This is a genomic window from Paraburkholderia tropica (assembly GCF_914484835.1).
Lineage (GTDB): Bacteria > Pseudomonadota > Gammaproteobacteria > Burkholderiales > Burkholderiaceae > Paraburkholderia > Paraburkholderia tropica_A.
This window is the reverse complement of sequence record NZ_CAJZAR010000084.1, coordinates 1-53,737: the sequence shown is the minus strand read 5'-3', so window position 1 is coordinate 53,737 and position 53,737 is coordinate 1. Positions and strand designations below refer to the sequence as shown.

The 53,737-nt window shown below is 67.2% G+C and carries 42 protein-coding genes and 2 pseudogenes; 26 read left to right on the top strand and 18 right to left on the bottom strand.

All coding sequences use genetic code 11. The features are described 5' to 3' along the window. From LDO54_RS31935 to LDO54_RS31890, 10 genes and pseudogenes are all read left to right on the top strand, one after another. Window positions 1–577 (top strand): annotated as a pseudogene (locus LDO54_RS31935) (hypothetical protein); the annotation flags it as partial. Continuing rightward, entirely contained in the window at window positions 546–2,015 is a 1,470-nt protein-coding gene (locus LDO54_RS31930; protein ID WP_224015621.1) for an ATP-binding protein, read from the top strand. The pseudogene LDO54_RS31935 and the gene LDO54_RS31930, both read left to right, overlap by 32 nt. Beyond that, a complete protein-coding gene (locus tag LDO54_RS31925; protein ID WP_224015619.1) occupies window positions 2,012–3,535 on the top strand; it encodes a response regulator in 1,524 nt (507 codons plus the stop codon). Before LDO54_RS31930 ends, LDO54_RS31925 begins: the two co-directional genes overlap by 4 nt. Then, complete coding sequence (locus LDO54_RS31920; protein WP_224015617.1) at window positions 3,532–4,068, top strand: GNAT family N-acetyltransferase; 537 nt, start codon at window positions 3,532–3,534, stop codon at window positions 4,066–4,068. The genes LDO54_RS31925 and LDO54_RS31920 overlap by 4 nt, the downstream gene beginning before the upstream one ends. Window positions 4,069–4,214: 146 nt before the next feature. Further along, a complete protein-coding gene (locus LDO54_RS31915; RefSeq protein ID WP_224015615.1) occupies window positions 4,215–4,919 on the top strand; it encodes a hypothetical protein in 705 nt (234 codons plus the stop codon). Window positions 4,920–5,190: 271 nt separating this feature from the next. Continuing rightward, entirely contained in the window at window positions 5,191–6,363 is a 1,173-nt protein-coding gene (locus LDO54_RS31910; RefSeq protein WP_224015625.1) for an HPP family protein, read from the top strand. A 119-nt stretch (window positions 6,364–6,482) separates the two neighbouring features. Continuing rightward, a complete protein-coding gene (locus LDO54_RS31905; protein ID WP_224015613.1) occupies window positions 6,483–6,896 on the top strand; it encodes a MarR family winged helix-turn-helix transcriptional regulator in 414 nt (137 codons plus the stop codon). Window positions 6,897–6,901: 5 nt separating this feature from the next. Further along, complete coding sequence (locus tag LDO54_RS31900; protein WP_224015611.1) at window positions 6,902–8,716, top strand: chloride channel protein; 1,815 nt, start codon at window positions 6,902–6,904, stop codon at window positions 8,714–8,716. 545 nt (window positions 8,717–9,261) lie between these two features. Continuing rightward, window positions 9,262–9,837: an ANTAR domain-containing response regulator gene (locus LDO54_RS31895; RefSeq protein WP_224015609.1), complete on the top strand. Its 576-nt coding sequence runs from the start codon at window positions 9,262–9,264 to the stop codon at window positions 9,835–9,837. 13 nt (window positions 9,838–9,850) lie between these two features. Beyond that, window positions 9,851–10,975 (top strand): CmpA/NrtA family ABC transporter substrate-binding protein, encoded by a 1,125-nt coding sequence (locus LDO54_RS31890; RefSeq protein WP_224015607.1) that lies wholly within the window; start codon window positions 9,851–9,853, stop codon window positions 10,973–10,975. Between the two features lie 55 nt (window positions 10,976–11,030). Here the strand turns inward: LDO54_RS31890 and LDO54_RS31885 are convergent, their stop codons facing one another. The 9 genes from LDO54_RS31885 to LDO54_RS31845 form a co-directional block, all read right to left on the bottom strand. Continuing rightward, complete coding sequence (locus tag LDO54_RS31885; RefSeq protein ID WP_224015605.1) at window positions 11,031–11,324, bottom strand: antibiotic biosynthesis monooxygenase family protein; 294 nt, start codon at window positions 11,322–11,324, stop codon at window positions 11,031–11,033. 95 nt (window positions 11,325–11,419) lie between these two features. Beyond that, the gene (locus LDO54_RS31880; protein WP_224015603.1) at window positions 11,420–12,532 is read right to left on the bottom strand and encodes an NAD(P)/FAD-dependent oxidoreductase; all 1,113 of its coding nucleotides are present in this window, start codon (window positions 12,530–12,532) and stop codon (window positions 11,420–11,422) included. 187 nt (window positions 12,533–12,719) lie between these two features. Beyond that, the gene (locus tag LDO54_RS31875) at window positions 12,720–13,175 is read right to left on the bottom strand and encodes a Fur family transcriptional regulator (RefSeq protein ID WP_224015601.1); all 456 of its coding nucleotides are present in this window, start codon (window positions 13,173–13,175) and stop codon (window positions 12,720–12,722) included. Between the two features lie 34 nt (window positions 13,176–13,209). Then, the gene (locus LDO54_RS31870) at window positions 13,210–14,061 is read right to left on the bottom strand and encodes a siderophore-interacting protein (protein ID WP_224015599.1); all 852 of its coding nucleotides are present in this window, start codon (window positions 14,059–14,061) and stop codon (window positions 13,210–13,212) included. Between the two features lie 851 nt (window positions 14,062–14,912). Continuing rightward, window positions 14,913–15,740 (bottom strand): multidrug ABC transporter ATPase, encoded by an 828-nt coding sequence (locus LDO54_RS31865; RefSeq protein WP_224015597.1) that lies wholly within the window; start codon window positions 15,738–15,740, stop codon window positions 14,913–14,915. A 165-nt stretch (window positions 15,741–15,905) separates the two neighbouring features. Continuing rightward, complete coding sequence (locus tag LDO54_RS31860; RefSeq protein WP_224015595.1) at window positions 15,906–17,009, bottom strand: porin; 1,104 nt, start codon at window positions 17,007–17,009, stop codon at window positions 15,906–15,908. 170 nt (window positions 17,010–17,179) lie between these two features. Then, complete coding sequence (locus LDO54_RS31855; RefSeq protein WP_224015593.1) at window positions 17,180–18,523, bottom strand: aromatic acid/H+ symport family MFS transporter; 1,344 nt, start codon at window positions 18,521–18,523, stop codon at window positions 17,180–17,182. 111 nt (window positions 18,524–18,634) lie between these two features. Further along, window positions 18,635–18,994, bottom strand: coding sequence for a protocatechuate 3,4-dioxygenase (locus LDO54_RS31850; RefSeq protein WP_224015591.1), 360 nt, complete (start codon window positions 18,992–18,994; stop codon window positions 18,635–18,637). After that, a complete protein-coding gene (locus LDO54_RS31845) occupies window positions 18,991–19,860 on the bottom strand; it encodes a gallate dioxygenase (protein WP_224015589.1) in 870 nt (289 codons plus the stop codon). The genes LDO54_RS31850 and LDO54_RS31845 overlap by 4 nt, the downstream gene beginning before the upstream one ends. A gap of 339 nt (window positions 19,861–20,199) precedes the next feature. Between LDO54_RS31845 and LDO54_RS31840 the strand changes: the two genes are divergently transcribed. Together LDO54_RS31840 and LDO54_RS31835 are read left to right on the top strand one after the other, a co-directional pair. Then, window positions 20,200–20,901, top strand: a complete 702-nt coding sequence (locus LDO54_RS31840) for a GntR family transcriptional regulator (RefSeq protein ID WP_224015587.1) — start codon at window positions 20,200–20,202, stop codon at window positions 20,899–20,901. After that, window positions 20,898–22,166, top strand: coding sequence for a LysR family transcriptional regulator (locus tag LDO54_RS31835; protein WP_224015585.1), 1,269 nt, complete (start codon window positions 20,898–20,900; stop codon window positions 22,164–22,166). Before LDO54_RS31840 ends, LDO54_RS31835 begins: the two co-directional genes overlap by 4 nt. Before the next feature lie 40 nt (window positions 22,167–22,206). On the opposite strand, the gene LDO54_RS31830 is transcribed toward LDO54_RS31835, so the two are convergent. Together LDO54_RS31830 and LDO54_RS31825 are read right to left on the bottom strand one after the other, a co-directional pair. Next, on the bottom strand, window positions 22,207–23,088 hold the full coding sequence (locus LDO54_RS31830; protein WP_224015583.1) for an NAD(P)-dependent oxidoreductase: 882 nt from the start codon (window positions 23,086–23,088) through the stop codon (window positions 22,207–22,209). Window positions 23,089–23,090: 2 nt separating this feature from the next. Then, on the bottom strand, window positions 23,091–24,167 hold the full coding sequence (locus tag LDO54_RS31825) for a 4-oxalomesaconate tautomerase (RefSeq protein WP_290371170.1): 1,077 nt from the start codon (window positions 24,165–24,167) through the stop codon (window positions 23,091–23,093). Between the two features lie 680 nt (window positions 24,168–24,847). Between LDO54_RS31825 and LDO54_RS31820 the strand changes: the two genes are divergently transcribed. Then, window positions 24,848–27,091 (top strand): TonB-dependent receptor, encoded by a 2,244-nt coding sequence (locus LDO54_RS31820; protein WP_224015579.1) that lies wholly within the window; start codon window positions 24,848–24,850, stop codon window positions 27,089–27,091. 88 nt (window positions 27,092–27,179) lie between these two features. Here the strand turns inward: LDO54_RS31820 and LDO54_RS31815 are convergent, their stop codons facing one another. Beyond that, a complete protein-coding gene (locus LDO54_RS31815) occupies window positions 27,180–27,848 on the bottom strand; it encodes an O-methyltransferase (protein ID WP_224015577.1) in 669 nt (222 codons plus the stop codon). A 560-nt stretch (window positions 27,849–28,408) separates the two neighbouring features. On the opposite strand from LDO54_RS31815, the gene LDO54_RS31810 reads away from it, so the two are divergent. From LDO54_RS31810 to bcsR, 10 genes are all read left to right on the top strand, one after another. Then, entirely contained in the window at window positions 28,409–29,044 is a 636-nt protein-coding gene (locus LDO54_RS31810; protein ID WP_224015575.1) for a TetR/AcrR family transcriptional regulator, read from the top strand. 850 nt (window positions 29,045–29,894) lie between these two features. After that, window positions 29,895–32,345, top strand: coding sequence for a cellulose biosynthesis cyclic di-GMP-binding regulatory protein BcsB (bcsB, locus tag LDO54_RS31805; RefSeq protein ID WP_436975739.1), 2,451 nt, complete (start codon window positions 29,895–29,897; stop codon window positions 32,343–32,345). Between the two features lie 2 nt (window positions 32,346–32,347). Further along, window positions 32,348–33,706 (top strand): cellulose synthase complex periplasmic endoglucanase BcsZ, encoded by a 1,359-nt coding sequence (gene bcsZ, locus LDO54_RS31800; RefSeq protein WP_224015573.1) that lies wholly within the window; start codon window positions 32,348–32,350, stop codon window positions 33,704–33,706. Next, a complete protein-coding gene (locus LDO54_RS31795) occupies window positions 33,688–37,806 on the top strand; it encodes a cellulose synthase subunit BcsC-related outer membrane protein (protein ID WP_436975738.1) in 4,119 nt (1,372 codons plus the stop codon). The genes bcsZ and LDO54_RS31795 overlap by 19 nt, the downstream gene beginning before the upstream one ends. Before the next feature lie 58 nt (window positions 37,807–37,864). Continuing rightward, window positions 37,865–39,745, top strand: a complete 1,881-nt coding sequence (gene bcsE, locus LDO54_RS31790) for a cellulose biosynthesis protein BcsE (RefSeq protein WP_224015569.1) — start codon at window positions 37,865–37,867, stop codon at window positions 39,743–39,745. Window positions 39,746–39,749: 4 nt separating this feature from the next. After that, complete coding sequence (locus tag LDO54_RS31785) at window positions 39,750–40,049, top strand: hypothetical protein (protein WP_224015566.1); 300 nt, start codon at window positions 39,750–39,752, stop codon at window positions 40,047–40,049. Further along, window positions 40,046–40,879: a cellulose biosynthesis protein BcsQ gene (gene bcsQ, locus LDO54_RS31780; protein ID WP_224015564.1), complete on the top strand. Its 834-nt coding sequence runs from the start codon at window positions 40,046–40,048 to the stop codon at window positions 40,877–40,879. Before LDO54_RS31785 ends, bcsQ begins: the two co-directional genes overlap by 4 nt. Further along, a complete protein-coding gene (gene bcsA, locus LDO54_RS31775) occupies window positions 40,876–43,491 on the top strand; it encodes a UDP-forming cellulose synthase catalytic subunit (RefSeq protein ID WP_224015561.1) in 2,616 nt (871 codons plus the stop codon). The genes bcsQ and bcsA overlap by 4 nt, the downstream gene beginning before the upstream one ends. 78 nt (window positions 43,492–43,569) lie before the next feature. Further along, complete coding sequence (gene bcsG / locus LDO54_RS31770) at window positions 43,570–45,162, top strand: cellulose biosynthesis protein BcsG (RefSeq protein WP_224015556.1); 1,593 nt, start codon at window positions 43,570–43,572, stop codon at window positions 45,160–45,162. Beyond that, window positions 45,163–45,408 carry a BcsR/BcsP family cellulose biosynthesis protein gene (bcsR, locus tag LDO54_RS31765; protein WP_224015555.1) on the top strand — a complete coding sequence of 82 codons (246 nt, stop codon included), beginning with the start codon at window positions 45,163–45,165 and terminating at the stop codon, window positions 45,406–45,408. A gap of 25 nt (window positions 45,409–45,433) precedes the next feature. On the opposite strand, the gene LDO54_RS31760 is transcribed toward bcsR, so the two are convergent. The 3 genes and pseudogenes from LDO54_RS31760 to LDO54_RS31750 all read right to left on the bottom strand — a co-directional run. Continuing rightward, window positions 45,434–46,300: an SAM-dependent methyltransferase gene (locus LDO54_RS31760; protein ID WP_224015553.1), complete on the bottom strand. Its 867-nt coding sequence runs from the start codon at window positions 46,298–46,300 to the stop codon at window positions 45,434–45,436. A gap of 48 nt (window positions 46,301–46,348) precedes the next feature. After that, a complete protein-coding gene (locus LDO54_RS31755; RefSeq protein ID WP_224015551.1) occupies window positions 46,349–46,600 on the bottom strand; it encodes a hypothetical protein in 252 nt (83 codons plus the stop codon). A gap of 157 nt (window positions 46,601–46,757) precedes the next feature. Further along, window positions 46,758–47,678, bottom strand: a pseudogene (locus LDO54_RS31750) (hypothetical protein); the annotation flags it as partial. Window positions 47,679–47,759: 81 nt separating this feature from the next. On the opposite strand from LDO54_RS31750, the gene LDO54_RS31745 reads away from it, so the two are divergent. The 3 genes from LDO54_RS31745 (at window position 47,760) to rpoD (ending at window position 51,353) form a co-directional block, all read left to right on the top strand. Then, window positions 47,760–48,095, top strand: coding sequence for a helix-turn-helix domain-containing protein (locus LDO54_RS31745; RefSeq protein WP_065064907.1), 336 nt, complete (start codon window positions 47,760–47,762; stop codon window positions 48,093–48,095). Window positions 48,096–48,394: 299 nt separating this feature from the next. Then, window positions 48,395–48,823, top strand: a complete 429-nt coding sequence (locus LDO54_RS31740; protein WP_224015549.1) for a GFA family protein — start codon at window positions 48,395–48,397, stop codon at window positions 48,821–48,823. 550 nt (window positions 48,824–49,373) lie between these two features. After that, window positions 49,374–51,353, top strand: a complete 1,980-nt coding sequence (gene rpoD / locus LDO54_RS31735) for an RNA polymerase sigma factor RpoD (protein ID WP_224015547.1) — start codon at window positions 49,374–49,376, stop codon at window positions 51,351–51,353. Window positions 51,354–51,466: 113 nt separating this feature from the next. Here rpoD and LDO54_RS31730 read toward each other — a convergent pair whose 3' ends face one another. From LDO54_RS31730 to LDO54_RS31720, 3 genes are read right to left on the bottom strand one after another with little or no spacing between them, the layout of a single operon-like run. After that, a complete protein-coding gene (locus LDO54_RS31730) occupies window positions 51,467–52,132 on the bottom strand; it encodes a DUF799 domain-containing protein (RefSeq protein ID WP_224015545.1) in 666 nt (221 codons plus the stop codon). 14 nt (window positions 52,133–52,146) lie between these two features. Then, the gene (locus LDO54_RS31725; protein ID WP_224015544.1) at window positions 52,147–52,515 is read right to left on the bottom strand and encodes a DUF4810 domain-containing protein; all 369 of its coding nucleotides are present in this window, start codon (window positions 52,513–52,515) and stop codon (window positions 52,147–52,149) included. Between the two features lie 46 nt (window positions 52,516–52,561). Beyond that, complete coding sequence (locus tag LDO54_RS31720; protein WP_224015542.1) at window positions 52,562–53,239, bottom strand: CsgG/HfaB family protein; 678 nt, start codon at window positions 53,237–53,239, stop codon at window positions 52,562–52,564. Between the last annotated feature and the right edge of the window lie 498 nt (window positions 53,240–53,737).

Below are 53,737 nucleotides of genomic sequence, written 5' to 3'. Positions count from 1 at the left end.
GCGCGGCGCCGCGCTCGCGCTCGCGCGCTTCGACCTCGCGCGCTCGACCGTGAGCTTTTGCGGCACCGGCAATATCGCGGCGGCAGCGTTCGGCACCGACAAGCCCGTGATGAGCGGACCGGGCGCGCCGGGCGGCACAAGCGGCACAAGCGGCACAAGCGGCACAAGCGGCACGAGCGGCACGAGCGGCACGAGCGCCTCAAGCAGCGGCCGCGCCTGGGCGCGCGGCACGGAAACTGCTGTCACGGCCGCCGGCTCGGGATTGGCGAGCGCGGCGCGCGACAGTTATCAGCTCGTCTCGCGCAACGGCATCGTCGGCCATACGATGCGCGGCACCCAGGAATTCGAGTTCGCATGGCGCGCCAGCGGCATGCTGATCCTGCATTCGGACGGCGTGGGCACGCGCTGGGATCTCGCCGCGTGGCCGGGCCTCGCGCATCAGCCCGCCGTGGTGATCGCCGCCGTGCTGTATCGCGACTTCTCGCGCCGCCGCGACGACGCGACCGTCGTCGTCGTCAAGGCGCAGCCGGGAGTACAGTTGAATCATGAATACGCCACTGTTGCGCATCCGGCTTGAAGCCGCCCAGGACGTCGTCGCCGCGCGCCGACGCGCGCGCGAACTGGCGGCGGGCTTCGGCTTTTCGCCGCTCGACCAGACGCGCATCGCGAGCGCCGTCTCGGAGATCGCGCGCAACGCCGTCGACTACGCGGGCGGCGGCGAGGCGCTGTTCGCCTTCGACAGCGCCTGCGCGCCGCAAGCCTTCGAGATCGTCGTGCGCGATCGCGGCCAGGGCGTGCGCGAACTCGAGTCCGTGCTCGACGGCACGTATCGATCGCCGGGCGGCATGGGGCTCGGCATCACGGGCAGCCGCCGCCTGATGGACCGCTTCGAGATCGACTCGACGCCGCAAGGCACGACCGTGACGATGGCGCGCCAGTTGCCGCCCGAACGCCCCGCGCTGCGCGGCGCCGAACTCGAACGCATCGTGCGCGGCGTGAGCGCGGGCGAGCCGCAGGCGCTGGAATCCGATTCGCTCGAAGAGATGCGCCAGCAGAACCGCGAACTCGTCGCCACGCTCGACGAACTGCGCGAGCGCCAGGACGAACTCGCGCGGCTCACGCAGGAACTGGAGGCGACCAATCGCGGCGTGGTCGCGCTCTACGCCGAACTCGACGAGCGCGCCGAGGAACTGCGCCGCGCCGACATGATGAAGACGCGTTTTCTGTCGAACATGAGCCACGAATTGCGCACGCCGCTCAGCTCGATCCGCGCGCTCGCCAACCTGCTGCTGAACCGGCTCGACGGCGATCTGAGCGACGAGCAGGACCGCCAGGTCCAGCTGATTCTTTCGTCGGCGGAAACGCTCGGCGAAACCGTCGACGACCTGCTCGATCTCGCCAAGATCGAGGCGGGCAAAACCGAGGTGTTGCCTGCGTGGTTCGATCCCGCCGATCTGTTCGGCGCGCTGCGCACCATGCTCATGCCGCTGCTCACCACGCCGCACGTCACGCTCGAATTCGCCTCGACCGCGCATCTGCCGCGCCTCTACACCGACGAGCCGAAGCTCACGCAGATCCTGCGCAACTTCGTCTCGAACGCGCTCAAGTACACCGAGCGCGGCCAGATCCGCGTGGGCGCACGCGTGGAGGCGGACGGCGCGCGCATCGCGTTCTTCGTCGCGGATACGGGCATCGGCATCGCGGCCGAACATCATCAGATCGTCTTCGAGGAATTCGGCCAGGTGCAGAACCGCCTGCAACAGCACGTCAAGGGCACGGGCCTCGGCTTGCCGCTGTGCCGCAAGCTCGCCGCGCTGCTGGGCGGCGAAGTGGGCGTGGAAAGCGAACCGGGCGTGGGCTCGACGTTTTATGTGAGCGTGCCGGTGCGGCTCGAAACCGGCGAGGCACAGGACGCGATACAGGACGCGATGCACGACGCGACACTCGACGAGCCACGCGCATCCCACAACACCGCGCCCGCCGAGCGCGCCACATCTGGAGACGGCGCATCATGACGCCCGCCGCCACCCTGATCCTCAACGTCGACGACAACGAAGGCGCGCGTTACGTGAAATCGCGCGTGCTGCGCCACGTGGGTTTCGACGTGATCGAAGCCGCCACCGGCCAGGCCGCGCTCGATGCCGTGCGCGAGCACGCGCCCGCGCTCGTGCTGCTCGACGTGAAGCTGCCCGACATCAGCGGCATCGAAGTCTGCCGCCTGATCAAGAGCGATCCGCAGACGAACTCCACGCTCGTGCTGCAAACCTCGGCCGCGGCCGTGCAGGCGCGCGACAAGATCCGCGCGCTCGACGGCGGCGCGGACAGCTATCTGACCGAGCCGGTCGAGCCCGCCGAACTGGTCGCGAACGTGCGCGCGCTGCTGCGCCTGTACGCCGCCGAAAAAGCGCTGCGCGACGCCGACCGACGCAAGGACCGCTTCCTCGCCACGCTCGCGCACGAACTGCGCAACCCGCTCGCGCCGATCCGCAACGCGATCGAACTGCTCGATCCGCGTCACGGCGCGAGCGACGCCGGACGCGCCGACGCGCGTTTGATCGCGAGCCGCCAGGTCGAGCATCTGGGCCGTCTCGTCGACGATCTGCTCGACGTCTCGCGCATTTCGCACGGCAAGATCGCCTTGCAGATGAGCACGCTCGATCTGCGCCAGATCGTCGAAATTGCCGTGGAAACGAGCCGCCCGTTCCTCGACGCGAAACAGCAGCGCCTCAGCGTCGAGATGACGCCGGGGCCGATCCATATCGTCGGCGACGGCATCCGCGTCGCGCAGATCATCAGCAATCTGCTGTCGAATTCGGCGAAGTACACGGCCGAGGGCGGCGAGATCGGCCTGCGGCTCGACGTGAGCGCGCGCGACGTGGCGATCCGCGTGCGCGATAATGGCATCGGCATCGCGCCCGACGAACTCCCTTATGTCTTCGAACTTTTCATGCAATCACGCGAAGCCCTCAAACGCGCCGACGGCGGACTCGGCATCGGTCTCGCGCTCGTGCGCGAACTGGCGGAACTGCACGGCGGCTCGGTCGCCGCGCATTCGCAAGGCGTCGGCCACGGCTCCGAATTCGAAGTGCGCCTGCCGCTGAGCGTCGCGCCGGACGTGGACACGCCGCCCGCCAGCACCGTTCCTTCGGATATCGAAACATCGGCGCCGAAACGCCGCGTGCTGATCGCCGACGACAACGTCGATTCCGCCACCTCGCTGCTGATGCTGCTCGAACTCGAAGGCCACGACGTGCGCGTGGCGCACGACGGCCCGACCGCACTCGCGATCGCGCAGAGCTTCCTGCCGCACGTGGCGATTCTCGATATCGGCCTGCCGGGCATGGACGGCCACGCGCTCGCCAAGGCGCTGCGCGCGCAGCCCGCGACGGCGCACGCGCAATTGATCGCGCTGACCGGCTACGGCCAGGAGCGCGACCGCCAGGCGACCAGCGAAGCGGGCTTCGACCGCCATCTGGTGAAGCCCGCGCCGTTCGACGAGATCCTGCGCGAAATCGAAGGCAGCAAGGCGCCATGACGGGACGGTCTGCGTTGCCTGCGCTCGCCGTGCGTCCGCTCGACGCCCACGATCTCGAACACGTCTGCCGCCATCGCGAAGCGATGTTCCTGGAGGCCGGGCGCGATCCCGCCACCTTGCAGACGATGACCGCGCACTTTCGCACGTGGCTCGCGCCGCGTCTCGCCGACGGGCGTTACTTCGGCTTCATGCTCTGCGCGACCGACGACGCAGCGGACGGCGCAGCGGACGGCGCAGCAGACGACACAGCGGACGGCGCGCCCGTGGCCGGCATCGGCCTGATGGAAATCGACTGGCCGCCCCACCCCGCGCATCCCGACCAGGACCGGCGCGGCTATGTGCTCAACGTCTACGTCGAGCCCGCGATGCGGCGGCGTGGCCTCGCGCGCGAACTGATGCGCCTCGCCGACGCCGAATTCGCGCGGCGCGGCATCCGCTACACGATCCTCCACGCGACCGAGCAGGGCCGCGATCTCTATCGCGACCTCGGCTGGAGCGCGACGACGGAAATGGCGAAGACGCTCGGCGCGTGAGGCGCGGCGGCTTCGTCATCCGCATCGGCATCGCCGCTTCATCGCTGCGCCTTCATCAATTCATCAAACGCGATCGCGCCCTCAAGACACCGCTCAAAGCTGCCGTTAACCGGATGAGCTTTCAACCATCCATCACGGAGCCACGCTTGAACGGGAAAACGCGCGCCCTCACTGCCTTCCCCCACCTCGGCCGCCTCGCCGCGCTCGCGCCCATCGTGCCGCTCGCGGGCGCGCTGCTGCTGAGCGGCTGCGTCGCCGACACGCGCGTGGCTGCGACGTCCGCCCGGCCCGTGGCCGTCGTCGCACCGCCGCCCGCGCCCGTCGTGGTGGCCGCGCCGGTCTACGTGCCGGAACCGCACGACGCCTACGTCTCCATCGCGGCCGACCGCGACGTGGTGTACGCCAGCGGCGCGACCTATATCTGGTTCGTCGGCTCCGACGGCCATCGTCATCGTCACTATTACGGACGCGGCGATCTGCGCGGCGAGGTCATGCACCGCCGCGCCGAACTGCGCAACGTGATGGCGCATCACGACGGCCATCTGCCGATGCAAACCGCTTTCGTGCCGCCGCCGCCCACGCGTGGCGGGCCGCCCGTGCATCGCGTGCGCGTGGAGATGACGCCGCGCGCACGGCCGATGGCGCGTCAGGCTGCGTATCAGCCGCATCCGCCCGCGCATGGGCCGCAGCATGCCGAACATCGCCCGAACGCAGCGGCCCAGCCGAATCGCAACGCGTCGCATCACGCGCCCGCGCAGAACCGCCAGGCCGGCGATCATGGTCATCGTTCGCAGAACGGCCATCCGGGCAATCCGCCGCCGATGGCTTCGGCGCAGCGTCCCGCCGCCTGATCGTCCACGCGGCGGCACGCACCGCCACACGCAAAAAACGCCGGCGCGCTCAGTGCGCGCCGGCGTTTTTTTATGGACTGATTAATTCGAATGCCTAATTATTTCGCGCGGCTTCAAGCGACGTCCTTTCTTCTAACGAATCGCGACCCGCCTGTCCAGAAGGGAAAATTCGGGCGTCACCATATATATCACGTTGCGATATAATCGCCGACTTCCCAAAGCACGTGTCCGCCTGGACGCGCCGTTCCGCCCCTCGATCGCCATGACGACCGTGTTCCGCTACAGATTGCTCCGCTGGCTGGCGCGCTTCGCGCCCAACCCCGTCACGCTCCGCTGGCGCGAACGCCTGCGCTCGGGCGTCGGCGCACTGATCGGCATCGCGTTCACGGGCGCGCTTTCGCATCATCTGCTCGGCAACGCGTCGAGCATTCCGTATCTGATCGCGCCGATGGGCGCGTCCGCCGTGCTGCTGTTCGGCGTGCCCGCCAGCCCGCTCGCGCAGCCGTGGTCGATCATCGGCGGCAATCTCGTCTCGGCCACCGTGGGCGTGACCGCCGCGCTGCTGATCTCCGATCCCGTGATTGCCGCTGCCGTCGCGGTGGGCGTGGCGATCTGCGCGATGTTCACGCTGCGCTGCGTGCACCCGCCTTCGGGCGCCGTCGCGCTTACGGCCGTGCTCGGCGGCCCCGCCGTGCATGCGCTCGGCTACGAATTCGTGTTCGAGCCGGTCGCGCTGCAATCCTTCATGCTGCTCGCGGCCGCGCTCGTTTATCACGCCGCCACGGGCCATCGCTATCCGCACGCCGCGCCTGCCGCTGCCGCCGCGAAAGCGGCGCAGCCCGCCGTCGCCGGCAACGTAGCGGGCAGCTTCGCGCGCGCCGATCTCGAAGCCGTGCTGCGCGAGCGTAACGAACTGCTCGACATCGACACCGACGATCTCGAAGCGCTGCTGCGCGAAACCGAGATCCGCGCCTATGCGCGCAGCTTCGGCGAACTCACCTGCGCCGACGTCATGTCGAGCAACGTGGTGAGCATCACGCCCGCGACGACCGTCGAAACCGCGCGCGCACTGCTCAAGCAGCACGACGTGAAAGCGCTGCCGGTGGTCGATGCGCATCAGCACGTGAAGGGCATCGTCACGCGCGCCGACCTCGCCGACGACGGCGCCGAACTGCATCCGCTGCGCGTGCTGCTCTACGCGATCCTGCCCACGCTGCGCCCGCACGCGAACAGCCTCGAAGTCGTCATGCTGATGTCGACGCACGTGCGCACCGTGGCGGCCAGCACGCCGGTCGTCGAACTGCTCGGCCTGTTCGCGGGGCGCGGACACCATCACGTTCCCGTGGTCGACGGCGAGCGGCGGCTCGTCGGCATCATCACGCAGGCCGATCTGATTTCCGGCCTGCATCGTCAGACCAGTCCGCTGCAACGGCAAAGCGCCTGACCCCGCGAGAAGAATCGCACCAGCCGATTCACGCGAGGCCTTGTTTCAGGGCCTCGTCCGGCCATAAATATCATGTTGTGATATATTATCCTATCGAAACGTCATCACACGGATACCCGATGAAGCACCGCACCCGCGACCTCGCCAAAACCGATTTCGAGCAGCTTTCCGAATTCCGCTACCAGATGCGCCGCTTCGAGCGCTTCTCGGAGCAGGCCGCCCAGGGCGAGGGCATCACGCCGCTGCAATATCTGCTGCTGCTGCACATCAAGGGCTATCCCGGCCGCGAATGGGCGACCATCGGCGAGCTGGCCGAGCGTCTGCAGGCGCAGCATCACGGCGTGGTCGCGCTGGTTTCACGCTGCGAGGCGATCGAGCTGGTCGAGCGGCGCGTGAGCGAGCGCGACCGCCGCCAGGTGGAAGTGCATCTGCTGCCCGCGGGCGAAGCGCTGCTCTTGCGCCTCGCCGAACTTCATCGCGCCGAACTGCGTACGCTCGACGGCCGATTCACCATCCCGCAAATCGATCTCTGACGACCATGCATTCCGACGACTCCCACAAGCGCGACTTTTCGACGAACGCGCGGCTGCCCGGCATCAGCGCGCTCGCCGCCGTGATCGGCGCGCTGGCCACGCTCGCGGCCTTCGTGCTGCTGAGCCTGATCCACGGGTTCACGAACCTGTTCTTCTTCGGCCAGCTTTCGTTCGCCGACCGCTCGCCCGCGCTCAACACGCTCGGCGCGTGGGTGATCGTCGTGCCGGTGGTGGGCGGGCTGATCGTCGGGATGATGGCGCGCTTCGGCTCGGAAAAGATTCGCGGCCACGGCATTCCCGAAGCCATCGAGGCGATCCTGTTCGGCAAGAGCCGCATGTCGCCGAAAGTGGCCGTGCTCAAGCCGCTGTCGTCGGGCATCGTGATCGGCAGCGGCGGCCCGTTCGGCGCGGAAGGCCCGATCATCATGACGGGCGGCGCGCTCGGCTCGCTCGTCGCGCAGTGCGTGCGCGTCACGTCCGCCGAACGCAAGACGCTGCTCGTAGCGGGCGCGGCGGCGGGCATGACGGCCGTGTTCGGCACGCCGGTCGCCGCCGTGCTGCTCGCGGTCGAACTGCTGCTGTTCGAATGGCGTCCGCGCAGCTTCCTGCCGGTCGCGCTCGCGTGCGCCGTGGCCGGCTTCACGCGCGCCGTGTTTTTCGGCACCGAACCTTTGTTCGCACTCCAGACGAGTCCGCCGCAGGCCGTCGCGCTGTTTTCGTGCGTGATCGCGGGCTTGCTGTCGGGCGCGCTCGCTTCGGGGCTGTCCGCCGCGCTCTACAAGGTCGAGGATCTGTTCGGCCGCCTGCCGCTGCACTGGTCGTGGTGGCCCGCGATCGGCGGCCTCGTCGTCGGGATCGGCGGCTTTATCGAGCCGCGCGCGCTCGGCGTGGGTTACGACGTGATCGGCGACCTGCTGCATCAGCATATCGTCGTGCAGGTGGCTGTGGCGCTGCTGGCCGTCAAGGCCGTGATGTGGGTGGTCGCCCTCGGCTCGGGCACCTCGGGCGGCGTGCTCGCGCCGCTGCTGATGCTCGGCGCGGGACTGGGCACGGTGCTCGGCCACGTGCTGCCCGGCAACGACCCGGCGCTGTGGCCGCTCGTGTGCATGGCCGCGACGCTGGGCGCCACGCTCGGCGCGCCGCTCACGGCCATCGTGTTCGCCTTCGGCCTCACGCACGACGCCAACGCGCTGCTGCCGCTGCTCGCGGCCACGCTGGTCGCGCACGGCTTCGCGACCGTGGTGATGAAGCGCTCGATCATGACGGAGAAGATCGCGCGGCGCGGGTATCACATCTATCGCGAGTACGGCGTCGATCCGCTCGAACGTCACTACGCCGACGAAGTGATGACGCGCGACGTCGACACGATCGACGCGAGCCTCAGCGTGCGCGAGGCGCTCGCGCAGTATTTCGGGCCGACGCAGAAGCGCCGCGCGTGGCCGGTGGTGCGTGACGGCGCGGTGCTCGGCGTCGTGGATCGCGCGACGCTCGAAGCGGTGCGCGCCAGCGAGGCGGGCGAGGCGCTCGATCAGCCACTCGATCAGCCGCTCGGCAAGCTGCTCGCGCAGCGGCGGCCCGATGTGGCGCTGCCCGAGGAAACCTGCCGCCAGATCGCGACGCGCCTGGCCGTGCATGGGCTCGAACGGATGGCCGTGGTGAGCGATCGCGAGTCGATGCGGCTTGTGGGCATCGTCTCGCGCAGCGATTTCGTGAAGCTCTCGCTTTCGCACTTCGAAGAGGAAACGAAGAAGGAACGCTTCCGGCGGATCGCGATCCGCAACGGGAAGCGGCGGTTTCCGCCGGTGCGGAAGGCGAGTTGAAGGTGAAGATGCGATTGACGCGTTAGACGTGTTAGACGTGTTAGACGCGCGATCGCACAGATGAAGTGAACGCGAAGAAGCGGCGCCGAAGTTGGGCGCCGCTTTTTTATTGCGGCTAAAGAAAGCGCACGGACGGACGCGAATGCTGCTCGCAAATGCCATCGGTGCTGCAACTTTCATCGATGCCATTGATGCCAGCGATACCGCGAATACCGCTGCCGCCCCACCACCGCTTTCGCTCGCCGACGCCGCCCCGGCTTGGCTGTTAGTTGCGATTGCACGCCGCACCCGATGCCACACCCTGCGCCACATCAGTGCAGCCACGGCGCAGACGCACTGCTGCGGTGCACAACCCCATGCACCGCGATGGCTCACGGGCCGCGTCGCACGCGTTACGCCCCCACCTTGTGCACCGCAGCGCAACTGGCACGCACCTTGCTGAAACAAAGGCGAATCCCCATGACGCGCGAAGCCGCCTCGAAGCGGCCAGCCAGACAAGAACCCACCAGCGTCGACCCCAACATGCCGACGACCCACGAAACACCATGCTGCGCGTCCTGCTCGTAACCGATACCGACAAGCCGATTGGCGATCTGCGCGACGCGCTCGCGCGGCTCGGCTACGACATGCTCGCCGAACCCGCGACGCCGCACGCGCTGCATCGCGTAGTCGAGCGCGAACGGCCCGACGTCATCATCATCGATACCGAATCGCCCTCGCGCGACACGCTCGAACAGCTCGCCGTGATGAACGCCACCGCGCCGCGCCCCGTGCTGATGTTCAGCAACGACGCGAACCAGCAGTTGATCCGCTCGGCCGTGAACGCGGGCGTGACCGCCTATCTCGTCGAAGGTCTCGCGGGCGAGCGCATCGCGCCGATCCTCGAAGTCGCGCTCGCGCGATTCGCGCAGGAAGCGCAGCTGCGCGAACGTCTCACGCAGGCCGAAAACGAACTGGCCGAACGCAAGCTGATCGACCGCGCGAAACGCATCCTGATGGAACAACAGAAGCTGACCGAGCCCGCCGCGTATGCGTCGCTGCGCAAGCGGGCGATGAACCAGAGCCTGAAGCTCGCCGAGGTCGCGCGCCAGATCGTGGCCGCCGCCGAGTCGCACGATTGAAGCGCCGAACGTCATGAACGAATCCACCCGCCCGGCCGCGCCGCCCGAAAAAACCCATCTGAAGATCGGCTTCGTGCCGCTCGCCGACGCCGCGCCCGTCGTCGCCGCCAAGCTGCTCGAATTCGGCCACGCGCACGGGCTCACGCTCGAACTGTCGCGCCAGCCCTCGTGGGCCGCGCTGCGCGACAAGCTGCTCGCCGGCGAACTCGACGCCGCCCACTCGCTCTACGGCCTCGTCTACGGTGTGCAGCTCGGCATCGGCGGCCCGCAGACCGACATGGCCGCGCTGATGGTGCTCAACCGCAACGGCCAGGCGATCTCGCTGTCGAACCGTCTCGCCGACGCGCTCGCCGAACACGGCACGCTGCCGCGCGCGCTCGCCACGCTCGGCCGCAAGCCGGTGTTCGCGCAGACCTTCCCGACCGGCACGCATGCGATGTGGCTGTATTACTGGCTCGCGTCGCAAGGCGTGCATCCGCTCCAGGACATCGAGAGCGTGGTGATTCCGCCGCCGCAAATGGTGGCGGCGCTCGCGGAGGAACGCCTCGACGGTTTCTGCGCGGGCGAGCCGTGGCCTTCGCTCGCGCAACGGCGCGGGATGGGACGCACGGTGATCGGCAGCGGTGAGATCTGGCCCGACCATCCCGAGAAAGTGCTGGCGTGCCGGCGCGATTTCGTCACGCGTTATCCGAACACGGCGCGCGCGCTCGTCAGCACGATGCTCGAAGCCTGCCGATGGCTCGACGGCGCGGGACATCGCAAGGAAATCGCGCAATGGCTCGCGCGGCCCGAGATGCTGGGCGTGGATGCGGCGCTGATCGCGGAACGGCTCGAAGGCGAAGGTCTGCCGGAGTCGGTGCGCATGAAGTTCTTCGCCGACGGCACAGTGAACATTCCTTTGGAATCCGAAGGAATGTGGTTCTTCACACAATTCGAACGCTGGGGCATGATGGCGCGGCGCGACGATTACCGTCAGCTTGCGGGCGCGATCAATCAGACGGTGTTGTATCGGGAAGCGGCGGCCGCGATTGGCGTAGCGGTGCCGGAAAACTTCGACGCGCCGGTTTTCGTCGATGGACGCCAGTGGAATAGCGCCGATCCGGCGGGCTATGTAGACGGCTTCGACATCAAGGCCTGATGAAACATTGCAAGCGCGGCGAGCTTGACGCCGGCCGCGCGCGCACGCTCAGGCCTTACTTCACGACCACTTCCGTGTGGCCCACGACCGGCGGCTTTTCGAAGAACGGGCCAACCAGACGGCGCCATTCCTGGAAGTCGGCGGACTCGCGAAAGTGGACCATGTGGTCCTCGATGGTGTCCCACTGCACGACCAGCACATACTGGTTCGGTTCTTCCACGCCGCGCTGAAGCTCGACCGCACGGCAGCCACGCGCGCGATGAAAGAGCGGCAGCGCCTGCGCCACGCCTGCTTCGAATTCGGCGTTCTTGCCCGCCTGCACCGTGATGTGCGCCATTTCGTAGACCACGTTTCGCTCCTTACTGTTCTCTTGCTGTTATGAGGGCGCGCGCGCCGCGCATTCGCGCCTGAAGCCCGCTCGCGGCTCACACGCCCGACACGTTATCACGCCCGCGCGCCGAGCCGCACGATCACTTCGTCGGCGATGGCGAGCGAGGCGGTCAGTCCCGGCGACTCGATGCCGTACAGATTGACGAGCCCGCGCACGCCATGCACGTCCGCGCCCTGAATCACGAAATCGCCGCCGTGCGCCCCATCCGCGAGCTTCGGCCGGATGCCCGCATAACCGGGCTGCAGCGCGCCATCGGCGAGCGCGGGCCAGTAGGTGCGGATCGCCGCGTAGAAACTCGCCGAGCGGCGCGGATCGACGGTGTAATCGATGCTGTCGATCCATTCGACGTCCGGGCCGAAACGCGCCTGATGACCGAGGTCGATGGTCAGATGCACGCCGAGTCCGCCCTCTTCGGGAATCGGATAGATGAGCCGCGAAAACGGCGCCGCGCCCGCCAGCGAATAGTAATTGCCCTTTGCATAGCGGCCCGCCGGAATCGATGCGGGCGGCACGCCGTCAATCGCGGACGCGACCTGTTGCGCGTACAGCCCCGCGCAATTGATCACGCGTTTCGCGAGCAATTCCATCGGCTCGTCGCCGCCCACTTTCAGCAGGATCGGTTCGCCCGCCTTCGCCACGCCGCCCGCGAGCGGCGAGCAGAACGCGAGCATGCCGCCCGCAGCCTCGAAGTCGCCTTGCAGCGCGAGCATTAGCGCGTGGCTGTCGACGATGCCCGTCGACGGCGATTCGAGCGCCGCCACGCAGTTGAGTGCCGGTTCCTTCGCGAGCGCTTCGTCGCGTTCGAGCCAGCGCAGATCGTCCACGCCGTTGGCGGCCGCCGCCGCGCGGATCGCGCGCAAGGCGTCGAGTTGTCCCTCGTGCGTGGCGACGATGAACTTGCCGCAGCGCTCGAACGGCACGCCTTTTTCCTCGCAATACGCGTAGAGCTGCTGCTTGCCCCGCACGCAGAGCCGTGCCTTCAGCGAGCCTTGCGGATAATAAATGCCCGCGTGAATCACCTCGCTGTTGCGCGAGCTGGTGCCGGTGCCGATGGCGTTTTCCGCCTCGACGAGGATGGTCTCCCAGCCCTGCTGCGCGCACGCGCGCGCGACCGCGAGGCCGACCACGCCCGCACCGATCACGACGCAATCGACCGTGTCAGTCATCGAACTTCCTTTCTCGTTACGCGAGTTGTCCCCGATGCCGGTATTGTGCCGCGTTCGCGCGCGGCACGTGCTTCGGGACGCCACGTAAGCCGTTTTCACCGACGTGTCACGCGTGCGCGCAACGGCCCGGCTATCGGTGGAATACGGTCGAAGGAAGAGAGGATGAGCGCGCCGCAACGCGATGGCGTCAAACGGCCTGCACGTAGACGTTAAGCTGCAGATCGACGATACGGTAGCCCTCTTGCGCCACAAGTTCGTCGAGCCGCGCGAGCAGCATCGGATCGCTAAGCTCGACGATCTCGCCGCCGTTCACATCGACGATATGAAAATGGCGGCCCGTATTCGCCAGTTCGAAGCGCGCCTTGCCGTTGCCGATCTGCACGCGCTTGATGATGCCGTGCGATTCGAGGTCCGCCAGCACGCGATACACGGTGGCGATGCCGATGGCGTTGCCGCTGCGCTGAAACTCCAGATATAGCTCGGCGGCGGTGACGTGCGCACGATTGTCCGCGCGAAACGCACGCAGGATTTCCATGCGCGGCAGCGTGGGTTTGAGGCCCGCGCTGCGCAACTGCTGTTCGAGCGTGCTCGCGTGCGTACTCGTATGCGTATGCGTGTTCGTATGCGTGCGGGTGTCTTTCATGCGTGGCGGGTTCTCCATCGGCGTGGGTGGTCGCTCAATCATCGAGCGTTTCGTGCACGCCGGTCGCGCCGCGCTTCCAGTAGCTCGATGCGCGAATGCGCGACTTGTGGATCGCGCGATCTTCCGCGAGATGCTGGCGCACCGCGCGCATGACCGCCGATTCGCCCGCCGCCCACACATAGCCCTGGCCTTGCGGCAGACGCGTCGCGCGCACGGCGTCGAGCAGCGCGTTCGCGCCGTGCTCGCTCGCATAGCACCAGTGCTCCTGCACGTCCGCGCGCGTGTCGAATGCCATGCGCGCCTGCGCGTCGCGGCCTTCGATCGTCACCACGACCTGCACGCCCGCGGGCAGTTCTTCGAGACGGCGCGCGATGGCGGGCAGCGCGCTTTCGTCGCCGATCAGCCAGTACCAGTCGAAGCCGTCGGGAATCACGAACGACCCGCGCGGACCGCCCACGGCCAGATACTGGCCCGGCTGCGCCTGGGCGGCCCATTCGGTGGCCGGGCCCGCTTCGTGAATCACGAAGTCGATCGCGAGTTCGCGCGCCTGCGTATCGAAACGGCGCGGCGTGTAATCGCGCATCGTCGGGCGCGGCTCGCCCGGCGCGGGCGGCGTGCCGGGACCGCCTTCGGACAGCACCGGACGATCTGCGCCGGGCTCGGGAAAGAACACCTTCACGTGATCGTCGAAACCGGCCGAGACGAAGTCGTGCAGATCGTCGCCCGTGAGCGTGACGCGCTTCAGATGCGGCGTGAGCATGTCGACGCGCGCCACCTGCAGCAGACGGCGCTTGAGCTCATGGCGCACGCGTTCGGGCGTGCGTTCGGCGGGGATGCTGTTGACGTTGTTGCTGTCGTTGCCGCTCGGATTGTTGTGATCGGTCATCGGAGTTTCTCCGGTTGGGCGGCGCGGCGCGCTCGTGGCGCCGCGCACGCGGGTTTCTGTTCGGTGTGCCGGGTGAACGCTTGCTGCGCGTCGAACTCGCGCGCCCGCGATGGCCCACTGAGGTCCGCTAAAGGCGCATAAACAGCGCCCGCTTCCGCGCGCGGCGCGCTTCGCTCAGTGCTGGCGTCCGGCCGGATTCGGCGGCGGCGTTGCGGCTGCCTCGCGCGCCTTCGTTCGCGTTCTCGCCTTCATCCGCGCTCGCGCTCGCCTGCGCGGTTTCTTCGAGGTCTCCGCGCGCCGATACGCCTTTTCCGCGGCGACATGTATCGTAAGATATATATCTTACGATAATCAGTCAAGCGCTATCGTGAGGGTCGAATCGCGCCGATGCGGCGCCGCCCGGCTAAAAATCGGCGTAAAAAGCCCGCGCAAACCGCGAAAAGCGCGCGAGCACAAGGCGGCGCGGGGCGACGGTCTGGCCGTGCGCCCGCGTTCAATTGGGGATGGGGGATGCGCTAGTTGTAGCCGGGAATGGCGACGCGGCCGGTCCCTGCGCCATCGGCCGCGAGGAGATCGCGACCTTGACCGCGACGCTTGCGCGATGCGTCGCGGATACGGGCGTCGCGCCGGCGTGCGCGCCAGCATCGACATGAACCCCATGATTCATGAGAACGCTTCGATGCGGGGGAAAGACCCGTCTATCGGCAGGGACTTAGCGCGCGATTCGATCAGGATGCCGAACAATATTCGGGTGATGAGCGCGCACATCCGGTGCGACGATGCGAAAACGGGAAGCGCTCAAGCGGCGCTTCCCGTTTTTTATTCCAGCGTGATATCCATGCGCAATCGCGTCAGCGGGGCATATTCTTCCACTTTCCCTCGTGCGGATACCAGAAGGTGCGGAACATATCGATCCCATACGACTTGCCGTCGTATTTGAATATCCGCCGCACCGTTCGCGTTCCCAGGTCCGCGTCCTTTGCGTCCGTCATTCGACTTCGCGCGATGTGCGCCGTGAGCGCCAGATCGGCAAATCCGTGGCTCGCGGTTTTCTCGATGGCGACGGTCATATGCGCCGACTCGCTGCGCGAGCCTTCCATGCCGCTGCCGCACGAATCCTCGTCGATGCTGATCCAGCCGTCGAGGTTCGTGCCGAACACCGGACGCAAATCGCTTCCCTCGCGCACCCACAGCGTCAATTCATTCTCCGTAACGGCGTAGGGGCAACTGGGTCCGCGCGCGGCGCTGTCGAACACGGTGCCGAACGCACGCACGTCGGGCGCGAGCTGATAGCGCGCGGTATCGACGTGGAAATAGCCCACTTGCGTGGCCGCATCCTCCTCGATCACCGAACGATGGGCCGCCACAACTTTATCGCCCTCAACCAGCGCGACGACCTGGTCGAGTTTCCCGTCGTCGCTGTTCTTCCCGACATGATGTGTGTCGAAGGCGACAATCGCGATCGTCGTGCCGGGCGCATCCGGCATGGCCTTGCAGGCGGTCGCGGCAATCAGGCCATTGTCCTCGCGCCACGACGCGAGCTTGCCCGTGATGCCCGCCCATTGCGCGAGCGCCGCGACGGTCGGCCCGCTGCATGGCTGTTCGTCGTCGGCATACGCCGGAGCACTCGACACCATAGCGGCGGCGATCGGCACGGCGGCCCACATTAGCTTGCGCATGAATCCAGATCCTCTTTGCAGATGGCGATGGCGGGCAAGTCAGGGTCCGCCCGCGACGCGCGACTCTAGCACAGGCCCACCCGCCGCCACTCGTCACACGCCCATGAAAAAAGCCGCGCCTCCTTTCGGAAGACGCGGCCTTCAAGCGTGGCTGGATCGCTACGTTTAGAACTTCGTATGCAGACCCACGCGCGCGACAGCCTGGGTCTGGCCGCTCGATGCGCCGTCCGAGCTGTTCATGCCGTTGATCTGCGCGAAGCCGCCCGAGCTGGCGCGCTGATACACGCCGAGCACGTAGACGCTCGTGCGCTTCGAGAGCGCATAGTCGACGATCGCGGCGACCTGATGCGCGTGGTTGTTGTCCACGACATCGTTGCCCTTCATGTACATATACGCCGCGCCCGCGCTCAGTGCCGGCGTGAAGTAGTAGTGCGCGCCGACCGAGCCTTCGTAGACCGAGCCGCCGTTGTACGAGTTGTGGACCGTCGTGAACAGCGCGTTCGTGATCCAGTTGCCGAAGCGGTAGTGGCCGCCGACACCCCAGTTGCGCACGCTCACATCGCCTTCGCCCGACACCACGTACTTGAGGTTCGTGTACGCGGCATTCACGCCCCAGTTCTTCTGCGCGTAGTTCAGCGCGAAGCTCTGGCCGTTGCCCGTGCCGATCGAACCCGCCACGTTGCCGAAGCTGTACATCGCGCCCGCGCTGAAGCCGTTGAAGACCGGCGACGTGTACTTGACCGAGTTGTTGACCGTTTCGCCCGCCATGCGGTCCCAGTCGAACGCGCCGGTTGCGTTGTTCGGCAGCGCGAGCTTCGTGAACGGACCCGCGCGGAAGTCGTAGAAGTGGCCCGAGAGTTCGGCCGGATCGTCGCCCGAGAAGTAGAGCGCGTCCGTCATGAAGTCGTACTGGTTACCGAGCGAGAGCTTGCCGAAGCGCTCGTCGCTCAGACCCACGATCGACGTGCGGCTGAACAGGCTCTTGTTCGGCATGAAGCTGCCGTTGTCCACCTGGAACTGGTTGGTCAGCTGGAAGAACGCTTTCAGGCCGCCGCCCAGGTCCTCGGTGCCTTGCAGGCCCCAGAGGTTCGGGCCGTTCACGCCGTCGTCCATCTTGAGGTTGTGATGGCCGCCCTGGTTGCTCACGTAGGTGATACCGGTGTCCATCATGCCGTACAGCGTGACGCTGCTCTGTGCGAGCGCCGATCCGGCGCACGCCAGCCCCGCCAGCGCGATCACGATTTTTTTGTACTGCTTATTGTTTGCCATTCTCCAAGCCTCCTGATTGAACGTCGTGTGTTGTTCAGCGTTTGTCGATGTTGTATCCGCCAGCCGCCCCGTTTTGATGGCCGGTCGGTGGGTGCGGCCTTGCGGCCGCAATCTTTCTAATGTGTGCGAGAAGCGACGTCTTTGTTGTTATGTGCGGCGATGAGCAGTGCTCAGGCGTCCGCGACCGGCGCGCTGATGAAGCGCAGCGCGAGCCGGTTGAGCAGGATCGCAACGGCCGCGATCAGTGCGGGCACGGCGAGCACCGAGAACACCGCGGCGAAGCTGAAGCCGAGCGAGAGCAGCACGCCGCCCACGAACGAGCCCAGAATGCCGCCGAGCCGCCCGAAGCCCAGCATCCAGCTCACGCCGGTGGCGCGGGCGCGGGTCGGGTAGCACGACGGTGCGAGCGCGTTCAGACCGGTCTGCGCACCGCTCATGAAAAAGCCCGCGCAGGTAACGAGCAGCGTGAGCATGCTCGATTGCAGGCTGCCCATGCCGAGCGCGAAGATGAACACGCCGCCCAGCAGATAAGCCGCGCCGATCACCACGTTGCGGTCCATGCGGTCCATCGCGAAGCCGACGACGATCGCGCCCACCGTGCCGCCGAGCTGGAACATGCCGGTGATCGCCGCCGCGCGCTCGACGGGCAGGCCCGCGTCCTTGATCAGCGTGGGCAGCCAGCCGGTCAGCAGATAGATGATCAGGAGTCCCATGAAGTAGGTGACCCACAGCATCAGCGTGCTCATGGCGTAGCCGTCCGAGAACAGCATGCGCACGGGCGCCTTGGCGATCACGGCCGGTTCAGGCGAGGTGAAGCGCGTGCCTTGTGCGAAGCGATGGCCGCAGACGCGCGAGAGCGTGGCCGCGATGCGTTCGGCAGAGAAGCGGCGCACGAGCAGGAAGCGCGCCGATTCGGGCAGCAGCAGCATCAGCACGGGCACGAACAGGATCGGCAGCACGCCGCCGAACACGAACACGCCGCGCCAGCCGAAGTGCGGCATCAGCGCGGCCGCGATGAAGCCGCCGCCGCCCGAGCCGAAGTTGAAGCCGGTGAACATGATGGTGAGCAGCAGCGAGCGGCTTTTCGACGGCACGTACTCGGAGAGCAGCGTGGTCGAGTTGGGCATCGCGGCGCCGAGGCCGAGACCCGTGAGAAAGCGCAGCGCGACGAGTTCAGTCGGCGTCTGGGCGAATGCGCAAAGCAGGCTGAAGAGGCCGAAGCAGCCGACCGAGCCGATCAGCACTTTCTTGCGGCCGATGCGGTCGGCGAACGGGCCTGCCACCAGCGCGCCGATTGCGAGGCCCACCATCGCGGCGCTCATCACCGGTCCGAAGGCGGCGCGCGAGATGCCCCACTCTTTCATGACCACGGGCGCGACGAAGCCCATCACGGCCGTATCGAGGCCGTCGAGCGTCACGATCAGGAAGCAGAGCGCGAGTACGAGCCATTGCCAGCCCGACATGCGCCGTCCGTCGATGAAGCCCTTGATATCCACTGCGTCGGCAGAATTCATGCGTGTCTCCGAGATAAACATTCCCCCGCTCGCGCACTTCGTCGGTACGTGAGTTGTGCTGCGAAGCAGATTCAGCGGCGCGCCGTGGGGGCGGCGCGCGCCGTGCGGAGATCAGACGGCGTCCGGCACCTGGCGCGTTTTCAGGAACGCTTCGAGCGTTTCGCCGCGCATGCATGCGTACATGCCCAGGTTCGTGATCTTCACCACGCGCGCGAACTTCTCCAGCACGAAGAAGCACACGCCGTATTGCACGAGTCCGAGCCAGTCGGTGTTGTCGACGAGCGTGCGTTCCTGTTCCGTGAGCGCCGCCGCGTCATACGCGGCCTGACGGTCGTTCAGCCACAGTTCGCGCGCGGCGGGCGTGCGCATCATCCAGAAGAAGCGGTTCAGGCGCATCGCCTTCATGCTCTGGCGAATGTCGAACGGGTAGGTGCCCGTCAGTTCCTCGATGCCGATCAGTTGCGGATTCATTGCGCGGCTCCGCTTTTGTCTTCGCTGGTTTCCACGTTCTCGTAGATCGTCACGGCCATCGCCGTGCTGGTCGCCAGATAGTAGTTGCGATGCACCTCGCGGATCGTCGGCGCAAGCGCGCCGCGCATCGCGAGCCACATGATCGTCTCGACGCTTTCCGCGCCGCCGAGCCGCACGTAATCAACGTGCTTCATGCGCGCGAGCCGCTCGGGATCGTTGACGATCAGGTCGAGAAACTCCATGTCCCACTCGGTGTTGTTGAAGCCGCTGCGCTCGCCGTGCACCTGATGCGAGAGGCCGCCCGTGCCGACCACCACCACGTCGAGATCCTGATCGAACGATTCGATTGCGCGGCGCAGCGCCTGGCCGAGCCGGTAGCAGCGGTTCGCCGTCGGCAGCGGATACTGCAGCACGTTGACTTCGAACGGCACCAGCGCCGTGGGCCAGCCGCCCGCGTGCGGCAGCATCAGCGAGAGCGGCGAATTGCAGCCGTGATCGAGCGGCTTGTCCTGGAACACCGTGAGGTCGAACTCGTCGTTGACCAGCTGCTCGGCGATATGGATCGCGAGATCGGGATGCCCGGCGATATCGGGCAGCGGACGCTTGCCCGCGCCTTCGTCGGCGAATTCGTGCTGCGCCGACACGCCCAGCGCGAAGGTCGGATAGCTGTCGAAGAAGAAGCTGTTGGCGTGATCGTTATAGAACATCACCAGCGCGTCGGGCTTGCGCTGCGCAAGCCATTCGGCCACGGGTTCGTACCCCTTGAAGAGTGGCGCCCAGGCAGGCTCGTTCTGCTTGCCCTTGTCGTACGCCAAGCCGATCGTCGGCACGTGCGAAGTCCCGATGCCGCCCACAATCCTTGCCATGCTGTTGTTCCTCGATTACCGCAGTTCACGCTCTCGCCTTCGCGGGAGCCCATCAATTGGGATACGAAATTACAGAACGCGGGTTCCGGCGGTAAGTCAGGGTTATCCACTATTTTGATGTCATTACGCATGAAAAAAGGGGGTTTCTGCGTTTTCGGTCGGGCGACGCCACGCCGAAACCCGCGCGCCATAACGCTTTTTGGTATCCTGAACCGACCTCGGGATACCGTGCCCGAGCGCCACGGCGCAAGCCCGCCATAAACGAAACAGATACCAAAAGAACAAACTCGCAAGGCCGCGCCCCATGCCGGGGCGCCCGGCCTCGCGCAAGATAGCGACATGAACGAGACAACCCAGCAAACCATCGTGCAGGCGCTGCGCACGCGCATTCTGTCCGGCGAACTCGCGCCAGGGCAGCGGCTCGTCGAGGCGCAGCTCGCCGAACGGCTCGGCATTTCCCGCACGCCGCTGCGCTACGCGCTGAGCGTGCTCGCCACCGAAGGCCTCGTCGAGCGCTCGGGCGCGCGCGGCTATACGGTGCGCCGTTTCAGCGTGGCCGACGTGCTCAACGCCATCGACGTGCGCGGCGTGCTCGAAGGACTCGCCGCGCGCCGCGTGGCCGAACGCGGCGTCGATCCGGCGCTCGCGCGCGCCTTGCAGGACTGCCTGCACGAAGGCGACGAGATCATCCGCCCCGGCGCGCTCGACAACACGACCGAAACCCGTTACGCCGAGATGAACGGCCGCTTTCACGCGCTGATCGTGGCCGCCGCCGAGAGTCACGCGATCAGCGCCGCGCTCGGCCTGAACGAGAAAATTCCGTTCGTCTCGCCCTGCACGGTGGTCTTCGACGACGCCGCACGCCAGCAGCAATACATGATGCTCGCCTACGCGCACCGCCAGCATCACGCCATCGTCGGCGCCTTGCTGAACGGCGAGGGCGCGCGCGTGGAAGCGCTCATGAAGGAGCACACGCATATCTCGAAGGAGAGCCTCAATCTCTCGGTCGAACATCTGCATCTGATCGCGGGGGCCGCATGAACGCGCCCGAATTGCTCAATCTCGCGCATCTGCGCGCGTTCCGCCTGGTCGCCGACACCGGCAGCGCCACACGCGCGGCCGCCGCGCTCTATCGCGCGCAATCGGCGGTCACGCGCTCGGTGCAGGAGCTCGAAACCGCGCTCGGCGAACCGCTGTTCGAGCGCAAGCCCTCGGGCATGCTGCCCACGGCCGTCGGGCGCGTCGTGCTCGACCGCTGCGCGCGGATCTTCGGCGAACTCGAAGAACTCGCGCACTGGTGCGCCGCGCGGCAGACGCGCCGCCGCGCGCTCGGCGAAGGCACGCTGCCCGCCTATCTGCTCAACACGCGGCGCCTGCAATTGTTCGTCGCGCTCGCGCGCCACCGGCACATGCCGAGCACGGCCAGCGCGTTCGGCATCAGCCAGCCCGCCGTGAGCAGCGCGATGCGCGTGCTCGAAAGCGGCTCGGGCGTCACGCTGTTTCACCGCAGCCCGCGCGGCGTGCAGCTCACGGCCGAAGGCGAAACCTTCCTGCTGCACGTGCGCCGCGCGCTCAACGAACTGCGCCACGTGCCCGACGACATCGCCGCCTTGCACGGCAGCATTCAGGGTTCGGTCACGGTGGGCGCGCTGCCGCTCGGGCGCACGCTGATCCTGCCCGCCGCGATCGCGCGCATGAGCGCCCAGCATCCGGGCGTGCGCGTGGTCACCGACGAAAGCGCGTACGAGTTGCTGGTGGCGGGCCTGCGCGCGGGCGACGTCGATTTCGTGCTCGGCGCGCTGCGCGAGAACGACGCCGCGAGCGGCCTCACGAACGAGCGCCTGATGGCCGAGGACATGGTCGTGCTCGCGCGGCACGGCCATCCGCTCGCGCAGCAGAGTGCGCTGAACGTCAGCGATCTGCGCAACGCGCAATGGATTCTGTCGCGCGTGCATTCGCCCGCGCGCGGGCTGTTCGAGGCGCAGTTCAAGCGCCTCAAACTGAAGCCGCCGATGCCGACTGTCGAGACCGCCGACCTCGCCGTGATTCGCGGCCTGTTGATGGGCACGGACATGATCGCCGCGCTTTCGGCGCAGCAGTTGCACTATGAAATCGAGTCGGGGCAGCTTGTGGTGCTCGACGTGCCGCTGCACAACACACGGCGCGAGATCGGCCTGACCTTGCGGGCGCAGAGCGCGCCCTCGCCGGCCGCGCGCGCGCTGATCGACGCGATCCGTCTGGCGGTCGCCGACGCTGCGCCGGCCGTGCGGGTGATCGAAGGGAGAATGGCGGGTCAGGCGCGTTAGCGCCTGCGCGAAAACGACAGCGACGAGCGACAGCGGCGAACTACAGTCGATCGAACAAGGCGCGCCAGTCGAACGGCGCGTCGAGATCCTCATAGGCGATGCCGCGCGCCTGCATGGCGTCGACGAAACCGTCCTGCAAGCGCGCACACGCCTCGCTCATGAACGGCTCCACGCCCGCGTCGCGCAGCGTTTGCGCGACTTCGCGCATCTCGCCCGCGCGACGGCGGCCATGCTCGACCACGCGGCTGACGAGATAACCCGCGAGATCGCTATCGCGCTGCATCTTCGAAAATGTTTCGGATAGCGAAGCAAGCACCACGGCTTCCGCGTCGTAGCTGCGCGCCGCGCGCAGACATTCGACGGTCAGCGCTTCGATGCCCTTGATCATGACGCTGCGGCACATCTTCGCCGCCGAGGCCACGCCGATGCGCTCCGCCACCGCCTCGGTCCTGAAGCCGCTCGCGTTCAGCCGTGCGCTCACCTCGCGCGCGAGCGCGCCGCCAAGCAGCATCGGCACCGCGAGACCGTAGGGCGGCACCGGCGCCATCACCGCGGCTTCGACGTAATGCGCGCCGCGCGCTTCGATGCACGCCTGCGCGTGCTGCTTCGTCTGCGGCGAGACCGAATTGATGTCGAGCACGATCTGGCCCAGCGCGAGATGCGCCGCGAGCGCCTGCGCGACCTCGACATCGGCCTGCGCTGTCACCGCTGATATCACGAGTTGCGCGCCGTCGATGGCCTCGCCGAGCGTGGCCGCAGCACGCACGTGCGCCGCCTGCGCCTTCTCGCGCAAGGCGTCGAGCCGCAGGTCGTACATCGAGACGCTCGCGCCGCGCGCGGCCAGCGCCGCGCCGAGCAAACCGCCCGCCTCGCCGAAACCGACGAAAGCGATGCGTTCGAAAGCGGCCGGCGTCTCGCTCATGGTCAGGCGCTCCAGACCGAGGACGGCACGCCCACCACGCCGTCGAACAGCCAGCGCGCCGTGCGCAGCAGCGCCGCGCCCGTCACGTCGGTCGCGCCGTTCTCGTGCGCGAGCGTCAGTTCGACCGTGAATTCGCCGGTCGGATGTTCGACCGCGAGGCGCTTCACGTCGCTCGCGTCGCCGAGTTCGGCGATGCCGTCGCAGACCGTGCCCGGCAGCACCGCCGCCGTCGCCACGCTCACTGCGCCGAGCACGCCGATCGACGCGTGGCAGCGATGCGGAATGAAGCTGCGCGTGCTGATCGCGCCACCCGCGCGCGGCGGCGCGATCAGGCACATCTTCGGCACCGTGCGCGCGCTGACGTCGCCGAGATTCATGCGCGGACCCACGGCGAGGCGGATCGCTTCGACGCGCGCCTTGAGCGCTTCGTCGGCGTCGAGTTCGTCGCGCGTTTCGTAGCCGGTGCGGTCGAGATCGCGCGCGCGGATCAGCACGAGCGGCATGCCGTTGTCGATGCAGGTGACTTCCACGCCTTCGACCGTGTCCGTGAGATTGCCCGTGGGCAGCAGCGCGCCGCAGGTCGAACCGGCCGTGTCGCGGAACGCGAGCGGAATCGCGGCCGCCGTGCCGGGCACGCCGTCGATGCGCGCGTCGCCGTCGTACTGCACCTCGCGCCCGGGCGTCTGCACGCTCGCCACGGCGATCTGCCCCGTGTTCAACATATGGATGGCGACGGCCGTGGTGCCGTCGCGCGCATCGACGAGTCCGCGCTCGATCGCGAACGGGCCCACGCCCGCGAGAATATTGCCGCAGTTCTGGCCGTAGTCGACGCGCGCTTCGTCCACCACGACCTGGGCGAACAGATAGTCGACGTCGGCGTCGGCGCGCGTGGAGGGCGAGACGATCGCCACCTTGCTCGTGAGCGGATCGGCGCCGCCGATGCCGTCGATCTGGCGCGGATCGGGCGAGCCCATCACGGCGAGCAGCACGCGGTCGCGCGCGGCCGGATCGGCGGGCAGATCGGAGGCGAGAAAGTACGCGCCCTTCGAGGTGCCGCCGCGCATCTGCATGCAGCGGATGCGCGTCTGGCCGACGCCCTTCGCGGCCTGCGTCCCGTGTTCCGTCCCGTATGCCGTCCCGCTTGCCGTGCCCTGTTGCTGACTGCCTGCTGCGCTCGTTGCCACCGCCCCTCCTTGTCTCGTCGATGTCGTCTGCCGCCGCGCGATGCGCGGCGCGCTTCGTCCCATTTTAGGGAGCGCGGGCGCGCGCGCACTAACGAAACTGGCGGCGAATGCCATCGAATCTGTTTATGGGTCATGTTCGCGGCGGCAAGTGCGAGCTAACGCGGATGCCGCCGTTAGCGCGCATTCCGTGTCGGCGCGCGGTGTCGAACGCGCCCGAAATCGCCATTTTTGACCGGCGCAGCGAAAGCCAGACAAGCGGATCGTGGCCGCCCACCCCATACCCAGCGCGCGCCGCCGATTCGGCCCTTAAACGTTTCCAGACATTTTGTTGCGCCTGCAACTACTGAAATCGGTTGTCAGTGTTGTGTAAACGCTGAATAAGCGGGTTGACAGTGTAATTTCAAATAACAATCGTTCTCATTCACATATACAATCCGCATACTTTTTGACGGCCATGCGTCCGGGCTCCCGCGCGGCGGCGTGCGCACGTCAAACCAAAGCACCGCACCGGATGCCGGCTCTCTCGACCGGCGTCACGGCGCGGCAATAACGAATACACCGTTTCGAACTTTCTTATGTCCGTACCCCGTTTGGCTTCGCCTCGCCTCGTTGCGCCCTCCCGTCCTTCCAGCCGTCACGCCATCCTCGCCGCCATCGCCGTGGCCTTCGCCCTGCCCGCCGCCGCCTTCGCGCAGACGAGCGGCAGCGCCGACGCCAGCGATGCAACCGGCACCGCCAGCGCCGCCAGCGCCGGCAGCAAGAGCAACGCCACGCTGCCCACCGTCAAAGTGCAGGCCGCGAAAGAAGCGCTGCCCGGCGACCTCGCGCCCACCTACGGCGGCGGTCAGGTCGCGCGCGGCGGCAACTTCGGCATGCTCGGCCAGCAGAAGAACATCGACGTGCCGTTCAGCATGACGACGTACACGGCCAAGGCGATCCAGGACAAGCAGGCGCGCACCGTCGCCGACGTGCTCTCGAACGATCCGGCCGTGCGCACCGCCTACGGCTACGGCAACTTCCAGGAGGTCTACGTCATCCGTGGCTTCCAGCTCGACAGCGACGACGTCTCGCTCAACGGCCTCTACGGCATCACGCCGCGCCAGATGGTGGAAACGCCCGCCATCGAGCGCGTGGACGTGTTCAAGGGCGCGAGCGCGTTCCTGAACGGCGCGTCGCCGAACGGCAGCTCGATCGGCGGCAGCGTGAACCTGCAACTCAAGCGCGCCGACGACAAGCCGATCACCGAAGTCACGCTCGACGGCAGCGCCTCGGGCGAGTTCGGCGCGCGCGTCGACGTCGGCCGCCGCTTCGGCGATCAGGACCAGTTCGGCATTCGCGTGAACCAGTCGGGCCGCGACGGCGAAACGAGCATCGACGGCGAGCATCGCCGCAACAGCCAGACGGCCGTCGCGCTCGACTATCGCGGCGACAAGCTGCGTCTCGAAGGCGACCTGCTGTATCAGCGCCAGCACGTGTCGGACGGCCGTCCGGTCGTCTACGTGGCGGGCTCGGAAGTCCCGGCCGTGCCGTCGGCAACGCACAACTACGGTCAGACGTGGGCCTTCAGCTCGACCGAGGACACGGTCGGCATCCTGCGCGCCGAGTACGACTTCCAGCCGGGCTGGACCGCCTACGTCGCGGGCGGCCTGCGTCACACCGACGAGTACGGCCAGTACGCGTCGCCGCACTACACGGACCCGAGCACCACCACCGCCTCGCGCATGTACGTGCCGCGCAAGGAAGACGCGGCATCGGCGGAAGCGGGCGTGCGCGGCCACTTCAACACCGGTCCGGTGAGCCACTTCGTGACGGCCGGCGCGTCGATCGTGAGCGTGCACACGGAGTCGGCGTGGAATATGTCGGGCAGCTTCAACACCGATCTCTACAACACGCCGCAAGTGGCGTCGCCGCCCTCGAAGTACTACTCGCAGGGTCTCGACGGCAATCCGCCGCTCACGGCGACGAGCCTGATGCGCAGCATCGCGGCGTCGGACACGCTCGGCTTCTTCCACGACCGCGTGCTGTTCACGGTCGGCGTGCGTCATCAGGAAATCGTCTCGAACGCGTATTCGTCGTCGACGCTGCTGCAGACCGAGGCCTATAACGACTCGATCACCACGCCGCTGTTCGGCATCGTGTTCAAGCCGACCCAGAACTTCTCGATCTACGCGAACCGCAGCGAGTCGCTGTCGGCGGGCGAACAGGCGCCGTCCACGGCGATCAACAACGGCGCGCTGCTCGCGCCGGAGCGCACCAAGCAATACGAAGTGGGCGCGAAGTACGACTCGGGCAAGTTCGGCGCGCAACTGGCGCTCTATCAGCTTGAGAAGCCGCAGAGCTACACCAACTCGTCGGGCTATTTCGTCGCCGACGGCAACGAGCGTCATCGCGGCGTCGAAGCCTCGGTGTTCGGCGAGGTCTACAAGGGCGTGCGCCTGATGGCGGGCGCCACCTACATCAACGCGGTGCAGCTCGACACGGGCAGCAACGACGGCAATCGTCCGGTCGGCGTGCCGAGCTTCATGTTCAACCTGGGCGCGGAATACGATCTGCCGTGGGTGCAGGGTCTGACGTTCTCGGCGCGCTACACGCACACGGGGCCGCAGTATCTGAACGCCGCGAACACGCTGTCGATCAAGGCGTGGGACACCGTCGATCTGGGCGCGCGCTACAAGACCAGCGTGTTCGGCCGTCCGACCACGTTCCGCGCCGACGTCTACAACCTGACGAACAAGGCGTACTGGAGCTCGGCCACCGGCGGCTATCTGACGATGGGCGCGCCGCGCACCGTCCTGTTCTCGATGACGACGGACTTCTAGGACTCAGGTCGGGCGTTCTTCGCCTGAGCATGAAAAACGCCGGTGCTGCGTGCGCAGCCCGGCGTTTTTTTATGGCGCGACGGTTTCGTTACGCGCCGACGATCGTGATCGCGAATCCGTCCCAGCCCTTGCTGCCGACCGTTTGCACCGCCGTGGTGTCGAGCCGTTCGTCCGCAGCCGCTTTCTCGAAGTAGCGGCGCAGGCCCGCGACGTCGGCTTCGTGATCGGCGTCGTCGGCGATGCGGCCGCTGCGCACCACGTTGTCGGCAACGATCACCGTGCCCGGACGTGACAGCTTCAGCACGCGGTCGAGATAATTCGCGTTGTTGCTCTTGTCCGCGTCGATGAAAACGAAATCGAACGGCGGCGTGGGTTCCGCCAGCATCGCGTCGAGCGAATCGAGCGCGAGGCCCGTGACGATCGTCACGCGTTCGGCGAGACCCGCATGCGCGATGTTCTCGCGCGCGACCGCCGCGTTTTCCGGGCTGTATTCGAGCGACACGAGCTGGCCGTCGGGCGGCAGCGCGCGCGCGAGCCAGATCGCGCTATAGCCGCCGAGCGTGCCGATTTCGAGGATGCGTTTCGCGCCCTGGATACGCGCGAGCAGATGCAGGAACTTGCCCTGATTCGGCGCGACGTTGATGGACCGCAGCCCGGCTTTCGCGCTCGCGGCCAAGGCGTTGTCGAGGGCGTCGTCGGCGCCGATCAGGCGTTCGGTGAACCAGTCGTCGACGGCGTGCCAAGTCTGCTCGTTCATTGCTGCGCTCCTCGGATCGGATGAACGCGGCAAGCTTAGCGCAGTCGTTGCGAGGCACGCAGTTTCGCGAGCGGCGCGATCTCGTCGGCGGGGCTCGCGCGACGCGCGGTTATCCCGGTAATTTTTCCATGCTCGCGTTCTATCTGAATGCTTTACAGATTGCGCGCGAATCCGAGCCGCAATAATTGCCGATTCGTTGCCGATTTTTTGCCGCTTTTTTCCGGTTCGTTGCCGAATTCCGTTTTGATTCGCTGCGTTTTATCGCTAATCGACATTCGATTGGCACTCGATTGAACACTCGCGCATGGCGTCATTCGCCGTCTGTGAATTCACGTCGTGCGCGCATTGCGCCTTACATTATCTTTCATAAAGAATTGCAAGACGTTTTCATCCGTCCAATGCGGCATCTTTGATAGTATTCACGCGTTCACTCTCCGCTGCCCTGTCACGCTGGCGCGCTGCGCATCGTCGTGGTGCATAGGCGTCGTTCGCTGCGCAGTACGAAGCGTGCGGAGAACCTCGTTCCATCATCAAGGTGCCCTTTGGATACGGATACCACTATGCCCGCCGAAGCTCCCCCCGTTGCACGCGGCAGGGGAAGGCCGGTAACGATCACGCGCGAGGCGCGCCGCGAGCAGATCCTCAAGGCGGCCGAGGGCCTGTTCAAGCAGTCGGGCTATGCCGCGACCAGCATGGCCGATATCGCGCGCGTCTGCGAGACCTCGAAGCGCACGATCTACGAACTCTTTCCCACCAAGGAAGAATTGTTTCGCGCGCTGGTCGCCGACGCGGAATCGTTCCCCGACGTGGAACACGAGATCGACGACACGCTCTCGCCTCAAGCCGTGCTCGAAGCCACACTCGCCGAAATGGCCCATTACGTGCTCAACGAACGGCACGTGACCGTGACCCGTCTCGTGATCGCGGAATCGAACGCCTTTCCCGAGATTCGCCGTCACTACTACGATCAGGGCATTCACCGCAGCAAGCAGTTGCTGGAGTCGCGGCTCACGCTGCTGATCGAACGCGGACGCATCGCGTCGGTGAACGTCGACCGCATGGCCGACATGCTGTTCGGCGCGGTGATCGGCACGCATCTGATCGCGGCCATCAGCTATCGGCAGGCGCCGGATATGAACGACGTCGCCGCGCGCGCGCGCGAATCCATCGCGGGGCTGATCAAGCCGATCGATTGACGGCGGCCAGCGCAAAGTCGAACGCCAAGGTTCTCGCGAACCTTGGCGTTTTTTATTGCGGTGCGAATGGGCGGCATTCGGCGGGAATCCGGTTGGCGCTGAAATCGGTGTGACTCAAACGCGTTTCGGCTTTCCTTGTTCACCGATCAGGATCGCTAATTAATCAAAACAGAAACGCAATTTTCAAACTCGTTTCGTTGGTCGCGCGAATGCGGCACGCGGCACTGATCGAACGCATCGATGCGGCGCGCGACCCAATCGCGTTCGACGGACTCGCGGCATGAATCGAACCATGAATCAAACTGCGCGCCGCGAGTTCGCGCACGCTGCGGCATAGCGCATCAGGCAAGCACCTCGGCGAGATAGCGGCGCATGGCCGCGCACGCGCGCCAATCGCGGATGACTTGCTTCGTTACAGGCAATCGTTTGCGGCAGGTTGACCCGCTCAGCATCGCTGCCGCGACGCATCCACATCAGGCTGACGCGCAATCGTTTGGCACGCCGCGTGCTACAGCGGCTTCGTGCTGCGGTGCACCGTATCGACATAAGTCGCCAGGCGCCACGACACCCGGGAAATATCGACAACGTTTTAAATCGCATTGGCCAATGTTCGTTGCGCAAAAACGACTCTTTTACCCGCCATGACGTTCTTTAACAATTCAAGTTGAATAAACGGTGCTCAATCCCATGTCGCTACTGAGCATAGTCAGATAAACTCCGACGAATCTCAGAATAAAGCGTTGGCGCTGATCCCGGATAAGGCGGGTATTGCGAGACCGCCAACATCACTAGACGGCTGGCTGAGCAAATTGGGGGCAGCCGTCGCGAATAAGACAAAGGGCCGTTTGCGATGCGAGTTTCCGTTCATGTCCGCCTGGGCGCGTTGATTGCCGGGCTGTTGGTGGGATCGAGTTTGCTCGCAGCCGACAAGCCGGCGGCCGTGGCGCCTGCGAGCAAAGGCGCAACCTCAAGCGCAGCGTCGGTTGCGTCCGCAAGTACGGCATCAGGCACGGCAAATGCTCAGCCCCTCGCCGCCGCTTCCGCTGCGAGCGCAACGAACGCCGCCGCATCGCAAAGCGCCGGTCCCGCCGTGATCCAGACCGCGCCCGGCACGCTCGCGATGCCGAACGACAACGCCAATCCGGCACCGCTCGGCCCGCCGCGCACGCACGAGTTTTCGCTGCGCGACATGGGCGTCTACGGACCGATGGAATTGCGCGGCCTCGATCCGACCGGCTACATGAACGTCGACGTGCGCACCGACGAAGTCGTGACGAGCGCGAAGCTGCGTCTCATGTATACGTACTCGCCGTCGCTGATTTATCCGCTGTCGCATCTGAAAGTCTTCGTCAACGGCGAAGTGGTCGCGACGATTCCGCTCGTCAAGGAAACCGCCGGTCAGCTCGTGACGAGCGAGATCAATCTCGATCCGCGCCTGTTCACCGACTACAACCGCATCAGCGTGCAGATGATCGCGCACTACACGCTCGATCATTGCGAAGACCCGTATCACACCACGCTGTGGACCGACGTCGCGCCGCAGACCACGCTCACGCTGAACACGGCGGGCATCACGCTGCCGAACAGCCTCGGGCTGCTGCCGGTGCCGTTCTTCGACCGCCACGACAACCGCCTGCTGCGCGTGCCGTTCGTGCTCGCCGCCAACGCGGGCGTGCCGACGCTGCGCGCGGCCGGCGTGGTGTCGTCGTGGCTCGGCGCGCTCGCGAGCTATCGCGGCGCGCGCTTCCCGGTCACGCGCACGGCGCCCGCCGACGCCAACGCCGTCGTGCTCGCACTGCCTGGCCAGATGCCCGAAGGTCTGTCGCTGCCCGAGATCAAGGGGCCGACGATCAGCGTGATGACCAACCCGGCCGCCGATCCGCAGTCGGGCCGCAAGCTGCTGGTGCTCGCGGGCCGCACGCCCGAGGAACTGGAGAAGGCCGCCGACGCGCTGGTGCTCGGCCAGGCCGGCATGGCGGGCAGCAGCGTGATCGTGCAGTCGGTCGATCTCGGTCCGGCGCGCAAGCCCTACGACGCGCCGAACTGGGTGCCCACCGACCGCCCCGTGCTGATGCGCGAGCTTGTGAGCGATCCTCAGCAGTTGCAGGTGTCGGGCTACAACCCGCCCGCGATCCGCGTGAACATGCGCGTGCCCGCCGACCTCTACGCGTGGGCGCGCACCAACGTGCCGCTCGACATCCGCTATCGCTACACGGCGCCGTCGACGTGGAACGATTCGATCCTCAACGTCAGCATCAACGACCAGCTCGTGCGCTCGCAGCGCCTGAAGCCCGTCACGCGCGCCTCGGACGAGACGCGCATCAGCGTGCCGCTGCTTTCGGGCACCGACGCGCGCGCGGCCAGCAACATCGAAATCCCGGCCTTCCGCGTGGGCTCGAACAACCAGTTCCAGTTCCAGTTCCATATCGATTCGCAGAAGACCGGCCTGTGCACCTCGACGGCCGTCGATGTCGCGCGCGCCGCCATCGACCCCGATTCGGTGATCGACTTCAGCGGCTTCGCGCACTACACGGCGCTGCCGAACCTCGCCTTCTTCGCCAATAGCGGCTATCCGTTCACGCGCATGGCCGACCTCGCGCAGACGGCCATCGTGATTCCCGACGCGCCCAACGCGCAGGACCAGGAAGCCGTGCTGACGATGCTCGGCCACATGGGCCAGTGGACCGGCCTGCCCGCGCTGCGCGCGACGCTCGTGCCCGCCAGCCAGATCGACAGCGTGAGCGGCGACGACCTGCTCGTGATCGGCTCGGGTTCGGCCGCCGATCTGCTCGTGAAGTGGGGCAAGGATCTGCCGCTGCTGATCGAGCGCGGCAAGACCGAAGTGACGACGCGCGACCAGAAAAGCGGCTGGCCGGGCTGGCTCGGCGGCACCGAGGACGACGACGAGCCGAAGCCCGCGGGCCGCTCGATCGTCTCGCTCGGCGGACCGATGGCGGCGCTGATCGGCTTCGAGTCGCCGCTCGCCTCGGGACGCAGCGTGGTGGCGATCTCGAGCACCTCGTCGGCGCAGCTCGGCGACGTGCTCGACGCGCTCGAAGACAGCGGCAAGGTCGCGCAGATGCACGGCGACCTGAGCGTCGTGCGTCAGAAGGAAGTGGAAGGGCTGCGCGTGGGCGAACGGTATTTCGTCGGCGATCTGCCCTGGTATGCGCGCGCGTGGGTGCATATCTCGCACTATCCGTCGCTGATGGCGGTGGCCGGGATTCTCGCGGGCCTGATCGTCGCGCTCACGGTGTTCTGGGCGCTCGGACGCATGGCCGCCCGCCGCACCGGAGACTAAACGTGCCGACCGGGTTGAGGGCCAAGCCCTGCCTCACGCGCCGGCTCGCGGCCGGCGCCTGCGCGCTCGCGCCGCTGCTGCTGGGCGCGCCGTCGCCCGCGCTCGCGGCGAACGCGAACGCGCCAGCGAATGCAACGGCGAAGGCGGCTGCCGCGAAAACAGCGCCCGCGCCGCGAGCGCCCGCTTGCGCGTGGTCCGACTGGACCGCGTTCAAAGGCGCGCTGCTGTCCGCCGACGGACGCGTGATCGACGCGAGTTCGCCGCGCCAGGTGACCGTCTCCGAAGGCCAGTCGTATGCGCTCTTTTTCGCGCTCGTCGCGAACGACCGCGCGGCCTTCGACAAGATCCTCGCGTGGACCGAGAACAATCTCGCCCAGGGCGATCTCGCGGCGCATCTGCCCGCGTGGATCTGGGGGCGCACCGACATCGACGAAAACGGCGCGCCGGTGGGGGCATCGGGGACTTCGGGCGCTTCGAGTGCTTCTGTTGCTTCCGCTGCCTCGGCGACGCAAACGCCGTCCGCCACGTGGGGCGTGATCGACGCCAACTCCGCCAGCGACGCCGATCTGTGGATCGCCTACACGCTGCTCGAAGCGGGCCGACTCTGGAACGTGCGCCGCTACACGGCCATCGGCACGGTGATGGCGCGCAACATCCTGCGCCGCGAGACGGCCTCGCTGCCCGGCCTCGGCCGCACGGTTCTGCCCGGTCCGACGGGCTTCAAGCTCGACAAGACGTCGTGGCGTCTGAACCCGAGCTACGTGCCGCTGCAGGTCATGCGTCGTTTCACGCTGGCGATGCCCGAGAAGGAACAGGCCGCGTGGAAATCGCTGCTCGGCAGTTCGGCGCAGCTCGTCAACGGCACCGCGCCCAAGGGCTTCTCGCCCGATTGGGTCGTGTATCGCGCACAGGGCAACAAGGGCGATTTCGGCCCCGACGAACCGACGCACGCCGAAAGCGCCTATAACGCGATCCGCGTCTATCTGTGGGCGGGCATGCTCGCTCACGACGACCCGGCGCGCAGCGCCACGCTCGCGACCTTCGCGCCGCTCTCGGCCTTCGTGGCCGCGCACGGCTTTCCGCCCGAGCGCGTCAACACGCAGACCGGCGAGCCTGGCCCGAACGAGGGCAATGGCGGTTTTTCGGCGGCGGTCGCCCCGTATCTGTCGGCGCTCGGTCGCACCGATCTGTCCGACGCCCAGGTCGAACGCAGCCGCGCGCGCGCGCAAAAGTCGCCGCCCGGCTACTACAGCAGCGTGCTGATGCTGTTCGGCCTCGGCTATCTGCAAGGGCTTTATCGCTTCGACGCGCAAGGCCGCGTGATCCCCGCATGGACGGCTCAATGCCCGGCAGCACGATGAACGCCTTCGCGAAAGCGCCGCGCCCGGGCGCCGGCTCGCGCACGCGGCGTCTCGTTCCGGCGATCGCGGCGCGGCTCGGGTCGCGCGCCGAATCGCGGATGGATACGCGCGCCGAAGCTCGGCCCGAATCACGCCTTGATGCGCGGATCGCCCGCCGGCTCGCGCCGCGCCTGTCGCCGCGCATCGCCTCGATGCTCGCGCTGCTGATCGCCGCCTCGCCGCTGGCCGCGCGCGCACAGAACACGCCGAACGCCCAGAACGCGCCGCAGCCCGCCGCGAACGCCGCCGCGCCCGCCGCCCAGGCCGCGCAACTGCTCTCGGCAGCGCGCATGTGGATGGCGAAGAACCGTCCCGACGTCGCGCGCGGTCTCGTCCAGAAGGCGCTGCTGTTCGATCCGCGGGAGCCCGAGGCGCTCGCGCTGATGGGCGAGATCGAACTGCGCTCGAATCGCACGGCCGAAGCCGCGAAGGTGCTCGCGCAACTGCAGAAAATCGCGCCGAACGCGCCCGCGACCCAGGAGCTGTCCGACACCTACCGCGTCGCCACCCGCGACAAGAACGAGCTCGCCGAGATCCGCCTGCTGGCCAACGCGGGCAAGACCGAAGAAGCCGCCCCGCGCATGAAGAAGCTGTTCCCGCGCGGCGCGCCGCGTGGGGCGCTCGCACGCGACTATTACCGCATCGTCGCGGGCACCGACGCGGGCCGTGTGCAGGTGATCGACGAACTGCGCGCGCGTCTGAAGCGCAATCCCGACGACGCGAACGCCGCGCTGATTCTCGGCGACCTGCTGACCGACCGCACCAGCACGCGCATGGAAGGGCTGAACCTGCTCTACGGCGTCTATCAGCGCCAGGACGGCAACCGCGCCGACGCGCTCGAATTCTGGCGCCGCGCGCTCGCCAGCGCGGGTCGCGACGATCCGGCCTATTACATCTGGTATGTGCGCTATCTCCAGGAAGTCCCCGACGACACCGACGCGAAGCAGACCGTCGCCGACCTCGCGAAGAAGCTCGGGCCGCAGGCCGTCGCACAGGCCAACGCGGCGGCGGCGAGCGGCAAGCCCGTGATGGTCGCGTCGGGCGGCGCGCGCGCGTCCGGCGGCGCGTCTTCCGGTTCGCGCACGCGTGTGGCCGGTCCCGGCGCGCGCGCCCGCAACCAAGGCCTCGCGCAACTGGCGCGCGGCGATCTCAAGGATGCCGAAGCGTCGCTGCAAACCGCCCAGCGCGCGAACCCGAACGACGGCGAAACGATCGGCGCGCTCGGTCTCGTGCGTCTGCGCGAGGGCCGTCAGGACGAGGCGCGCGCGCTGTTCGCGCGCGCCGTCAAGCTCGACCCGGACAACGCCGGCAAGTGGCGCAGCCTCGAAAAGACCGCAGCCATCTGGGGCACCATCGGCCGGGCGCGCGACGCCAACGCGCAAGGCAAGCCCGAGCAGGGCGAAGCGCTCGCGCGCGAGGCGCTCAAGCTTGATCCGGGCAACGCCACCGCCACGCGTCTGCTCGCCGACTCGCTGATGGCGCAGAAGAAGTGGAGCGAGGCCGAAGCCGTGCTGCGTCCGCTCGTGACGGCGAAGGAGCCCGATCTGGACGCGCTGCGCAGCCTCGTCACCGTGCTGCGCGAAACCCATCGCGACAACGAGATCGGCCCGTTGATCACCGCGACGGCGCCGCGTCTGTCCGGCTCGGAGGCCGAACTTAAGCGTCTGCACGCCGAACTGCTGGCGATCCAGGCCGATCAACTGCTCGCCGAAAACCGCAAGAGCCCGGCCATCGCCAAGCTCGAAGACGCCGTGCGCCTCACGCCCGACGACGCCTGGACGCGCTTCACGCTCGCCCGCCAGTACCGCGACCTGAATCTGCCCGCGCTCGGCCGCCAGGTGATGGAAGACGGCCTGAAGGCCTCGCAGGCGCCCGACATGCGTTACGCCACGGCGCTGTATCTGAATTCCGTCGACGACCTCGACGGCGCCGCCGCGCAACTCGACGCCGTGCCGGCCGCCGAGCGCAGCGACGGCATGCGCACGCTGATGGGCAACCTCGCCGCGCAGAAGAAGCTCGCGCAGGCGCGCCAGCTGATCGCGCAAGGCAAGGACGACGAGGCGCGCGCGCTGCTCGACGCCGCCGCCGCGGACGCCAACGCGGCCAACGATCCGCAGATGCTCGCCTCGGTCGGCCGCGAATGGATTGCGCTCGGCGAGCCCGACAAGGGGCTCAAGCTCGTGCAGGACTGGCTAGCCGCGCATCCGGGCGACGACGGCGCGAACGGCGCGCGCGTGCGCTACGGCGAACTGCTGGGCGCCGCCAACCGCGACGACGACTGGTCGAAGTGGATCGACGCCACGCGCGCACAGCCGGGCCTGACCGACGAGCAGCGCGCCGATCTCGACGACCAGGAACTGCGTCTGGCCGTGCGCGCGACCGACCGCCAGATCGACAACGGCGACCTGCGCAGCGCGCAGCGCACGCTCGACGCGGTGCCGTCGCACCTGAAGTCGAACCGCCGCTGGCTGCTCGAAGAGGCCGATCTGCTCGAAGCGAAGGGCGACTACAAGGGCGCGCTGGCGGCCGCGCAGAAGGTGCTCGCGGCCAACCCGAACGACGCCGACGCGCGTCTCACCGTGGCGCGCCTGTACGAGCGCATGGGCCGCGACCGCGAAGCCACGCAGCTGGTACGCGACGTGCTCGCCGACACCGACGAAGACGACATCGACACGCGTCTCGCGATCGCGCGGCGCTTCACGGCGCAAGGCCGCAACCAGGAGGCGCAGGACGTGATCGACCCGCTGCGCGAACGCTACCCGGACCGCTCGGACGTGACGATCCAGGCGGGCCGCGTGGCGCAGTCGCGCGGCGACTACAACGACGCCGCCAGCCTCTATCGCAGCTCGCTCGCGCAGGAGCAGGCCGAGGGCGAGCAGCCGGGCCCCGACGGCCTGACCTCGGGCGCGCGCGCGCTGCAAGGTCTCGACGACCGCCGCCAGGCGCAGATCGCGACCGAGTGGTATCAGTCGAATCTGGCGGGCGATCCGGGCATCTCGGAGCTGCACGCCACGGAAATCCCGCTCTACGTGCGGATTCCGAACGGCTATTCGGGCCACTACTTCTTCCACGCCGACACGGTCTATCTGAACGCCGGCACGCTGCCCTCGGGCAGCGACGGTGTGTACGACTACGGCAAGTCGCCCGCGCTCAGCAACGCGAACGTGCCCGCCATGAACCAGACCGCCACCGGCGTGGCGCTCGCGGCGGGCTACGAGTTCAGCGGCGCGAACACGAGCTGGCGCGCCGACATCGGCAGCACGCCGATCGGCTTCCCGATTTCGAGCGTGCTCGGCGGCCTGCTGTACCGCTACGACTTCCAGCACGCGTCGGTGTCGGTCGACATCTCGCGGCGCGCCCAGACGAGCAGCCTCGTGTCCTACGCGGGCGGACGCGATCCGATCACCGGCGAAACCTGGGGCGGCGTGGTGCGCAACGGCCTGACCGTGCGCGGCGCGCACGATTTCGGGCCGGGCACGCTGTTCACGAGCCTCGGCTTCGGCCTGCTGACCGGCACCAACGTGCCGACCAACCAGGAATTCAAGCTGCGCAGCGGCTACGACTGGTCGGTCTGGCGGCGTCCCGACCAGTCGGTGTCGAGCGGCCTGACGATCAACTACTGGAAGTATTCGAAGAACGAGCACTTCTACACGTTCGGCAACGGCGGCTACTACAGTCCGCAGAGCTATCTGTCGTTCAGCCTGCCGCTCGACTGGACCGGCCGCTGGGGCAAGCTGTCGTGGGAGCTCGACGGCTCGGTGGGCGTGTCGTTCACGAACGAGGACCGCTCGCCCTATTTCCCGACGCGCCCCGATCTGCAGGCGCTCGCGGGCGACCCGTACTTCGGCGGTGGCTCGGGCGGCGGCTTCAGCTACACGGCGGAAGCGGCGCTCGAATACCGCGTGACACCGCATTTCGTGGTCGGCGGGCGCTTCCGTCTGGACCGCTCGCGCGACTACGCGCCGAACGTGGGCCTGGTGTACCTGCGCTATTTCTTCTCGCCGCAGCATGGCCCGGTGCCGTACCCGCCGACGTCTGTCAGGCCATACTCGGAATATTGAGGCATCGTATGAAGACTTCGACTCGAACCGTCATCGCATCCGCGGACCGGGCGACCCGATGAACGAGCCCGTCCGCGCCCCCAAGGCACCGGCCGCCGCCGACGCGCGCGCGCCGCGCCATTCGCTGCTCGCGCGCCTGTCGCAGCGCGAGCCGCTGGCGATCGACGGCCTGCCGCCCGCGCTCGCCGCGCTCGGCTCGGGCCAGGTGCACATCGTCTATGCGAACGCCTCGCCCGCACGCGACGCGCTGTTCTGGGAAACCGCCGCCGCTGCGCTCGAAGGCCCGGCCACGGTGCTGTCCACGCGCGACGGCGCGAGCATCGCGGCCACGCTGCGCGATCACGGCATCGACATCGACCGGCCCGGCTCGACGCATCACTGGGCCAACGTCTGCTCGCTCGTGCCGCTCGAAGGCCGCGACGGCGCGCAGGTGCTGATCGAGGCGCTCGACGCGCTCGCCAACCAGTGCGCCGCGCCCGCGAGCCAGTTCTATCTCGAAGGCGCCGAAGCCTTTTTCGACTGGCACGACGCCGCCGCGCTCGCGCGCCAGGGCGCGCAGCTCGCGAGCTGGTGCGCGCAGCATCGCTACGGCGTGCTGCTGCTGGCCGAACCGCCCGGTCTCGGCGACGACCACGCGCATCCCGAGCTGGCCGCCTTCCAGGCGCGCTTCGCAGGCGCGGCGCAGTTGTTGCAGACGCAAGGCCAGTTCCATTGGGAAGTGGCGTTCTGGCGCTCGGACGACGCCGTGCTCGGCAGCCAGTCGCTGCCGCTGCGTTTTTCGGCGCTCGATCATCGTCTGACCGTCGACGGCGGCACCTTCGCGCAGACCGCGAGCGAAGTGGGCTTGCTCGCGCCCGACGAAGGCCGCGTGATCATCTCGCGCGACGCCGTGCTCAACGAGCGCGTGCTGCCGCCCGCCTGGCAGGTCGTCGACGACAACGAAGCGGCGCTCGGTGCCGCGCGCACCGCCGTGGCCGCCACGGTGATCCTCGACTTCGGCACGAGCCGCCAGCTCGAATCGCTCGCGGAACAGGTCCACACGCTGCGGCTGCAATGCGGCAACGCGCTCAAGATCATCGTGCGCGAGGAAGCGGTGGCGATGCGCTACGAGTCGCTGATGCTCAATCTGGGCGCGAACCGCGTGATTGCGCGCCACACCACGCTCTCGCAGGTGGAGGCGATCGTCGACAGCCTGCAAGGGCAGGTGTATTCGCGGCCGGTTCCGGCGGATTATCGCCAGGCGCTCGCGGGCGTCATGCACGGCGAGGAAAGCGGCTATGTGGGCGCGGCGCATTTCGTCGAGCTGGTGCGCGCGGCCGTGGAACGCAGCCGCGTGATCCAGTTGCCGAGCGTGCTGATCCGGCTCGCGCTGATGCCCGAAGTGGCGCACGTCGATGCGCTCAAGGCCTGCCAGCTGCGCCGCGCGGGCGATATCGCGACCGCCGCCGGCGACAGCCTGTACGTGTTCTTCTTCGCCTGCCGTCTCGGCGACGCCGACGCGGTGCTGCAACGCGTGTTCCAGAATCCGCTCGCGGAGCTGTTCCAGGGCGAGCAGCGTTGCGGCGATCCGAATTCGATCGGCATGCTGCTCGAAACGCTCGAAGACGAAATCGACGCGCAGACGCCGCCCGATTATTCCGGCTGGCTCGCGATCCACGCGCCGCAGACGCCGCGCGGCGCGGCTCAGGCCGCTTCGGTAACGCCCGCCGCTTCGGTCACGCCGGCCGCCGCCCAGGGCGTCACGCCGTACGCCCGTAGCGAAACCGCCGCAGCGCACGCACCCGCGCCCGACCCCGATCAGCTGCCCGCGCTGCCCGTCCTCGACGACGCGCCGCTGCCCGCGACCGCCCCGGCGGGCGCGCCGTCCGCCCAGGCAACACGCGCCGCGCGCGCCGAACCGCGCCGCGCCGCGCTGCCGCTCAAAGCCCAGGACCGCTAACGACATGGATATCTTCTTCGGTTACTTCGTCTGGGGGCTGATCCTCGCCGCGCCGCTCTGGTGGCTCGCGTGGCGTCTGCGCCTCGGACGCTACGTGCCCGACTGGGCGAGGCCCGCGCGTCAGCGGCCGCTCGAACTGCCGCCGCAGCTGGGCGCGCTCGTGATCCGCGGCAAGCGCCGCAAGGAAGTCGCGATGCGCCGTCCGTCGGCGGTGCCGCCCGCTGCCACGCTCGCCACGTCTGCCGCGACCGCCAGCGCGGGTTCGGCCAGCCCGTCGGCCACGCTCGCGGAGCCGCGCTCATGAAGACCGTCGCCATCGTTTCCTCGGTCGGCGGCGTGGGCCGCACCACCTTTGCCGCCGCGCTCGCGAGCCTGCTCTCGGCGCGCTCGCATCCCGTGCTCGCCATCGAATGCGATCCGCGCAACGTGCTGGGCCTGCACTTCGGCCTGCGCGAAAGCGCGCGCGAAGGGCTCGTCACGCATCTGCACGACGCGAACCCGTCCGGCGACGCATGGGCGCGCGCCGCGCTGCAAAGCGACGACCAGGTGCTCGTGCTGCCGTGGGGCAGCGCGCCCTATCCAGGCGGCGTCGATGACGTCGACGACAGCGCCATCGACGGCTCGTCGCGCCTCGACGCCGACCCGCACTGGCTGCGCAAGCTGCTCGCGCGCGTCGATCTGCCCGCCAACGCGATCGCGCTGATCGACTGCGCGCCGTGGCCCTCGGCGCACGCGCGCCAGGCGATCGCCGCCGCCGACCTCGTGCTCGGCGTGGTCGCGCCCGACGCCACCGCCTGCGCGACGCTGCCGCGCCTGAGCGCCGCGCTGGTGCGCGCGGGCAAGCGCGCCGCCTTCGTCGCCAACGCCGTGGTGCCCGCGCGGCCGCTGCATACCGATCTCGTCGCCTTGCTGCGCGCGCGTCTGGGCGCGGCGATGCTGCCGTACATTGTCCACGCCGATAGCGGCATCCCCGCCGCGCTCGCGAGCGGCACGAACTTCTGCCTCGGCGCGCCGGGCTCGCAGGCGGCGCACGACCTGAACGGCATCGCCTCGTGGCTCTCGCACTGGGCGGCCAACGCGCGCCCCGACGCGCACAGCGGCCTGCCCGAAGGCGCGACGGGAGCGGCGCGATGATACGCGCGCGCATCGCCGCAATCTGGCACGCCCAGTGGGCCATGTTCTGGGCCGCCGTGCGCCGCGTGGGCGCGCCGCAGCTCGACCTCGCCGCCGACGCCTCGCGCGGCCAGTGGCTGCTGCGCCTGTTCTTCCGTCCGCCGCGCCCCGGCCGGCGCGACTGGCCCGCGCTCGTCTTCACGACGCTCGGCGACGACATCGTCGAAAGCCTGAACATGGGCCGCGACCGCAGCACGAGCGCGTGGCTCTGGCGGCTGTTCCTGCGCCCGCGCCGCGCGCGCCGCCGTCTCGCCGCCGATCTGCGCAAGCTGCACAAGCAGCCGCATCCGCACCGCATCGCCTTGCGCGTGTGGCTCGACAAGCGCCTCGAACCGGTCTACCGGCGCGCCGCGCACGCGAGCGGCGCCGTGGCCGCGCGCCTGCCCGCCGTCGACTGGGACGGCATCCGCGCGCGCCTCGAAAATCTCTCCGAATCGCTCGACCGCGTGCCCTTCCTGCGCCAGGGCCTGCTCGTCGTCGCCTTCATCACCGCCGTGGCGATCTGGACCACGCCGCTGCCGCTCGGCTCGCAGGTGCTGCTGTTCTTCCTCGTGTGGCTCATGGTGATGTTCGCGCGCCGCGTGCCGGGCCGCCTCGCGACCATGCTGATGGTGATGCTCTCGATCCTCATGACGGGCCGCTACGTCTGGTGGCGCAGCACGCAGACGCTGCACCTGACGTCGCCCGCCGAAGCCATCGTCGGCTATGTGCTGTTCGCCGCCGAGGTCTACACGTGGGTCGTGCTGATGTTCGGCTATGTGCAGACCGCGTGGCCGCTGCGCCGCAAGCCGGGCGCGCTGCCCGACGATCCCGCCGACTGGCCGACCGTCGACCTGTACATTCCGACCTATAACGAGCCGCTTTCGGTGGTGCGCCCGACCGTGTTCGCGGCAAGCACGATCGACTGGCCGCGCGACAAGCTGCGCATCTATATCCTCGACGACGGCGACCGCGACGAATTCCGCGATTTCGCCGCCGAAGTGGGTGTGGGCTATATCCGCCGCAAGGAGCACAAGCACGCGAAGGCGGGCAACATCAATCACGCGCTCACGCTCACCGACGGCGAGCTGATCGCGATTTTCGACTGCGACCACATTCCCACGCGCTCCTTCCTGCAGACGACCGTGGGCGTGTTTCTCGCCGATCCGAAATGCGCGATGGTGCAGACGCCGCACCACTTCTTCTCGCCCGATCCGTTCGAGCGCAACTTCGACACCTTCCATCGCGTGCCGAACGAAGGCAGCCTGTTCTACGGCCTGATCCAGGACGGCAACGACTTCTGGGACGCGACCTTCTTCTGCGGCTCGTGCGCGGTCATCAAGCGCGGGCCGCTCGAATCGATCGGCGGCCTCGCGGTGGAAACCGTGACCGAGGACGCGCACACCTCGCTGCGTCTGCATCGTCACGGCTTCACCTCGGCGTATCTGCGCACCGTGCAGGCCGCGGGCCTCGCGACCGAAAGCCTCGCGGGCCACATCGGCCAGCGCATCCGCTGGGCGCGCGGCATGACGCAGATTTTCCGCATCGACAATCCGTGGCTCGGCAAAGGTCTCTCGTTCTTCCAGCGCATGTGCTACAGCAACGCCATGCTGCACTTCTTCTACGGGATTCCGCGCCTGATCTTCCTCGTGATGCCGTGCGCGTACCTGTATTTCGGACTGCACGTGATCAACACGCCGGCGCCCGTGATCCTCGCCTACGTGCTGCCCTATCTCGTGATTTCGGCGACGGCGAACTCGCGCATCCAGGGACGCTATCGCCATTCGTTCTGGGCCGAAGCCTACGAGAGCGTGCTCGCGTGGTACATCGTGCTGCCGACCACCATCGCGTTCTTCAATCCGAAGCTCGGCAAGTTCAACGTGACGTCCAAGGGCGGCCACATCGAGAACGACTATCTCGACTGGACCATTTCGACGCCGTATCTGGTGCTGCTCGGCATCAACGTGTGCGCCGTGCTGGCCGGCATCGCGCGGCTGACGATCTGGCAGAGCGAGGAGCCGGCGACCGTGTTCATGAACCTCTTCTGGGCGGGCGTGAATCTCACGGTGCTCGGGCTCGCGGTGGGCGTGGCGAAAGAGGCGCGCCAGGTGCGCGTGGCGCACCGCATTCCGCTGCGCGTGCCCGCGATGCTGACGCTGCCCGACGGCCGCACGCTCGCGTGCAAGACCGAGAACTATTCGATGGGCGGGCTCGGCCTCGTGCTGCCGCCCGACTCGGGCCTCGACAAGCTCGAAGCGGGCGAGCGCGTGAGCGTGTGTCTCGCGCGCGGCGTGGTGGAGCACGACTTCCCGGCAGTGGTCGCGCGGCTGGCGGACCGGCGCCTGGGCGTGCGTTTCGAGGACATGAGCATCGAGCGCGAACGGCGTCTGGTCGAATGCACGTTCGGGCGCGCCGACGCGTGGCTCGAGTGGGACGACGCGACGCCCGAGGACGCGCCGCTTCATGGTCTCGTCGAGCTGATCATGCTGAGCTGGCAGGGCTATCTGCGTCTGGCCGATGCCTTCTTCGACGCGCTCGAAAACATCTTCACGCGGCGGCGAGCCGGACGGGGCGACCCGGCCGGCCAGCCCTGATACGACCACGTCGGCCACGCCTCAACGACCGACCTGACGAACGACATTAAGCCGCGCAACGCGGGAACGCGACACACCATGGGCCTCTGGAATCTCTACTTCGCCGCCAAGCTGTATCTGTTTTCGCTGGGCAAGATCAGCCCGGTCTGGCTGCTCAACATCCTGTTCGCGGCCGCGCTGCTGGTGCCGCTGCGGGTGCGCTGGCTGCGCATCGCGCGCAACGTGCTCGCCGTGCTGGCGGGCATCGCGCTGTTCTATCACGAGTCGGGCTGGCCGCCGATCAGCCGCGCGATCTCGCAGATCCCCGTGCTGCTGACCTTCACGCCGTCGTACATGCTCGAACTGCTCGGGCGTCTCATCTCGCTGAAGATGATCGTGAGCACGGTGCTGGCCATCCTGCTCTACTTCCTGATCAACCGCTGGATCCGCGTGACCACGCTGGTGCTGATCGCGCTCGTCGCGGTGCCGCTGTGGCAGGGCGCGGGCACGCTGGTCGCGAACGCCAGCAGCGCGCTCGCGCAAAGCGCCTCGGGCGACGGCCCCGACGGCGACAGCCGCAACGCCAACGAGCCGCGCAACGAGCAGGCCGGCACCTACGACCAGCAGCTCGCGGCCTTCCGCGCCAACGAAGCGGGCCGCCACGTGAACTTCACGCCGCTCACGCAGGACGCCAACGCGCAGTTCGACATCATCGTCGTGCATATCTGCTCGCTCTCGTGGGACGACATGGACGTCGTGAAGGCGCGCAACAATCCGCTGTTCTCGCGCTTCGACTACATCTTCCAGAACTTCAGCTCGGGCGCGAGCTATAGCGGCCCGGCCGCGATCCGCGTGCTGCGCGCAACCTGCGGACAAGAGGCGCACAAGGCGCTCTACGATCCGGCGCCGGCCGAATGCCATCTGTTCGCGCAGCTCGCGCAGGCCGGTTACACGCCGCAGGCGCTGCTCAATCACAACGGCCGTTTCGACGACTTCCGCGGCACCGTGCTCAAGGAAATCGGCGTGCCGGGCGTGACGATTCCGTCGAACGACGGCCTGCCCGTGTTCATGAAGGAGTTCGACAACTCGCCGCTGGTCGACGACTACGACGTGCTCGCGCGCTGGTACAAGCAGCGTCTCGCGGCGGGCGGCGGGCCGGTCGCGCTTTACTACAACACGGTGTCGATGCACGACGGCAACCGTCTGCCCAACAGCAAGCTCACGAGCCTGCAGTCGTATCCGATCCGCCTGCAGACGCTGCTCGGCGACGTCGACAAGCTGATCGACCTGGTCGCGCAATCGGGCCGCAAGGCGGTGATCGTGTTCGTGCCCGAGCACGGCGCGGCGCTGCGCGGCGAGGAGAACCAGATCGCGGGCATGCGCGAGATTCCGACGCCGCGCATCGTGCATGTGCCGGTGGGCGTGAAGATCGTCGGCTTGCCGGCGGGCACGGAGCACGCGGGCGGCCCGGTCACGATCGATACGCCGACGAGCTATCTCGCGCTCGCGCAGCTGCTCGCGAATCTGGTGGCGAAAAGCCCGTTCGCGCCGGGCGCGGAACCGCTCGCGCAATACGCGAACGGCCTGCCGCAGACGCGCATGGTGGGCGAGAACGAAGGCACCGTGTCGATGACCACGCCGACCGGCTATGTGATCCATACGCCGGACGGCGTCTGGGTGGAGGGCAAGTAAATGGCGCTGAAACGCTGGCTGAACGGGCAGCGCGCGCGCAGCAATCCGCTGCTGCCGAGCGATATCGACGCGCTCGCGCGGCTCGTCGAAGGCGTGGACGCCGAACGCTATTACGACGTGCAGGCGCAGGACGCGTGGCAGGACGCGGCGGCGCGCTGGCCGCTGGTGGCGGCGGTGCTGGAGCTGGAGACCGGGCCGTTGCCTGAGGCTTTGCCAGAATCGTTGCCCGACGAGACGAAGGAGTAACACTGGCGCCGGATGCGTTGGGACGCTACACGCGTTCGGCGAGCACCACGCGCTCCATCGGCATGCAGTCCAGCAGGCGGCCGGTGGGCGCGATATAACGGCGCGCGAGCGCCTCGGGCTCCGGCTGCGCGATCACGCGCCAACCGTAACCGGCGAGCAAGGCGCGCACCGCCTCGGGATCGATCCCGAATCGCCAGATCGCCCCCCGCGCAACGAAACGCCGATACAGCGCCTCTTGTCCCGGCGGCACCTTCCCTTCCAGAAAATCGCGGCTCACGTAGGTGAACGCCAGGCGGCTGCCCGCCGCCGCACGCCCGAGCATCTCGAACGTGGCGTGCACAGTCGCGCTATCGAGATATTGCGTAACGCCTTCCCAGACGAAAAACGCGCGCCGGCTGCGCGTATAGCCTTGCGCGGCCAGCACCGCGTCGAGCGCGAGATGCTCGAAATCGACGGCGACGAGCGTGACGTTCGCGGGCAGCTTGCCGAAGCGCCGCAGGAGGCGCTGGCGTTTGGCGTCGATGTTGGCGGGCTGATCGAGTTCCCAGGCGGGCACGCCGGTGTCGCGCAGCAGGCGGAACGCGCGCGTGTCGAAACCCGCGCCGAGGTTCACGAACGCATCGATGTGCGGCAGCGCCTCGGTCAAGGCGTCGTCGATAAAGCGCTTGCGGCACAGCATGCCGCCCCACAGGCCCGGATAACGCCGTTCGGCCAGCGTGACGAGCCGAAGCGCCGTGCGCGTGCCCATCAGCGAAATGAGCCAGCGTGCGGGTGTCGGCAGCAGCGCGGCGGCCAGATCGTCGACGACGATGCGGCGCTCGACGGGCAAGCGCTGCTCCACGGCCACGAGCGCCATCGGACCGATGCCGGTTTGCGCGGCTTCGCGAGTCATTGAGTCATCGGGTCATGGATTCACGGATGCTGTGCGCCGATCGCGCGATCACGCATCCAGCGCCGCCTGCGTGCGCCGCCGTCCCTGCACGCGCGTGACGGAATCGAACAGCGCCTCGGCGCGCGCGAGTTCATCGAGCGCGTGGTCCAGACGCGACTGCGCCGCGCCATGCGAGCGCGCGGGATCGAGGTCGCCGAACGCGGCCTGCTGCGCGGCGCGAAACGCCTGATCGACGTTGCGGCTCGCTTCAAGAAAGCGTCGGGCGGCCTCGGCCTCGCGCGAATGGGTGGGTATCGCCATGGAACAGTTCCATCGTGGATTGCGCCGGATCGGCGCCGAACAGCAGATCGCCCTGCGCGATGTCGCGCAGCAGATCGCCTTGCGCCGGACCGCGCGAGACCGTGCGCGTGCGCACGCCGCGCAGCAGATCGTTCTGCGCGCGCCCCGGACGCGCGGGCGCGCAGTCGGCGGGCAGCAGGTCGAAGAGATCGCGCGCGAACAGCTCGCGCGTGACGCCGCGCGTGAGCGGCTGCGCGGCTTCGACGCGGCAGCGCGACGTTTCCGCGCCGAGCGTGAATTCGGCTTCGCGCAGCGCGGCGGTTTCGCGCGCCTTCGCGCCGAGATCGAACAGGTCGCTCGTCACGCCGCGCGCGGGTTGCGCGGGCGCGCTGCGCAGACGCCGCGTGAGTTCCACCCAGGCGTCGAAGTCGGCGTTGCGCGCGGCGTCGTGCAGCGCGGCCATGTCGCGCGCCTTCACGCGCGTGGGCTGCGCGAGGCGCACGAAGTACGGCGCTTCGAGTTCCACGCCGAAGGCGACCGCGTAGGTCTTGGCGGCCTTTGAGTCACTCGTCCCCTTCGCGTCCTTCGCGCCGGACCGCTCCGCGCGGTCCACCACCACCGTGCCCTGCGACGGCGACGGCGCCTTGCCCGTGCTCACGCTGCGCAGACGCTCGGGCTGCACGCGCAGGCTGCTGCCGAGCGTGAGTTCAGTGGGCGACGCGCACACGAGCGCGTAGTGATGATCGCGCGGCTTGCCCGACGGAAAGCGCAGGCGGCTCGTGACGAACACGTGCGGCGGCAGCGGGCGCACCTGGCCGCTCGCATCCACCCACGCATTCCAGACCAGCGCGCCTTCACGGCGCAGCTCGGCCATGCGCGGACGGCTGGCCGCCGCCGAAAACAGCGCGAGCAGCGAGCCGGTGCGCAGCGCCGCGATCTGCGCGCTGTTGCCGAGCGGCTGATTGATGCCCCACAGGAACCGACCGCCGCCCAGCCTGCGCTCCCACTCCTTGCGCAGGACGATCGTCGGGAGATCTTCTCCCGTCTCCGATCCGATCCTGGACCAGCAAAACGTGGGGGGTAGGTGTTTGAGCGCCATCGACATCCTCAGAAATGCAGCGAGCCCGCCAGTTTCGGCGAGCAATTCAATAAGCGTTACTGTATAGGTATAATGCATGACATGGAAGCCCCAGACACTCATTTTCCCGTGCAGGAACTGCTGCGCCGGTTGACGGCGGACAGCCGCTCATCCAGCGAGATAGCAAGGCTTTCCGGCGTCAGCCAGCCTACGGTTTCGCGGCTGCGCGCCTCGAACGGGCGCAGGCTGCGCCGTAGCGCGTCATTCAATAAGCTATGCAGTTTCTATGGCGTGAAGGCCGCCGCGCGCCAGGCCGGCGCCTATAACGACCTGCTGCGCAACGCCATCGTCGAGGCATGGGACGGCTCGGAGGAGCACGGCCGCGCCTTGCTGGTCGTCATCAACGGCTTGAAGGAGCTGCGGGAACGGCCCGGGTGAACGCGCTGAGCGCGTCGGGCGCTTGAGGTAACCGGATTTGGGAGGCGGCGCGTGTCGATGGTCCCCATCGGCGCCAAAATCTGACGGAAAGTACGGTTTTTTGGGGGCCAACAGGGCTCCCAAGGCCTTGTGGCGCCTGCGATGCACGTCGCAGGGCGGATTTCGGCGCCGGAAGTCCCATAAGCGGTAACCTTTGGCCCATGGCATGTGACCGAGAAACGCGATATGGGTACCTCGCACGCGCCATCTCGTAACGTTTCGCCGGGTTTTCCAGCCTGGCCCGCTGCCAGGCCCTCTCCATGGACACAAACGCCACCCAATCGCCCCACGCCTCGCTGCGCGGGCAATGCCTGTGCGGCGCGGTGCGCTACCGCGTGAACGACGCATTCGGCTACGCGTTCAATTGCCACTGCTCGCAGTGCCGGCGCGCGACCGGCGCGGCGTTCAAGCCGTTCGCGGGCATCGAGCGCGCGCAGCTGCGCCTCGAAGCCGATCAGGCCGACGTGCTCGTCTACGGCGACGCTCAGGCCGCGCACGACATCCGCTGCCGCCATTGCGGCTCGCTGCTCTATTCGGTGGTGCGCGAAGGCGCGTATGTCCACGTGACGATGGGCACGCTCGTCGATGCGCCCGCGATCCGTCCGCAAGGTCACCTGTTCGTCGGGTCGAAGGCACCCTGGCACGAGATCGCCGACGCGCTGCCGCAGTACGACGCATTTCCGCCGTAATGCATGGGTGCCCGACGGCGGTCAACGGTAATCACGACAGCACGTTCTATATAGTGTGGATTGCGAGCGCCGCGGCGGGCTTAACGGGGACCGATGGCGGCGGCTGGCGATTGTGATGCGACGTGCAACTATCCGTTTCGGTGAACGATAGAAAAAGAGCGAACCAGGAACCTGGATACGTGTCTAATCCACACGCGCAGAGAAACGTCAAACAGGAATGTCAACGTAGACAAGCGATGCGGCAACGAAGTCTCCCACGCGGCTTTCATCCATTTGGAATACGCTCCGACCCTCAAAGGGCGGTGCGAACCATGGCGCGCGGCGCCAACACCACGTTCGGGTTGCTTCGCATGGCGTAACGCACTACCATACGCGATCTTTCTGCATTGCACGAAAATCCAGGACGCCACGCCGTCGTGTGTTGGCGCTCGCTCGGCGGGACCTCGCGCCCCCGCCCATTCCCCTGCAATTTCGTCATCGCCAGGACGCCACGCCGCTGGCGCGTGACCCTTTTTGCCCTCGTGGGGCAATTCCTTTCGAGGAGAATGTATTGACAAGCCATGACCGGGAAGACGCGCCCACGTCTACCCGCACCGCCCGCCGCGGTTCCAAGGACAAGACCGGCGATGCGACTCCGTTGGACGGCGCCTCGCAACTGGAAAAGCGCCAGCATCAGATGCGCGCGCTGATCAAGCTCGGTCGCGAGCGCGGCTATCTGACGCACGCTGACATCAACGACCACCTGCCCGATAACTTCGCGCAGACGGCCGCGCTGGAAACCATCGTCGCGACGTTTAACGACATGGGCGTGCAGGTCTACGAGCAGGCGCCCGACGCCGACACGCTGCTGCTGAACGAAGATTCGCGCGCCGACCGCCAGGCCGACGACGAAGCCGACGAAGAAGTCGAAGTCGCGCTGTCGACGGTCGACTCGGAATTCGGCCGCACGACCGACCCCGTGCGCATGTACATGCGCGAAATGGGTTCGAGCGAGCTGCTCACGCGTGCCGGTGAAATCGAAGTCGCCAAGCGCATCGAAGACGGCCTCCAGGAAATGATCCAGGCGATCGCGGCATGCCCGTCGATCGTCGCGACCATTCTGGCGGACGCCGATCGCGTCGCGGCAGACGAAATGCGCATCGACGAGCTCGTCGACGGTATCGGTAGCGACGAAGCCGCTGCGGAACCGGCGGCCGCCGCCGAAGCCGACTCGAGCGACGACGTCGAAGCCCAATCGAGCGACGACGACGAATCGGACGACTCGGACAGCGAAGAAGACGCAGAAGCCGACAACGCCAAGGCGAACGAAGCCCTGCTCGCGCAGCTCAAGGCGGACAGCCTGGCGATCTTCGCGCGCGTACGCACGCTGTTCGACGCCATGACCTGCACCGGCGACGCCAACGCACGCGCAACGGCCGCCGAAATGCAGATCTGCGCCGACATCCAGAGCGAACTCGCACCGATCCGCTTCACGGCTCGCACGATCGACCGCCTGTGCACGATGCTGCACGAGCAGGTCGCGGCGATCCGCGCGATCGAGCGCAACGTGCTGGCCATCGTCGTCGACCGCTGCGGCATGCCGCGTGAAGCGTTCATCGAACAGTTCCCGGGCAAGGAAACCGACCTCGACTGGGGCGTGCGCGCTGCCGCCGCTTCGACGAAGTACGGTCCCGCGCTCGAGCGCAGCCTGCCGGCCGTCCAGGCCGAACAGCGCAAGCTCGCCGAAATCGAAGCTGCGGCTTCGCTGTCGCTGCAGCAGATCAAGGCGATCAACCGTCGCATGACGGCCGCCGAAGCGAAGATGCGTCAGGCGAAGGGCGAGATGGTCAAGGCCAACCTGCGTCTCGTGATCTCGATCGCGAAGAAGTATGTGAACCGTGGCATGCAGTTCCTCGACCTGATCCAGGAAGGCAACATCGGCCTGATGAAGGCGGTGGACAAGTTCGAATACCGCCGCGGCTGGAAGTTCTCGACGTACGCCACGTGGTGGGTGCGTCAGGCCGTGACGCGCGCGCTCGCCGACCAGGCGCGCACGATCCGCGTGCCGGTGCACATGATCGAAACGATCAACAAGCTGAACCGCATCTCGCGCGAGATCCTGCAGCAGACCGGCATGGAAGCGCATCCGGCCGATCTGGCCGCGCGCATGGGCATGACCGAAGAGAAGGTGCGCGGCATCCTCAAGATCGCCAAGCAGCCGGTTTCGCTCGAAAGCCCGGTGGGCGACGACGGCGACGCCACGCTCGGCGACATGATCGAGGACGCAGGTTCGGCATCGCCGGCCGACGCCGCGATCCACGCGAACATGCGTGCTGCGATCGACGAGGCGCTCAAGGCGCTCTCGCCGCGCGAAGCGAAGGTGCTGCGCATGCGCTACGGCATCGACACGACCTCGGACCACACGCTCGAGGAAGTGGGCAAGCAGTTCGACGTCACGCGCGAGCGTATCCGCCAGATCGAAAGCAAGGCGATGCGCAAGCTCATGCACCCGAGCCGCGCCGACAAGCTGCGTCCGTTCCTGGAGCGCTAAGCGCTTTTCCGCGCGTCAGTGCAGTGTCGACTGAGCCGCGCTGGAATGAAAAAGGCCCGTCACTTCGGTGACGGGCCTTTTTATTTGCGGCAGCTTTTTTACTATTCGCGACTTCAGTCCGTGCCGAACTTCGGCGAATGCGGACCGTAGAGCAGACCGGTCGGCGGACCCGCGTGCAGCAGGCGATAGCTCGTCACGCCGGCAATATCGTGGCTCTTGTCGGTCAGCGAGTTCGCGATCTGCTTGATCGCCGCCGTCACCAGCATGCCGATCAGGCCGCCGCCGCTACTGTTGTTGCCTTCGCTGCTGCTCGCGCTCGCGCGGCCTTGCCAGAGCACGTCGCCGCTGCTCAGATCGACGAGTTTCGCCGATGCCGTCACGATCGTCGCGCTGTCGAGCACGCGATACTGCGTGCCGTATTGCGTGATCGTCGTGTAGACGGCCGCATCGGCGCCGAAGATCTCACGCAGCTTCGCGGCCGAGGTCTGCTGGATATCGGCAGGCGTCGTGAGACCGTTCTGCTTGAACGTCTCTTCCATGACCGCGACCGGAATCACGTAGTAACCGGCTTCGGCGAGCGGATACGTCATCTGCGAAAGCATGCTGTTCGATGCGCTCACGTCGGTCGTCGAGTTCTCGGGCGGCAGCACGAGAATCGTGCGCGGACGGGCGTTCTTGAATGCCGAGTAGTCCACGTGCTTGACGGGCTGCGCACAGGCGGACAGCAGGGCGAGCACGGACAGCGCCAGCCAGAGCTTGAGGGAAAGGATTCGGGACATGTCGGTGCGCTCGCTTATTGTTGCTTCGTTTTCTTCTTCATCAGGAAGTCCATATAGGTCGTCGACTCCGGGAAGAGATGCTTCTCGGCGTCGAATTCCTGCATGGCCTGCGTATCGTTACCGACGTTCGCGTACAGCATGCCCAGTTGCGCATGGAAGCCCGGCGGCGTCTTGTTGCCCTTCGCGCGAATCTCCTGCAGCGACTTTTCGAGCGCGTCGATCTGCTGCTGCGGCGACTTCTCGCCCTTCAGGTAGTCATAGACGCCCGGCTGATAGCCGTTCCACTGATACAGCGACGGCGTGGCGGGCGCGCAGCCCGCGAGCAGCAGCGTTGCTGCCGTGACAGGCAGGCAAATTCCCCGAAGCGTGCCGATGTATTTCATTTAAAACCCCGTATGCGTAGTTATTTTGGTCAGCGATGACGCAGGTTCAGTGGGCGGTGCGCAGCGCGCCCGCGTCGACCTGATCGGCCAGGTGATTGACCGCTTCCTGGATCGCCAGCTCGAGCACCTTGCCGTTGAGCGTCGAGTCGTAGCTCGCGGTGCCGCCGAAGCCGATGATTTCGCGATTCGAGAGGCTGTATTCGCCCGCTCCTTGCGCCGAGGCGATCACTTCCGACGTCGTGGTATCGACGACGTTGATGTTCACCTTCGCGTACGCGATCTGGTTCTTGCCGCTGCCGAGAATGCCGAACAGCTGGTGGTCGCCGACTTCCTTGCGGCCGAATTCGGTGACGTCGCCGGTGATGACGTAATTGGCGCCCTTGATCGCCTGGGCTTGCTTCGCGAAGCCGGCTTCCTGGCGGATCTCGTCGAGGTTGTCGCGATCGAGCACGCTGAAGCGGCCGCTCTGTTGCAGCGACGTGATCAGAATGGTCTTCGCCTGGCCGCCGAGACGGTCGATGCCATCGGAGAAAATGCCGCGCATATAGGCCGAGCGGTTATCGAACTTGCCGACGGCGATCTTCACCGGCTGGCCGACGGCGGGACGCTGCGCGCTCGCGACAGGAGGAACCGGCAACGTGCGCGACGACTCCGTTGCGCAACCGCTCAACGCCGCGATGGCGGCGGCGGCCAGCACGGCGCCACAGGTGATGGACAACTTCATGGAGACTCCTTGGTGGTGGAACTAAAACGACGACAAACATGCGCCAGGCGGCGCGTATGAATTGAAGCGACAGGAGATCGGAGAGTTGTCGCGAGGTGCGGCGCGGGATGGTGTGCTGTGCGGCACGGACGCGTGTGAACGCACCGCGCGGCGTGGCGCAGAAGTGTGTATGGCGCAGCACGGCGCTGCGCGCGTGGTCATTCCATCGGCATTGCATGTTTCGCGCTTCCGGCACGCGAGCGCGTACGCGGAAGTCCCCGGATTCTTGTCGGTGTAGCGTGTTATTTTATGTTCGTAGCAAAAAGCTACCCACGACTATATATCGTCGGAATTCTTCGAAACTTCAGTAATTTCGCGATTTAATGCTGTTTAAATATTTTGATTTTGAGCATTTAAATCTCTTTAAAGTCGTCTTGAAATAGCGCTTTAAAGTGATGGGGGAACTTCGGAGGAGAATCGGTGAGGAGGTGTGCGTTTGGATTTCACACGCCCAAACGC

Excerpts from the sequence above, each read along its gene's own strand:
- bcsQ (WP_224015564.1), top strand. The coding sequence starts at position 40,046 with ATGAAGACCGTCGCCATCGTTTCCTCGGTCGGCGGCGTGGGCCGCACC.
- LDO54_RS31785 (WP_224015566.1), top strand. The coding sequence starts at position 39,750 with ATGGATATCTTCTTCGGTTACTTCGTCTGGGGGCTGATCCTCGCCGCG.
- LDO54_RS31840 (WP_224015587.1), top strand. The coding sequence starts at position 20,200 with ATGAACGAGACAACCCAGCAAACCATCGTGCAGGCGCTGCGCACGCGC.
- LDO54_RS31810 (WP_224015575.1), top strand. The coding sequence starts at position 28,409 with ATGCCCGCCGAAGCTCCCCCCGTTGCACGCGGCAGGGGAAGGCCGGTA.
- LDO54_RS31795 (WP_436975738.1), top strand. The coding sequence starts at position 33,688 with ATGCCCGGCAGCACGATGAACGCCTTCGCGAAAGCGCCGCGCCCGGGC.
- bcsA (WP_224015561.1), top strand. The coding sequence starts at position 40,876 with ATGATACGCGCGCGCATCGCCGCAATCTGGCACGCCCAGTGGGCCATG.
- LDO54_RS31720 (WP_224015542.1), bottom strand. The coding sequence starts at position 53,239 with ATGAAGTTGTCCATCACCTGTGGCGCCGTGCTGGCCGCCGCCGCCATC.
- LDO54_RS31820 (WP_224015579.1), top strand. The coding sequence starts at position 24,848 with ATGTCCGTACCCCGTTTGGCTTCGCCTCGCCTCGTTGCGCCCTCCCGT.
- LDO54_RS31920 (WP_224015617.1), top strand. The coding sequence starts at position 3,532 with ATGACGGGACGGTCTGCGTTGCCTGCGCTCGCCGTGCGTCCGCTCGAC.
- LDO54_RS31740 (WP_224015549.1), top strand. The coding sequence starts at position 48,395 with ATGGACACAAACGCCACCCAATCGCCCCACGCCTCGCTGCGCGGGCAA.
- bcsE (WP_224015569.1), top strand. The coding sequence starts at position 37,865 with ATGAACGAGCCCGTCCGCGCCCCCAAGGCACCGGCCGCCGCCGACGCG.
- LDO54_RS31870 (WP_224015599.1), bottom strand. The coding sequence starts at position 14,061 with ATGACCGATCACAACAATCCGAGCGGCAACGACAGCAACAACGTCAAC.
- LDO54_RS31900 (WP_224015611.1), top strand. The coding sequence starts at position 6,902 with ATGCATTCCGACGACTCCCACAAGCGCGACTTTTCGACGAACGCGCGG.
- LDO54_RS31815 (WP_224015577.1), bottom strand. The coding sequence starts at position 27,848 with ATGAACGAGCAGACTTGGCACGCCGTCGACGACTGGTTCACCGAACGC.
- LDO54_RS31865 (WP_224015597.1), bottom strand. The coding sequence starts at position 15,740 with ATGCGCAAGCTAATGTGGGCCGCCGTGCCGATCGCCGCCGCTATGGTG.
- LDO54_RS31905 (WP_224015613.1), top strand. The coding sequence starts at position 6,483 with ATGAAGCACCGCACCCGCGACCTCGCCAAAACCGATTTCGAGCAGCTT.
- LDO54_RS31890 (WP_224015607.1), top strand. The coding sequence starts at position 9,851 with ATGAACGAATCCACCCGCCCGGCCGCGCCGCCCGAAAAAACCCATCTG.
- LDO54_RS31855 (WP_224015593.1), bottom strand. The coding sequence starts at position 18,523 with ATGAATTCTGCCGACGCAGTGGATATCAAGGGCTTCATCGACGGACGG.
- LDO54_RS31730 (WP_224015545.1), bottom strand. The coding sequence starts at position 52,132 with ATGTCCCGAATCCTTTCCCTCAAGCTCTGGCTGGCGCTGTCCGTGCTC.
- bcsR (WP_224015555.1), top strand. The coding sequence starts at position 45,163 with ATGGCGCTGAAACGCTGGCTGAACGGGCAGCGCGCGCGCAGCAATCCG.
- LDO54_RS31930 (WP_224015621.1), top strand. The coding sequence starts at position 546 with ATGAATACGCCACTGTTGCGCATCCGGCTTGAAGCCGCCCAGGACGTC.
- LDO54_RS31835 (WP_224015585.1), top strand. The coding sequence starts at position 20,898 with ATGAACGCGCCCGAATTGCTCAATCTCGCGCATCTGCGCGCGTTCCGC.
- LDO54_RS31875 (WP_224015601.1), bottom strand. The coding sequence starts at position 13,175 with ATGAAAGACACCCGCACGCATACGAACACGCATACGCATACGAGTACG.
- LDO54_RS31830 (WP_224015583.1), bottom strand. The coding sequence starts at position 23,088 with ATGAGCGAGACGCCGGCCGCTTTCGAACGCATCGCTTTCGTCGGTTTC.
- LDO54_RS31745 (WP_065064907.1), top strand. The coding sequence starts at position 47,760 with ATGGAAGCCCCAGACACTCATTTTCCCGTGCAGGAACTGCTGCGCCGG.
- LDO54_RS31755 (WP_224015551.1), bottom strand. The coding sequence starts at position 46,600 with ATGGCGATACCCACCCATTCGCGCGAGGCCGAGGCCGCCCGACGCTTT.
- bcsG (WP_224015556.1), top strand. The coding sequence starts at position 43,570 with ATGGGCCTCTGGAATCTCTACTTCGCCGCCAAGCTGTATCTGTTTTCG.
- LDO54_RS31925 (WP_224015619.1), top strand. The coding sequence starts at position 2,012 with ATGACGCCCGCCGCCACCCTGATCCTCAACGTCGACGACAACGAAGGC.
- LDO54_RS31760 (WP_224015553.1), bottom strand. The coding sequence starts at position 46,300 with ATGACTCGCGAAGCCGCGCAAACCGGCATCGGTCCGATGGCGCTCGTG.
- LDO54_RS31725 (WP_224015544.1), bottom strand. The coding sequence starts at position 52,515 with ATGAAATACATCGGCACGCTTCGGGGAATTTGCCTGCCTGTCACGGCA.
- LDO54_RS31895 (WP_224015609.1), top strand. The coding sequence starts at position 9,262 with ATGCTGCGCGTCCTGCTCGTAACCGATACCGACAAGCCGATTGGCGAT.
- LDO54_RS31850 (WP_224015591.1), bottom strand. The coding sequence starts at position 18,994 with ATGAATCCGCAACTGATCGGCATCGAGGAACTGACGGGCACCTACCCG.
- LDO54_RS31860 (WP_224015595.1), bottom strand. The coding sequence starts at position 17,009 with ATGGCAAACAATAAGCAGTACAAAAAAATCGTGATCGCGCTGGCGGGG.
- bcsB (WP_436975739.1), top strand. The coding sequence starts at position 29,895 with ATGCGAGTTTCCGTTCATGTCCGCCTGGGCGCGTTGATTGCCGGGCTG.
- LDO54_RS31845 (WP_224015589.1), bottom strand. The coding sequence starts at position 19,860 with ATGGCAAGGATTGTGGGCGGCATCGGGACTTCGCACGTGCCGACGATC.
- LDO54_RS31880 (WP_224015603.1), bottom strand. The coding sequence starts at position 12,532 with ATGACTGACACGGTCGATTGCGTCGTGATCGGTGCGGGCGTGGTCGGC.